General features: G+C 58.6%; 60 protein-coding genes and 2 tRNA genes (1 of these 62 running past the window's edge). 45 read left to right on the top strand and 17 right to left on the bottom strand.

Going from position 1 to position 54,632, the window contains the following annotated elements; genetic code table 11:
* Nucleotides 1–427: the 3' portion of an Hsp33 family molecular chaperone HslO gene (gene hslO, locus L4X63_RS20560; RefSeq protein ID WP_250680539.1), read on the top strand. The gene continues 458 nt to the left of window position 1, outside the view; only the last 427 of its 885 coding nucleotides appear in the window; its start codon lies off the left edge, out of view; the stop codon is at nt 425–427.
* A gap of 61 nt (nt 428–488) precedes the next feature.
* Complete coding sequence (locus L4X63_RS20555) at nt 489–1,166, top strand: cyclase family protein (RefSeq protein WP_250680538.1); 678 nt, start codon at nt 489–491, stop codon at nt 1,164–1,166.
* Nucleotides 1,167–1,391: 225 nt separating this feature from the next.
* Here the strand turns inward: L4X63_RS20555 and L4X63_RS20550 are convergent, their stop codons facing one another.
* From L4X63_RS20550 to L4X63_RS20540, 3 genes are all read right to left on the bottom strand, one after another.
* Entirely contained in the window at nt 1,392–1,775 is a 384-nt protein-coding gene (locus tag L4X63_RS20550) for a hypothetical protein (RefSeq protein ID WP_250680537.1), read from the bottom strand.
* A gap of 87 nt (nt 1,776–1,862) precedes the next feature.
* Nucleotides 1,863–2,741, bottom strand: a complete 879-nt coding sequence (locus tag L4X63_RS20545) for an RluA family pseudouridine synthase (RefSeq protein ID WP_250680536.1) — start codon at nt 2,739–2,741, stop codon at nt 1,863–1,865.
* Entirely contained in the window at nt 2,738–3,259 is a 522-nt protein-coding gene (locus L4X63_RS20540; RefSeq protein ID WP_250680535.1) for an NUDIX hydrolase, read from the bottom strand. The genes L4X63_RS20545 and L4X63_RS20540 overlap by 4 nt, the downstream gene beginning before the upstream one ends.
* A gap of 218 nt (nt 3,260–3,477) precedes the next feature.
* Between L4X63_RS20540 and L4X63_RS20535 the strand changes: the two genes are divergently transcribed.
* Nucleotides 3,478–3,936, top strand: a complete 459-nt coding sequence (locus tag L4X63_RS20535; RefSeq protein ID WP_250680534.1) for an FKBP-type peptidyl-prolyl cis-trans isomerase — start codon at nt 3,478–3,480, stop codon at nt 3,934–3,936.
* Nucleotides 3,937–4,002: 66 nt separating this feature from the next.
* Here the strand turns inward: L4X63_RS20535 and L4X63_RS20530 are convergent, their stop codons facing one another.
* On the bottom strand, nt 4,003–4,494 hold the full coding sequence (locus L4X63_RS20530; protein WP_250680533.1) for a ferritin family protein: 492 nt from the start codon (nt 4,492–4,494) through the stop codon (nt 4,003–4,005).
* Between the two features lie 155 nt (nt 4,495–4,649).
* On the opposite strand from L4X63_RS20530, the gene L4X63_RS20525 reads away from it, so the two are divergent.
* The 19 genes from L4X63_RS20525 to L4X63_RS20440 all read left to right on the top strand — a co-directional run bounded on the left by L4X63_RS20525 (nt 4,650) and on the right by L4X63_RS20440 (nt 17,804).
* Complete coding sequence (locus tag L4X63_RS20525; RefSeq protein ID WP_250680532.1) at nt 4,650–5,534, top strand: complex I NDUFA9 subunit family protein; 885 nt, start codon at nt 4,650–4,652, stop codon at nt 5,532–5,534.
* A gap of 142 nt (nt 5,535–5,676) precedes the next feature.
* Entirely contained in the window at nt 5,677–6,096 is a 420-nt protein-coding gene (nikR, locus tag L4X63_RS20520; protein WP_250680531.1) for a nickel-responsive transcriptional regulator NikR, read from the top strand.
* 80 nt (nt 6,097–6,176) lie between these two features.
* A complete protein-coding gene (gene tadA / locus L4X63_RS20515; RefSeq protein ID WP_250680530.1) occupies nt 6,177–6,707 on the top strand; it encodes a tRNA adenosine(34) deaminase TadA in 531 nt (176 codons plus the stop codon).
* Nucleotides 6,708–6,801: 94 nt separating this feature from the next.
* Nucleotides 6,802–6,889: transfer RNA gene (locus tag L4X63_RS20510), tRNA-Ser, on the top strand.
* Nucleotides 6,890–7,069: 180 nt separating this feature from the next.
* A complete protein-coding gene (locus tag L4X63_RS20505) occupies nt 7,070–8,326 on the top strand; it encodes a tyrosine-type recombinase/integrase (RefSeq protein WP_250680529.1) in 1,257 nt (418 codons plus the stop codon).
* Nucleotides 8,327–8,426: 100 nt separating this feature from the next.
* Nucleotides 8,427–9,164 (top strand): hypothetical protein, encoded by a 738-nt coding sequence (locus L4X63_RS20500; RefSeq protein ID WP_250680528.1) that lies wholly within the window; start codon nt 8,427–8,429, stop codon nt 9,162–9,164.
* 163 nt (nt 9,165–9,327) lie between these two features.
* Nucleotides 9,328–9,558: a helix-turn-helix transcriptional regulator gene (locus tag L4X63_RS23775; RefSeq protein ID WP_284694748.1), complete on the top strand. Its 231-nt coding sequence runs from the start codon at nt 9,328–9,330 to the stop codon at nt 9,556–9,558.
* A gap of 11 nt (nt 9,559–9,569) precedes the next feature.
* Nucleotides 9,570–9,752, top strand: coding sequence for a hypothetical protein (locus tag L4X63_RS20495; RefSeq protein ID WP_250680527.1), 183 nt, complete (start codon nt 9,570–9,572; stop codon nt 9,750–9,752).
* Nucleotides 9,749–9,958 (top strand): hypothetical protein, encoded by a 210-nt coding sequence (locus L4X63_RS20490; RefSeq protein WP_250680526.1) that lies wholly within the window; start codon nt 9,749–9,751, stop codon nt 9,956–9,958. The genes L4X63_RS20495 and L4X63_RS20490 overlap by 4 nt, the downstream gene beginning before the upstream one ends.
* Nucleotides 9,955–10,629 (top strand): hypothetical protein, encoded by a 675-nt coding sequence (locus L4X63_RS20485; RefSeq protein WP_250680525.1) that lies wholly within the window; start codon nt 9,955–9,957, stop codon nt 10,627–10,629. The genes L4X63_RS20490 and L4X63_RS20485 overlap by 4 nt, the downstream gene beginning before the upstream one ends.
* Nucleotides 10,626–11,918, top strand: a complete 1,293-nt coding sequence (locus tag L4X63_RS20480) for a DnaB-like helicase C-terminal domain-containing protein (protein WP_250680524.1) — start codon at nt 10,626–10,628, stop codon at nt 11,916–11,918. The genes L4X63_RS20485 and L4X63_RS20480 overlap by 4 nt, the downstream gene beginning before the upstream one ends.
* On the top strand, nt 11,915–12,229 hold the full coding sequence (locus tag L4X63_RS20475) for a single-stranded DNA-binding protein (RefSeq protein WP_250680523.1): 315 nt from the start codon (nt 11,915–11,917) through the stop codon (nt 12,227–12,229). Before L4X63_RS20480 ends, L4X63_RS20475 begins: the two co-directional genes overlap by 4 nt.
* A gap of 130 nt (nt 12,230–12,359) precedes the next feature.
* Complete coding sequence (locus L4X63_RS20470; protein ID WP_250680522.1) at nt 12,360–12,785, top strand: helix-turn-helix domain-containing protein; 426 nt, start codon at nt 12,360–12,362, stop codon at nt 12,783–12,785.
* 4 nt (nt 12,786–12,789) lie between these two features.
* On the top strand, nt 12,790–13,119 hold the full coding sequence (locus L4X63_RS20465; RefSeq protein ID WP_250680521.1) for a hypothetical protein: 330 nt from the start codon (nt 12,790–12,792) through the stop codon (nt 13,117–13,119).
* A gap of 210 nt (nt 13,120–13,329) precedes the next feature.
* Nucleotides 13,330–15,003: a hypothetical protein gene (locus tag L4X63_RS20460; protein WP_250680520.1), complete on the top strand. Its 1,674-nt coding sequence runs from the start codon at nt 13,330–13,332 to the stop codon at nt 15,001–15,003.
* 387 nt (nt 15,004–15,390) lie between these two features.
* Nucleotides 15,391–16,077, top strand: coding sequence for a recombinase family protein (locus L4X63_RS20455; RefSeq protein WP_250680519.1), 687 nt, complete (start codon nt 15,391–15,393; stop codon nt 16,075–16,077).
* A 728-nt stretch (nt 16,078–16,805) separates the two neighbouring features.
* On the top strand, nt 16,806–17,132 hold the full coding sequence (locus L4X63_RS20450) for a hypothetical protein (protein ID WP_250680518.1): 327 nt from the start codon (nt 16,806–16,808) through the stop codon (nt 17,130–17,132).
* Between the two features lie 13 nt (nt 17,133–17,145).
* Nucleotides 17,146–17,304 (top strand): hypothetical protein, encoded by a 159-nt coding sequence (locus L4X63_RS20445; protein WP_250680517.1) that lies wholly within the window; start codon nt 17,146–17,148, stop codon nt 17,302–17,304.
* Between the two features lie 5 nt (nt 17,305–17,309).
* Complete coding sequence (locus L4X63_RS20440) at nt 17,310–17,804, top strand: helix-turn-helix transcriptional regulator (protein WP_250680516.1); 495 nt, start codon at nt 17,310–17,312, stop codon at nt 17,802–17,804.
* A 298-nt stretch (nt 17,805–18,102) separates the two neighbouring features.
* Here the strand turns inward: L4X63_RS20440 and L4X63_RS20435 are convergent, their stop codons facing one another.
* Nucleotides 18,103–18,393 carry a hypothetical protein gene (locus tag L4X63_RS20435; RefSeq protein ID WP_250680515.1) on the bottom strand — a complete coding sequence of 97 codons (291 nt, stop codon included), beginning with the start codon at nt 18,391–18,393 and terminating at the stop codon, nt 18,103–18,105.
* A gap of 74 nt (nt 18,394–18,467) precedes the next feature.
* On the bottom strand, nt 18,468–18,788 hold the full coding sequence (locus L4X63_RS20430) for a DUF4236 domain-containing protein (RefSeq protein WP_250680514.1): 321 nt from the start codon (nt 18,786–18,788) through the stop codon (nt 18,468–18,470).
* A 307-nt stretch (nt 18,789–19,095) separates the two neighbouring features.
* Between L4X63_RS20430 and L4X63_RS20425 the strand changes: the two genes are divergently transcribed.
* From L4X63_RS20425 to L4X63_RS20350, 16 genes are all read left to right on the top strand, one after another.
* Nucleotides 19,096–19,458: a BRO-N domain-containing protein gene (locus L4X63_RS20425; RefSeq protein WP_250680513.1), complete on the top strand. Its 363-nt coding sequence runs from the start codon at nt 19,096–19,098 to the stop codon at nt 19,456–19,458.
* Nucleotides 19,459–19,669: 211 nt separating this feature from the next.
* Nucleotides 19,670–19,897 (top strand): hypothetical protein, encoded by a 228-nt coding sequence (locus L4X63_RS20420; RefSeq protein WP_250680512.1) that lies wholly within the window; start codon nt 19,670–19,672, stop codon nt 19,895–19,897.
* Nucleotides 19,898–20,386: 489 nt separating this feature from the next.
* Entirely contained in the window at nt 20,387–20,920 is a 534-nt protein-coding gene (locus tag L4X63_RS20415; protein WP_250680511.1) for a hypothetical protein, read from the top strand.
* Nucleotides 20,917–21,561 (top strand): hypothetical protein, encoded by a 645-nt coding sequence (locus L4X63_RS20410; protein ID WP_250680510.1) that lies wholly within the window; start codon nt 20,917–20,919, stop codon nt 21,559–21,561. Before L4X63_RS20415 ends, L4X63_RS20410 begins: the two co-directional genes overlap by 4 nt.
* Entirely contained in the window at nt 21,554–22,102 is a 549-nt protein-coding gene (locus tag L4X63_RS20405; protein ID WP_250680509.1) for an HD domain-containing protein, read from the top strand. The genes L4X63_RS20410 and L4X63_RS20405 overlap by 8 nt, the downstream gene beginning before the upstream one ends.
* The gene (locus tag L4X63_RS20400; RefSeq protein WP_250680508.1) at nt 22,092–22,925 is read left to right on the top strand and encodes a ParB/RepB/Spo0J family partition protein; all 834 of its coding nucleotides are present in this window, start codon (nt 22,092–22,094) and stop codon (nt 22,923–22,925) included. The genes L4X63_RS20405 and L4X63_RS20400 overlap by 11 nt, the downstream gene beginning before the upstream one ends.
* The gene (locus L4X63_RS20395) at nt 22,852–23,151 is read left to right on the top strand and encodes a helix-turn-helix transcriptional regulator (protein WP_502799931.1); all 300 of its coding nucleotides are present in this window, start codon (nt 22,852–22,854) and stop codon (nt 23,149–23,151) included. The genes L4X63_RS20400 and L4X63_RS20395 overlap by 74 nt, the downstream gene beginning before the upstream one ends.
* Nucleotides 23,152–23,338: 187 nt before the next feature.
* On the top strand, nt 23,339–24,316 hold the full coding sequence (locus tag L4X63_RS20390; RefSeq protein ID WP_250680506.1) for a hypothetical protein: 978 nt from the start codon (nt 23,339–23,341) through the stop codon (nt 24,314–24,316).
* A gap of 211 nt (nt 24,317–24,527) precedes the next feature.
* A complete protein-coding gene (locus tag L4X63_RS20385) occupies nt 24,528–24,827 on the top strand; it encodes a DUF167 domain-containing protein (protein WP_250680505.1) in 300 nt (99 codons plus the stop codon).
* Nucleotides 24,828–25,076: 249 nt separating this feature from the next.
* Nucleotides 25,077–25,865, top strand: a complete 789-nt coding sequence (locus L4X63_RS20380) for a TIGR04255 family protein (RefSeq protein WP_250680504.1) — start codon at nt 25,077–25,079, stop codon at nt 25,863–25,865.
* Nucleotides 25,862–26,368 (top strand): hypothetical protein, encoded by a 507-nt coding sequence (locus L4X63_RS20375; protein WP_250680503.1) that lies wholly within the window; start codon nt 25,862–25,864, stop codon nt 26,366–26,368. Before L4X63_RS20380 ends, L4X63_RS20375 begins: the two co-directional genes overlap by 4 nt.
* Nucleotides 26,365–26,784 carry a hypothetical protein gene (locus L4X63_RS20370; RefSeq protein WP_250680502.1) on the top strand — a complete coding sequence of 140 codons (420 nt, stop codon included), beginning with the start codon at nt 26,365–26,367 and terminating at the stop codon, nt 26,782–26,784. Before L4X63_RS20375 ends, L4X63_RS20370 begins: the two co-directional genes overlap by 4 nt.
* A 331-nt stretch (nt 26,785–27,115) precedes the next feature.
* Nucleotides 27,116–28,606, top strand: a complete 1,491-nt coding sequence (locus L4X63_RS20365) for a type I restriction-modification system subunit M (protein ID WP_250680501.1) — start codon at nt 27,116–27,118, stop codon at nt 28,604–28,606.
* Between the two features lie 107 nt (nt 28,607–28,713).
* The gene (locus tag L4X63_RS20360) at nt 28,714–29,763 is read left to right on the top strand and encodes a restriction endonuclease subunit S (protein ID WP_250680500.1); all 1,050 of its coding nucleotides are present in this window, start codon (nt 28,714–28,716) and stop codon (nt 29,761–29,763) included.
* Nucleotides 29,764–29,765: 2 nt separating this feature from the next.
* Nucleotides 29,766–33,164: a DEAD/DEAH box helicase family protein gene (locus tag L4X63_RS20355; protein ID WP_250680499.1), complete on the top strand. Its 3,399-nt coding sequence runs from the start codon at nt 29,766–29,768 to the stop codon at nt 33,162–33,164.
* Between the two features lie 235 nt (nt 33,165–33,399).
* A complete protein-coding gene (locus L4X63_RS20350; protein ID WP_250680498.1) occupies nt 33,400–34,533 on the top strand; it encodes an Lcl C-terminal domain-containing protein in 1,134 nt (377 codons plus the stop codon).
* 475 nt (nt 34,534–35,008) lie between these two features.
* Here L4X63_RS20350 and L4X63_RS20345 read toward each other — a convergent pair whose 3' ends face one another.
* Together L4X63_RS20345 and L4X63_RS20340 are read right to left on the bottom strand one after the other, a co-directional pair.
* The gene (locus L4X63_RS20345; RefSeq protein WP_250680497.1) at nt 35,009–35,353 is read right to left on the bottom strand and encodes a helix-turn-helix domain-containing protein; all 345 of its coding nucleotides are present in this window, start codon (nt 35,351–35,353) and stop codon (nt 35,009–35,011) included.
* Nucleotides 35,322–35,600, bottom strand: coding sequence for a cytotoxic translational repressor of toxin-antitoxin stability system (locus tag L4X63_RS20340; protein ID WP_250680496.1), 279 nt, complete (start codon nt 35,598–35,600; stop codon nt 35,322–35,324). The genes L4X63_RS20345 and L4X63_RS20340 overlap by 32 nt, the downstream gene beginning before the upstream one ends.
* 377 nt (nt 35,601–35,977) lie before the next feature.
* Between L4X63_RS20340 and L4X63_RS20335 the strand changes: the two genes are divergently transcribed.
* The 3 genes from L4X63_RS20335 (at nt 35,978) to L4X63_RS20325 (ending at nt 39,003) form a co-directional block, all read left to right on the top strand.
* A tRNA-Lys gene (locus L4X63_RS20335) sits at nt 35,978–36,053 on the top strand.
* Nucleotides 36,054–36,735: 682 nt separating this feature from the next.
* Nucleotides 36,736–36,906, top strand: a complete 171-nt coding sequence (locus L4X63_RS20330) for a hypothetical protein (RefSeq protein WP_250680495.1) — start codon at nt 36,736–36,738, stop codon at nt 36,904–36,906.
* Between the two features lie 978 nt (nt 36,907–37,884).
* A complete protein-coding gene (locus L4X63_RS20325; RefSeq protein ID WP_250680494.1) occupies nt 37,885–39,003 on the top strand; it encodes a methyl-accepting chemotaxis protein in 1,119 nt (372 codons plus the stop codon).
* Nucleotides 39,004–39,016: 13 nt separating this feature from the next.
* Here L4X63_RS20325 and L4X63_RS20320 read toward each other — a convergent pair whose 3' ends face one another.
* The 3 genes from L4X63_RS20320 to L4X63_RS20310 all read right to left on the bottom strand — a co-directional run bounded on the left by L4X63_RS20320 (nt 39,017) and on the right by L4X63_RS20310 (nt 42,908).
* Nucleotides 39,017–41,098: a PAS domain S-box protein gene (locus tag L4X63_RS20320; RefSeq protein ID WP_250680493.1), complete on the bottom strand. Its 2,082-nt coding sequence runs from the start codon at nt 41,096–41,098 to the stop codon at nt 39,017–39,019.
* Nucleotides 41,099–41,220: 122 nt separating this feature from the next.
* Nucleotides 41,221–42,369 carry a potassium channel family protein gene (locus L4X63_RS20315; protein ID WP_250680492.1) on the bottom strand — a complete coding sequence of 383 codons (1,149 nt, stop codon included), beginning with the start codon at nt 42,367–42,369 and terminating at the stop codon, nt 41,221–41,223.
* A gap of 122 nt (nt 42,370–42,491) precedes the next feature.
* A complete protein-coding gene (locus L4X63_RS20310; RefSeq protein WP_250680491.1) occupies nt 42,492–42,908 on the bottom strand; it encodes a cytochrome c in 417 nt (138 codons plus the stop codon).
* A 611-nt stretch (nt 42,909–43,519) separates the two neighbouring features.
* On the opposite strand from L4X63_RS20310, the gene L4X63_RS20305 reads away from it, so the two are divergent.
* Entirely contained in the window at nt 43,520–44,467 is a 948-nt protein-coding gene (locus L4X63_RS20305) for a cation diffusion facilitator family transporter (protein WP_250680490.1), read from the top strand.
* A gap of 97 nt (nt 44,468–44,564) precedes the next feature.
* Here the strand turns inward: L4X63_RS20305 and L4X63_RS20300 are convergent, their stop codons facing one another.
* Nucleotides 44,565–45,455: a radical SAM protein gene (locus tag L4X63_RS20300; protein ID WP_250680489.1), complete on the bottom strand. Its 891-nt coding sequence runs from the start codon at nt 45,453–45,455 to the stop codon at nt 44,565–44,567.
* Nucleotides 45,456–45,687: 232 nt separating this feature from the next.
* On the opposite strand from L4X63_RS20300, the gene L4X63_RS20295 reads away from it, so the two are divergent.
* On the top strand, nt 45,688–47,361 hold the full coding sequence (locus L4X63_RS20295) for a methyl-accepting chemotaxis protein (RefSeq protein ID WP_250680488.1): 1,674 nt from the start codon (nt 45,688–45,690) through the stop codon (nt 47,359–47,361).
* Nucleotides 47,362–47,492: 131 nt separating this feature from the next.
* Here L4X63_RS20295 and L4X63_RS20290 read toward each other — a convergent pair whose 3' ends face one another.
* The 5 genes from L4X63_RS20290 to L4X63_RS20270 form a co-directional block, all read right to left on the bottom strand.
* Nucleotides 47,493–47,969, bottom strand: coding sequence for a GreA/GreB family elongation factor (locus L4X63_RS20290; protein WP_250680487.1), 477 nt, complete (start codon nt 47,967–47,969; stop codon nt 47,493–47,495).
* A 111-nt stretch (nt 47,970–48,080) separates the two neighbouring features.
* On the bottom strand, nt 48,081–48,656 hold the full coding sequence (locus tag L4X63_RS20285; RefSeq protein WP_250680486.1) for a hypothetical protein: 576 nt from the start codon (nt 48,654–48,656) through the stop codon (nt 48,081–48,083).
* Between the two features lie 84 nt (nt 48,657–48,740).
* A complete protein-coding gene (locus L4X63_RS20280; RefSeq protein ID WP_250680485.1) occupies nt 48,741–50,144 on the bottom strand; it encodes a tetrathionate reductase family octaheme c-type cytochrome in 1,404 nt (467 codons plus the stop codon).
* A 179-nt stretch (nt 50,145–50,323) separates the two neighbouring features.
* On the bottom strand, nt 50,324–52,306 hold the full coding sequence (locus L4X63_RS20275; RefSeq protein WP_250680484.1) for an APC family permease: 1,983 nt from the start codon (nt 52,304–52,306) through the stop codon (nt 50,324–50,326).
* Between the two features lie 218 nt (nt 52,307–52,524).
* Nucleotides 52,525–53,535, bottom strand: a complete 1,011-nt coding sequence (locus tag L4X63_RS20270) for a serine/threonine protein kinase (RefSeq protein ID WP_250680483.1) — start codon at nt 53,533–53,535, stop codon at nt 52,525–52,527.
* Nucleotides 53,536–53,996: 461 nt separating this feature from the next.
* Between L4X63_RS20270 and L4X63_RS20265 the strand changes: the two genes are divergently transcribed.
* Complete coding sequence (locus L4X63_RS20265) at nt 53,997–54,383, top strand: hypothetical protein (RefSeq protein ID WP_250680482.1); 387 nt, start codon at nt 53,997–53,999, stop codon at nt 54,381–54,383.
* A gap of 64 nt (nt 54,384–54,447) precedes the next feature.
* A partial coding sequence (locus L4X63_RS20260) for a potassium-transporting ATPase subunit KdpA (protein WP_250680481.1) occupies nt 54,448–54,632 on the top strand: 185 nt, incomplete at its 3' end.

The raw sequence follows: 54,632 nt of genomic DNA, 5'->3' as shown, positions 1-54,632 counted from the left end.
TCCTTCCGCCGTCGGCCTCTCCGAATTCCTCGAGATCGACGGCACGGTGACCGCTGCCGGCGGATTCCTGCTCCAGGCCGTGCCGCCGGTGGATCCCGAGGTCATCGAGACGCTGATGAAGCGGGTCGAGGAGCTTCCCCCGCTGAGCGAAATGCTCCACGAGGGAGCCACGCCGGAAGAGATCCTCGCCCGGATCTTCCCCCCCGAGATCCCCTACGACGTTCTTGAGAAGCGGGAACTGGCCTTTGCCTGCAGCTGCGGCCGGGAACGGATCGAGCGGGTCCTGATGTCGCTGGGGAAAAAGGAACTCGCCTCCATGCGCCGCGACCAGCACGGGGCCGAGGTGACCTGCGAATTCTGCGGCGAGCACTATCGCTTCAACGAGGCCGATCTCGACCGGCTGGCCAACGAGGTGGATCAGGAATAAAAAGACGGGTCGGGTATACTTGATCCGGAAATGCCATACCTTTCATGACAGGGAGGTTCAGATGCGTATCTACGATATCACCATCCCCCTCTCCGAGGAGCTCCCAGTCTATCCCGGCGACTTCCCCGTGGTCATCGCTCCCTGGACCAGCATCGCCGACGGCGATTCCGCCAACATTGCCCGCATCACCATCTGCAGTCACAGCGGCACCCACATCGACAGCCCCCGCCATTTCGTCGAAGGAGGGCTCACCGTCGACCAAATTCCCATGGAGCGCCTGATCGGCAAAGCCAAGGTGGTCGAGATCGCCGGCGTCGCCGAGATCGGCCAGCGGGAGCTGGAACGCCTGCCGGTGCGGGGAGTCGAGAGGCTCCTTTTGAAGACCGCCAACGCCGGGCTTTGGAAGGACCGCAGTTTCAAGGACAGCTTCGTCGCCCTCGCCCAGGACGGCGCCGACTACCTGGTCGAGATCGGCGTCAAAATGGTCGGCATCGATTACCTCTCCATCGAGCGCTCCGACGGCGATGGCGGTGTCCATCGGGTGCTGCTCGAGCACGACGTCCTGATCGTGGAAGGACTGAACCTGGTGGATGTCCCGCCGGGCGATTACGAGCTCATCTGCCTCCCGTTGAAGGTCAAGAATGGAGACGGAGCCCCGGTCCGCGCCATCCTGCGCGGCGGCGCCGACCACCCCGGCCAGGAATTCGATCCCCATTCCACGAAGTGGCCCCTCTCCTGACCGCTCACCCTTGCCTCAAGTTCCCCTCCCCTTGAGGGAGGGGGGCAGGGGGTGGGGGAAGCCACCACGAAGAAACGATAGATGCCCACGCGGAACGCCGGACTGACAGGGCAGAGGCAAAAAAAGAGGTGGCCCCGACTACGGGTGCCACCTCTTTTCACTTACAACCAAGGTTCCCCCCTTTGCGGAAGGCGGGACAGGGGGGATTTGGCAGCTCTATACTCCCTAGTTCGCGGCCGGGGCCTGCTTGATCTTATTGCAGCAGGGCTTCGCTTCTGCCGGTTTCGCCTTGGGGCACTTGTCGCACTGGGCGACCTTCATCTTGTCGCAGCAGGGCTTGCCGTCGGTGGTTTTCATCTGGGGGCACTTATCGCAGTCCATGGCAGCGTTGGCACCCTGCATCTTGTCGCAGCACGGCTTCTGCTCGGCCGCCTGCATCTGCGGGCACTTGTCGCACCCGGCCTGCGGAGCCGGCTGAACTTCACTCTGCTGCATCATCTTCGCGCAGCACGGCTTATCCCCGGTGAGAGGCTGCTCCTTCGCCGATACTGCCGCAGCGCCGGCAACCGCCAGCACTATCATGAAAAGTGTGACAACGAACTGTTTCATCGTGATCCCTCCTGGAATTTTTTCTGCTCCGAAAAGTATCGTCCCCACAGCCGGTCCCGTTGGTACAGGAGCGAGGGGCGTGGCTCTCTATCTCTCGACGATCTCCGGTGCCGCCTCGGCGAACTCCCTATCCACCGGCGCCACCGCCTCGATGAAGTTCCCGCGCGGCCCCTTGAAGCGCATCTTGCGGCAGTGGAGCATCATGCGCGACGCTGGGCTCCCGCCGTAGGCCTCGTCCCCGATGATGGGGAAGCCCGAGTGCGCGAGATGCACCCTGATCTGGTGGGTCCTCCCGGTGAGCGGCTTCGCCTCGATGGCGGTCACCCCGGCCCCTTCCCCGATCACGTAGAAAACGGTCTTGGCCGGCTTCCCGTTGTGCGCCACCCCGTATTTGAACTTGCCGAGTTTCCCGATCGGCGCGTCTACCTTCCAGTTCTGCTGATCGGGAGACCCCGCCACCAGCGCCCAGTAGGTCTTATCCACCTTGCCGTCCTTGAGGAGGGCGGAGAGCATGGTCGCCGCCTGCTTGTTCTTGGGGAAAAACATGACACCGCTGGTTCCCTTGTCCAGGCGATGCACCACCCGGGAAGGATCCTTCAGCCCGATGCTCCGCATGTAGCATTCGACCGCGTACTCGACGGTTCCCTTCAACTGGTACGGAGTCCGCTGGCTGTTCACCCCGACCGCCTTGTAGACCGCGAGGAAATCCTGGTCTTCGTACAGGAGATCTTCCTTCCGGTAGACGAGGTCGACGCAGCGCCCCCCCTCCATGATGCCGAGGGCGATCTCGTCTCCCTCCTTCAGCGTCCGCGAGGCGACCCGGACCAGGACCTCGGAGAGATAGCACCCTCCCCAGTCGATGATCCGCCGGATCTCCCCCTTGGAAAGCTGGGGAAAGAGCACCTTCGCCCCGTCATCCAGCCTCATCCCCGCCAGTTCCCCCTCCACACGCCCCACCAGGATCATTTCACGAACCTCTGAGCGCGCAAAAGGGCGGCGATGGTCTTGCCGTCGATGATTCCGCCGTTGACCGCCATATCGACCGCTTCGGCAAAGGGGATCCTCACACAGAAGATCTCTTCGTAATCCTCCGGCGCGGCCTCCCCTTGGGAAAGGCCGGTGGCGAGGTAGAGGTGGATCCGCTCGTCGAAAACGCCCGGGGAGGGATAGATGTGGCCAAGCGAAATGAGCGAAGAGGCATTGAGACCGGTCTCCTCGATCAGCTCGCGCTCCGCGCAGAGCTTGGGGTCCTCACCGGGAGCGAGCCGGCCGGCCGGAAGCTCCACCAGGAAATCCCCCACCGCCGGGCGGAGTTGCCGGATCAGGGTCACCGTCCCGTCGTCATGCAGCGGAAGGACCGCGGCACCGCCGGGGTGACGGACGATCTGGTAGGTGTACCAACCCTGCTCCCCGATCATCACGTCCATCTGTTCGATATCGACTACCAGACCATTGAAGATGGTCGACCTGTTCTTTGTTTGCATAGTACCCATAGATACCATTTCCCCACGTTTATGTGAAGAATCAATTGCAGCGTCACATGAGAACGGCGTGCGTCCGGAAAAGGGGAAGGCCGGTACAAAGGCAGCAATTCAAGGGGCCGGCGGCGCCGCACTCCGCTAATTCCTCGTAGCCAATTTCGGGACCATCTGATAAAGTGATCCCTATTCGAAAGTAAATACCCTCAACAAGGTGGTACATCATGGCACAGGCAAAAGCAGGGGACCGGGTAAAGGTTCATTACACCGGGAGGCTTGATGACGGGACCGTCTTCGATTCTTCCGAGTGCGGCGAGGACGAGTGCGGGTGCGGAGCGGGCCCGATCGAGTTCACCATCGGCGCCGGACAGGTCATTCCCGGCTTTGACGCAGGCGTTACCGGCCTTTCGGCAGGCGAATCCAAGACCATCCACATCCCGGTGGAAGAAGCCTACGGCGAGAGGGTCGAGGAGATGGTGGCGGTTGTTCCCCGCAGCGAACTTCCCGAGGGGATGAACCCGGAACCGGGGCAGCAGCTCGAAGTTTCCCAGGCCGACGGCCAGGTCTTCCAGGTTATGGTGACCGAGGTGACCGACGATACCTTCACCATCGACGGCAATCACCCGCTGGCCGGCCAGGCGCTCAACTTCGACCTCACCCTGGTGGAGATCGTCGAAGGATAGTCTGGAATTACGGACACAAAAAAACCCCTCCCCCTGGCGCCAGGAGGAGGGGTTTTTTGTTTTTGGCTAGTTCTCAGCCATGAAGTGGCATTCGTAGAGATCTTCGAGTGACTGCAGGTGGCGCGTCTCGTCGGCCAGCATCTGCTGGAAGATCTTGGCCATCGGGGCCCCTTCGCAGCCGCGGGACATCCTCTGGTAGAATTCGATAGAGCCCTTTTCCAGGTGGATGGCATAGGCGAGCGCCTCGCGGGCATCCATTTCCGGCCGGACTTCGCGCTTGGCCAGCACGTAGTCGAGGTTCATGGTGGGAACCGGCTGCTGCAGGCTGCCGCCGCCTTTCATCTCGCCGTCGATCAGAGCTTTCTCAAGCTGGTGCTTGTGCTCCAGTTCGTCGAGCGCCGCTTCCTTGAATATCTCGCGGGCCGCTTTATCCTTCACGATCTTGAGAGCGCCCAGATAAGCACGGAACCCTTCATCCTCCATCTTGGTGGCCATTTCAATTGCCGCCTCGAAAGTGTAGCAAACGTCACCCTGTGGAACTTCGTTCTGATCGGACATGGAAAGAGTCTCCTTAATCGCATTGATTAGAGGCTTCTTGTAACATAAGAAGCGGATTAGCACAAGGTTTTGTAAACACTATACACGGTGTCGTGGCTATTTGTGGGGCCGCTGGTACACTTTCAGGGACTGAATTTCCTTAGGAGGAGTGATTTATGCTGATATTTCTCGCCGGTGGCACCGGCTTTGTCGGCGGCCACGTCCGCCAAGCCCTGCTGGCCAAAGGTCACACCATCCGGCTCCTGGTACACAGGCGAAGCGGCGGCAGCGAACCGGGAGTCGAGGAGGTGGAGGGCGACGCCACAATCGCCTCCTCCGTGGCCGCAGCCGCCAAGGGGTGCGAGGCCACCATCAACCTGATCGGGATCATCCGTGAGTTCCCCGGCAAGGGGGTGACCTTCCAAAAGCTTCATATCGAGGCAACCCACAACGTCATTGCCGCCGCCCGCGACAACGGCATCAGGCGTCACCTCCAGATGTCCGCCCTGGGCACCCGGGCAGGGAGCTCCGCCAAGTACTTCCAGACCAAGTTCGCCGCCGAGGAAGCGGTCAGGAACTCCGGACTGGACTACACGATATTCCGCCCCTCGGTCGTCTTCGGCCCCAAGGACGACTTCATCAACATGCTGGCCAAGATGCTCCGGACGTTCCCCGCCGTCCCGGTAATCGGCGACGGCGAATACCAGATGCAGCCGATCTCCGCGGACGACGTCGCCCGCTGCTTCGCCGACTCCCTCGACAAACCCGTGACCGTCCGGCAGACCTACGAGCTCTGCGGCCCCGACCGGATGACCTACAACGAGCTCCTCGACACCATCGGCCGGGTACTTGGAATGAAGAAAGTACTGAAGATAAACAACCCGGTCACCCTGATGAAGCTGATTGTCCCGTTCATGGAAAAGGTCCCCGCCTTCCCGCTCACTTCCGACCAGTTGACTATGCTCCTGCAGGGAAGCTGCTGCGACGGGAGCTGGCGGGAGACCTTCGGCTTCACCCCCGTCCCCTTCGAAGAAGGAATCCGCCGCTACCTCACCACCTAATCTCCTTTGCCGTCCCCCTCCCCCCTTGTCAAAGGGGGGCCGGGGGGGATTTGCCTTGTCTCTCCCCGGAGTAGACTTTTGACTTCCCCCTAGCACTTCACGTATACTGCCCCTCGTTTCTTACCAGAAATGAGGAGCCCACATGAGCGAAACCGTCAGATTCGGCATTTCCATGGACGAAAACCTGCTCGCGAGCTTCGACAAGCTGATCGAGCAGAAAGGGTACGCTAACCGGTCCGAAGCGATCCGCGACCTGATTCGCGCGGCACAGGTCGAGCTTGACTGGGAGGAAGGCGAGAAGGAGGGGGTCGGCACGGTGACGCTGGTCTACAACCATCACGTCCGCGACCTTTCCGACAAGCTCACCGAGCACCAGCACGCCCATCACGACCAGGTAGTCTCCGCCCTGCACGTCCACCTCGACCCGCACAACTGCCTGGAAGTGCTGGTCCTGCGCGGCAAGTGCAAGGACATCAAGAAAATGGCCCACGAACTGATCGGCGTCAAAGGGGTCAAACACGGCAAGCTCGTGATGACCACCACCGGCGAAGGACTCCACTAAAGCGCCGCATAACCTCAGAATGGCAACTCAACGTCCCCTCCTTTGCGAAGAGGGGATAGGGGGGGGCCTTTGGAAAAACCATGCAACGAGACGACGCCTACTGGATGGGTAAAGCCATCGCCGAGGCGAAAAAAGCGGAAGCCGTCGGGGAAGTCCCTATCGGCTGCGTGATAGTAAAAGACGGAGCCGTCATTGCGCGCGGCCACAACCTGCGCGAGAGCAAGCAGGACCCCGCCGCCCACGCCGAACTGTTGGCCATCAGGAAAGCCGCCAAGAAACTCGCCAACTGGCGTCTGACCGGCGCCACCCTCTACGTCACCCTGGAGCCCTGCACCATGTGCATGGGCGCCATCATCCTCGCCAGGCTGGACCGGGTGGTATTCGGCAGCTACGATCCGAAAGGCGGCGCCGCCGGTTCCCTCTTCGATTTCTCCAACGACGCCCGGTTAAACCACAGCGTGGTATTGACTCCCGGCGTGCGCGGAGAAGAGACCTCCGCCCTTCTCACCGACTTCTTCAGCGATTTGCGCGCCAGGAAAAAGCGTGAGAAAGCCGAGGCAAAAGCCCCAGAGTCCGCCGCCTTAATCGGCACCGACGCCGGCGCCGCCTAGCGGCCGCCGGGCGAACTGTTCCCGCTGGCAAACGCAAAGCTTGAAATCCTCCCTCAAATGCGGTATATGTTTCGTTCGCGCAAACGAAGCATCCGGAGAGATGTCCGAGTGGTCGATGGTGCCTGACTCGAAATCAGGTGTACCGAAAGGTACCTAGGGTTCGAATCCCTATCTCTCCGCCATCTTGAAATCCGGCCCCATCCAGGGACGGAGGATAAGCCCCAAGAAATTGGGGCTTTTTCTTTTTGTGTTGTCCAGCTTCATCCTATTTGATATCGTAAGATCCGTCGATCTTGGAGTTACCCTTGGAGGTATAACTCCAAAAGCCATAGCCGCATAACTCCAAAACGGAGAAAATGCCCATGCCTAAACGGATCACCCCCCTCTCCGATACCCAAGTCAGAAACGCCAAGCCGAAGGAAAAAGAGCATAAATTGATGGACGGCTATGGTCTGTTTTTGCTCGTGACTCCCACGGGCGGCAAACTGTGGCGCCTTGATTACAGGTTCGACGGTAAGCGAAAAACCCTCGCTCTCGGCACATACCCCGCTGTATCTCTGTCCGACGCCCGTAAACGCAGGGACGAAGCAAAAGCCCTCCTTGCGAACGACATTGACCCCTCCGACGCCAACAAAGCAAAGAAAGCATCCCGTCTAGAAGCTGGTGCCAATTCCTTTGAGGTAGTAGCCAGGGAATGGCATACGAAGTTCGCCCCCACTTGGTCGCCGTCGCATGCTGTCTGGGTACTCCGTCGGCTGGAGCAGTACGTGTTCCCAGATATCGGCACGCGGCCCATCGCAGAACTCAAAGCACCCGATGTGCTCAAGGTGCTTCGGCGGATAGAGGCCGTGGCACTCGAGACTGCCCACCGTGTGAAATTCGTGTTAGGCCAAGTGTTCCGATACGCAGTAGGTAGCGGCAGGGCTGAGCGCGATCCCACTGCTGATCTCAAGGGCTTGCTACCGCCTCGGAGTCAGAAGCATCACGCAGCTATCACCGACCCGAAAGAAGTCGCCGGGTTGCTCCGCGCTATCGACGGTTTCAATGGGACCTTCACAGTTAAGTCCGCCCTCCAACTCGCCCCGCTTGTCTTCCTGAGGCCGGGGGAACTCCGGCAAGCTGAGTGGACTGAGTTCGACCTGGAGGCTGGAGAGTGGAACGTCCCCATAGAAAGGATGAAGCTGAAGCTGCGCGTCAAGGAGGACCGAAAGGGAGAAAAGCATCTCGTCCCTCTGTCCGCACAGGCCGTTGCCATTCTAAAGGACCTCCACGGGCTTACCGGCCAGAGCCGGTATGTGTTCCCCTCAGCACGGTCCTTTGCCCGCCCCATGAGCAACATGGCGCTCAACGCCGCCCTAAACCGGATGGGCTTCAAAGGTGAGATGACCGCCCACGGATTTCGTGCACTGGCACGGACCATTCTTGATGAAGTCCTTCAATGCCGGATCGATCTGGTTGAACACCAATTGGGGCACGCCGTCCGCGACCCCAATGGCAGGGCCTACAACCGCACAGCCCACCTACCTGAACGGCGCAAGATGATGCAGACTTGGGCGGACTACCTTGACGGGCTCAAAGCTGGGGCAAAGGTGATACCGTTGAAAAGGTCGGAAGGATAGGAGCTACCAGATTCGCGGGATAGAGCGGCCACTCGACAAGCTGCCTTTCCTGGGGCGGTTTCCCGCGATGTTTCACCAGGGCGCTGCAGGAGGCGCGAGGATGAATAGGTTACAATGGGAAAAGATCGCCAATGAAATCGCTGGTGTACTCTCTAACATGCCGACATCCAAAGAATTAGCCGAATGGTACATGCTGCACCGACCGTCTCGAAAGGTCCGGTCCGAACTTAGAACCGGCATTAGAAACCGTATAGCCGGATTTAAGTTACTGGAGGGTAAAGACGAGGTAGTTGCCGAAATTGCAGAAGCCTGTATCTATTTCTTAATCTACATAAACATTGAAGCAGGAAAAATAAAGCACACCGCCGTGAATGAAGCCCTCACGTCATCTGGTAAAGCAGCCGAAAAAATTAAGACCGCTGTTGAAGCTCTAGATTTAGTAAATGCCCTCCCCTTATCTATAGAAACTAAAAGTGAATTGCTGCTGTACACCAGCATGTTATGCAAAAGTAGCGATATCGTTTATCTCAAGTACTCACAAGTCGTTGCATTACAAGAACTCTGCTTTAGAATACCAGCAGCAACTGAAATGGTGGTTGATATGATGGCCCACCGTCCAACCGTCAACGCGCCACATGGTAAAGATTTATTATTTCAACAAGCACTTACAAGGATCATATATAAATCTGTTTCTGGTTCCATCCCAACCACAAGAGCGAAGACCGGACCGAAAACTGCTGATCTAACCGCGCTCACAGCTGGCATCCTAGCAGATCTCTTTGGCAGCTGTCCCACCTTTTCCGTATCCGTCGATATTGTCAAGAACACTATAAAATAAGTCTACTTTAAGGTAATTAGTCATCTTTCAGGAGGTCACTCTTTACATTAACAGCTTGATTTTTAAGTGGTTTTTCAGCTTTTTACATCGACATCAATGTAACGTTTGTGGCAACCTTCCAACTAGGTCCAGCAGGGCCAATATTGTTTAGGAGGTGCCACAGATGGAGTCCATACCCCCCTTCCCCACCGGCGTCAGATATCTGCGACTGAAACAGATCATCGGCGACAAGAAAGCCGGGTCCCCCCCCATCATTCCCATTTCGAAATCCAGTTGGTGGGCTGGCGTAGCAGCTGGCCGTTTCCCGAAACCGGTCAAGCTGGGTCCGCGAACTACTGTTTGGCGTTCTGAGGACATCTTGGCGCTCTTTGAGCATGCTAAAGAAGCGGCTTAAAGGGGGGGGAGATGCTGAAGAAAGCACAACGCCCGCACCGGCTGGTCCCGGTGGGGCATTGCAAGAAGAGAGCGGGGAGCGATTTCAAGCATGCTACTCCTACCACACCCCACCGGAAAACTCAACTCTTCGAGATCTTCGACCCCGAAACCATGTCCGCCGTGATTGTGCTGGCGCGGGAGGTGGCATTATGACCGTCACCACGTGGCCCCCTGCCCCTTCCTTTTCATCGGGCTTCGTCTGCCGTGGGCTTGATGAATCCCGCGAAAAGATCCGGCTGTTTCTCAGCGTCGAAAGGCTCGATCTCGTCACTGGCGAGGTACGCAAGATGACAAAAGCCGTTGGGTATCTCAAAGCGAACTTTCCACCCAAGGCTCTTGCCCGGGGGCCGGTACGATGACGGGGTGGATTAAGCTCCATCGGGCCCTTACAGATCATGACCTGTGGCTAGGCGACGTCTTCACCAGAGGGCAGGCGTGGGTCGATCTTCTCATGCTGGCGAATCACCGGCCTGGGCATATCAGAAGGCGCGGCATTCGTGTCTCGGTCAACCGTGGCCAGGTTGGATATTCCCAAGAAGCCATCGCCCAGCGTTGGAGGTGGAGCAGAGGCAAGGTCATTCGCTTCCTTACTGAACTCAAGCGGGATGAACGGATATCGCTGGAAACGGAACTGAAGAATGTTGCTGTAACTGCTTTAATTACGATAACAAATTTTGACCAGTACCAAGGTAACGGCACCGAAGACGACACCGAAAACGGACCGAAGACAGAACCGAAAACGGTACTGGAACAAGAATGTAAAGAAGGAAAAGAAAAGATCTCTGTGCGGGGGAAGTTCACCCCGCCATCACAAACTGAGGTTCAGGCCTACATGGCAGATATTGGTTTTGATGGGGACGCTGACCGGTTCGTTGACTTTTACGCCTCAAAGGGCTGGATGGTCGGCAGGAACAAGATGAAGGATTGGAAAGCCGCCGTGAGGACCTGGCGCAAGGGCCAGAGCCAGCAAACCCCGCCACCCTCGACCGCCGGTTTCCTGACCATAGCAGAAGTGGAGGCCCTACCGTGAACCAGCATCTCGCAGACCTCAGCATCGAAAAAGAGATCATTGGTGCCATTCTCCTGGACGAGGACACCTTCCCAGCGATCGGCCCGATCATCACTAACGCCATGTTTGCCAACCACCGCCTCAGCGCAGCCTATGAGGCCTACAGCCGTCTTTATGAGTCAAAGGGCCTGCTTGACCTGCGTACCATCGCCAAGACCGCCCAGATCAGCGCTACGGAACTGACTGATTGCATGAACGATGACATCATCCCCGCGATGATCGTTCCGAAGGCGAGGAAGCTTCGCGACCTTTACCATAAGCGCCAGATTCAGCGTCAGGTAGTCGAGACCATGGCCCAGCTTGAGACGTTGGATGCTGTGGAAATCGCTAAGCGGTTCAGTGACCTGGCCGCTGGTGTCGCCAACTCCAACCACAAGAAGCCTGTCTTCGATGCAGAGGCGCTTTGTATGCGTGTCGCAAAGCTCCAGGAGCAGCGGCTCGAAGGCCAAGGGAAAGCCCTCGGCCCGACCACCGGGTATTCCACCCTGGACAGGGTTATCAGGGGGTTGCTGCCCAAGCGGGTAACCGTTATTGCTGCAGCTACCGGCTTCGGGAAATCCTCACTGGCCCTGAATCTCCTCTGCAACACCGTCACCGCAGACAACCGGGCGCTGTTCATCAGCAACGAAAATGACGTGGACCTCAACCTCGACCGACTCTGTGGGATCATCTCCGGTGAACGGTTGCGGGACATTGAGTCCGGGACAAAGTACGGGGTTGCCAGCGCCTTCGGTAACCACTTCTTCAAGAGCGGCCTGTTCATGTCAGACAACTCCCCCCGCACCATCGAGGAGATAACGGCCCTGATCAATCGGTACAAGGTTCAACAGCAGATCAACGTCGCCTTCGTGGACTACATCGGGGAGATCCAGCACAACGGCGATGCTCGGGAGACTGAGGAGTCCCGCCTTGCCCGGTACGCTCAGAAACTCGTCGACTGCGCCAAAGAGTTGGAGATTCATGTGGTCGTCATGGCCCAGCTTAACCGCCAGGGGAACAGCAAGGGTAAACCGACCAAGGCAGAGCTTGCCGGGTGTTTCAAGATCGTCCAGAAAGCGCACAGTCTCCTCCTCTTCTGGCAGGATGAGCAGAAGCGCGACGTGCTGACGGTCGAGAAGAACAGGCAGGGACCGGTGGGGATCGATATCCAGTTGCACTTCGACCGTGCCACACAGCAGATCACCGAAGGGGCCGTTTTTGACGGCAGACCGAATGCACGCTGTACCACATTGAAAGGAGACCTGCCATGAGGGTTTTGACCACTGGCACTTTGCACGATTCTCCGACGCAGCGAACATCGACAAACGGGAATACCTTTGTCACTGCGAAACTCCGTGATGACACCAGCACCCCCGTTGTCTGGTTCAACCTCGTTGCATTTGGAGAAATTGCCGATCTCCTTGCGGGGCAGCCAAAAGGAGCGTCCATCGCCATCTCTGGCAAGGCGACCGTTACCGTCTACGCCCCTAGTGAGGGCGATGCAAGGCCGAACATCAGCATCACCGTCGACCAATTGGCGACATTGAAAGGACAGCGGAGAAATGAGCGGAAAACAGAGTAAGGAGTCCTGCTTTCTCACCAAACTGCTAAGGGATATCCGGCAGGTGAGGGAGGAGGCGACTGTACCGAGAACACTAAGAGCGGACCGTTGCCGTATGACGGAAGCTGCCAACGTTAAAAAGGGGTGACACGTGGACAGGCTCGACACTAAGGAAAAGCACCAAATCGCTGTGCTCGCGGCTGAAGGGAAGTCTCCTCATGCCATCGGAAAGGTGTTAGGCCGCAGCCACAACACCATCTCCAAGGCGCTGAAGACTCCGGAGGTGGCAGAGCAGAAGGAAGACATCCAGGCCCGGCTGGCCGACAAGTTCGAGGCGATCACCGAGCGGATTCTCGACGGCGTGACTCCTGTCGATATCGAGAAGGCTAGTCTCAGGGATAAGGCGGTCGCCGCCGGTGTGATGCTGGACAAGTCCCGGGTGATCCGGGGCCAGAGCACGCAGAACATAGCGGTTATGATGGCTGCTGCGGTGCTGGATGCACACCGGCTGCCGAGTGACGGTGCCACGGCTGATGTCCTGGAGGCCGAGGTCGTAACGGGCCAGGCAGAGGGGTGACACAATGACTCCAGCGAATCCAGAGCCCAGCCTTAACTCTTTCGGGGCCACCCTGGCCGAACGCCGGGAGTTCCTGCGGGGGGTTATCGACCAGCTCGCCGACTCGCCGCGGCTTACCCGGGCAAGAAGGTTGGCATTGCACACCCTGGTGATGGAACTTGCCGATGAGTCCTTCGCCCAGGTTGACGCGGCCATGACGCTGAACAGCCAGCTGGTGACGATAGGCCAGACCCTGATGGGAGAGAACGCCATTCTGGCCAAGCAGAATAATGCGCTGCTCCAGGCCCTGTTTGAGGGGAAGTCGATGAAGTGTCTAAGGACTCCTCTCTGCTGATGCAAGGACGGCGGCGCGGCACCCACGCGGGCGAGCAGCTTGGATATGTAGAAAGGCGGATCACCCGCGAAGAGGCCCCGGCTCCCACCGGGAAAAGCAAATCGGCCACACCGGGCCGGAAAGGGGAAAAGGGAATGTCACGTAAGGTTGGCAACACGAACAGCAGCAGCTACGGAGTCAGCGGCGGGGCGAGCCCGCAGGGGAGGAATTATGCCTTTTGATTGGGGTGCAGTGGGGGCGGTACTCTTCCCCAGGTCTTACAACAATTTGCAGAACTACCGGCAGGAGCAGCAGAAGAAGGCCGCGCAGGAGCAACTACCTACGCTCAACGCCAAGTATCCCGCTCTGGTCGACTACGCGCAGAAGACCGGCGACACGGATCCTTTCTTCTACAACGACCCGGCATCGCGCGAGGTGCTGAAGGAGCAGGGTTTTGTTGGCGATATCTCCCCCTTTGCGGGTGGAACCGAGCAGAACCCGTATCTGGCAGCCGCCAAGACCGAGATGGCGCAGAAAGCTCAGAATCAGGCCGATGTCAGCGACTACTACGCCGGGAAGACCAACCCCGATCTGTTGGCGCGGATCACAGCATACGATGGCACAAAGCCGCACATCGCGGCGATCCGTGGGCTGGCAAGTGACTACCAGGCGCAGCAGGCGCCCGTGGGCGAGGACCAGTCTGTCATTGTGGCCCGTAATCTGGGACTTCCTGACGAACAGGCAAAGCAGTACAAAGGGATGAAAATTCCCGAACTGATCTCCGTGATAAAGGAAGGTGATCTCCTCGGAAAGCAGAAGAGCCTCTCCGATTTCGAGCAGGACATCCGCAAGATGGACCTGGAACACACTGCGGGGAACGGGTATTTCGGGGAGATTGGCAAGCCCGGCACCTTCGAACCGGCACTGACTAAGGCTGTACGTGAAATACAGGCGAAGTATCCAGGCAACCCCCTCGTAGCCAAGTATGCAGACGAGTACATCGCCAACCAGCTGAAGCGCCAGGAGACCATGCCGTGGGACACCAAGCAAGAAAGCTTGAGTGTCGGCAGCGGTGACGAGCGGGCAACGAGCCTGAGGCGCTTCCAGATCAACTCCGGAGGCCGGGAGATCCCCGGTTCAGCGCAGACGGTTACGAGTCACGCACGCCCCATGAAGATGCCGATGCCCGGGCGGCTTGTGCAGGCCTACGACAAAAACACCAGGGATCTTGTTTTTGTTGGTGCCGACGAAGTTAAAGCCGATCCGCAGCGCTACGCCCCAGCAAGCCAGCAGATGAAGGTTAACCAGCAGGAAACCTTGATTGAGGACATCAGAGGTACGCTCAATAACACCATGCAGTCGCTGGACCGGGTGCCGTCCTTCAACAGCAAACAGCAGGCCCAGATAGCTTTGATGCTCAAGGAAAGAGATCCGCAGAAGGCTCTTGACAGCTTTATTGGATCAAAGGTCGGGCAGACCCTCACCCCTGAGCAGGTCGACTACATCACCGACCTTGCGGTGCTCAAAGAGAACATTTTGGCCATGCGCTCTCTTCTTGGCGGTGGTCAGAGCAGCAGGGACCAGCGTGCCGCCATTGAGGCCACCATCCCGGCGGCGGTCCAGCCCAACAAGGCATTTGCTAAGGTCCAGCTCAACAAGGCGCTTAGGACGCTCGATAGGCTCTCTCGTGGAGTGCCTAACGCAGATCTGAAACCGGAGAAGTCAGTAGTGGAGCGCCGAAAGGGCAAAGACGGCAAGATCCTGGTGAAATACTCTGACGGCAGCATCGGGAAGGAGGTTAAGCCTGAGGGTGGCGACTCTCGACCGGTAGCGCCGGCAGGGACCAAGGCAAGGCTCACCAACGGCAAGGTCGTGACATCTGACGGTAGAGGAGGGTGGAATTAATGCCCTACTCAGGATTATCGGAAGATACCGAACTCTTTCCTCAGGGGCTACCCGATGATCAGCTCCTAGAGATGCGACCGGCACCGGATGCCGACCACGAGGCTTGGAGGGCCTACCATCAATTGCTATCCGAGGCTGGAAAGCTGAACCCTTCAAAATGATAACGTCGGGCGGCTTGCTTTTCCCACCAGGAGGAAGCAGGCTGCCCGATTCCCGCCCTAACGTCCCCCACCGCGACCCTTTCCCTATCCTGAGACCAAATCCCCCCGCTGTAGGCAAAATATGGAGCCTCTGCATTTTGCCGATTATCTCCGCTTGACTCTCTCGTGGATCGGCGTATAAATATCAGTAACGAACGTCATTGAAATTTATACAGGGGGCAGGGCAATGAAATTCATCGGGTATTGCAGGGTCTCGACTGGCAAGCAAGGGCGTTCCGGTCTTGGGCTGGAAGGTCAGGAAGATGCCATCCTCTCTTACGTCGCCAGCGTCGGCGGCGAGCTGGTGAATTGCTCAGACGAGAGCAAATGCTATGTCGAGGTTGAGAGCGGCAAGCGGGATGATCGCCCGATCCTTCAGGAGGCCATCCAGCATGCTCAGATGATCGGGGCCCGGCTCGTAATCCACAAGCTCGACAGGCTTTCCCGCGACCTCGCCTTCATAACCACCCTGCAAAAGAACTCCGTCGACTTCATGGTGGTTGATCTTCCTGGCGCTGATCGGTTTACCGTCCACATCTTCGGCGCACTCGCCGAGAAGGAGCGGGAGATGATCAGCCAGCGCACGAAGACCGCACTCAAGGCCGCAAAGGAGCGGGGTGTGAGGTTGGGGAACGCGAAGGGAGAGGGATTCACACCTGAGATCCAACAGGCAGGCGCAGCAGCGGCAGTCGCCGCCCGGATCGCGAAGGCTGACACCCTTGCGGCGAGGGTCAGGCCAATGATCGAGAGGTTGCAGGCCGAAGGGAATAGTCTTCATGGGATCGCCGGGGCGTTAAACAAGAAGGAGTACACCACACCTCGCGGTAAGGAGTGGACAGCCCAAGCCGTTAAGAACGCGCTGGCCAGGGAATAGGAGGCGCCATGGAACAGGAACCGACTTCATCACCTGGCGGCCAGCCGTTCGCCGATTGCTTCGCCCGATCCTGCCGGCACCTGGCCGACGGGCGGTGCGAGGTCTACACCGCCAGCCATCCGCCGACAATCACCGTTGATGGTCGATGCCTTGGACACGACTCGGGTACGAGTGGAGCATAAGAGAAGCTTCGCTTTCTTTCTGGCCCCGGTTCTCGATGTTGCCCATGTACTGGGGGGGGGAGGGGGCCCCGGGCCGGGAGGGCGATCATGGTCTCCAGGGGTGGGGGGGTGGGATGATACCGGGGCACTGTTGCCTGTACAGTCCCCTCCTAACCCATATGAAATAAAAGGGGCCCCTGCTCTCCTCCTGATGTTCTTCTCACCTACTTATTCCACACCGTGGATTCCACCAGAACTAATCCCCTCCTTAATTGAGTCCCCCCCCTTGCAAAATCCATCTGTTACACCAATTCCACATCGTGGTCAAATTCTTCCATTTCGTGGAAAAATTCAATGATATGGAATACTTGCAATGCTTTTCCTCTTGCTATATGATCCCTCCCGTCTATAATTTCATCCTCCCGTTTGGCCGCTTTTTCGAAGCGGTTCAGGGAGCCCACTATGCCAACGGTTGGCCTGAGTGTCCCCTTGTCGCGAGGCCTGGGGGTGGTTCGATGGAAACCACAGACAGCACTCAGGCCTTTTCCCAAAGCATAGGGGGAGACGATGGGTGTGGTGAATGAGTTCACGCTGAGGCAGAACCATGAAACAGCTATGCAGCTTTCTGAGGCGCTGCACTTTATGGGGGGGCTGGTCGTGTGCCTGCCGAACAAGAAAGGTTTGAACAAGCCATGTGGTCGCAACTTCATGACGATCCTGGAGGCAGAAACGAACGGACTTTGGAGCGTCATGCACTGTCTCTCTAAAGTTGCTGAAAACTTGTCCCTGGAGTTCGAGGAGGCGGCGGAGTGGGTAAAGGAGCGTTGTCCGGAGTTGGCTACACCTGACGGCGACGATTTGACCGAGGAGGAAATCCGGCATGAAGCAGCCTGAGATGCTATCTGAAATGATTCGCCAACTCCAGGCCATCCAGGCGGCCCGGGGGGATATGAAGGTGTTCACTGGGGACATGAAACCGGTAGCCCTCGGCGTCGAAGAGACGATGGACCCGGAGGACTTCCGGCTATACGGTCAGGATTACCTTTTCATCGTGGAGGGGGTGTAGGAAACATGGAGGATCTGGGGGAAGGGCAGCTCTTGAAGGAGCGGGAGGTCTCGGAGGTTACGGGCCTCACCGCTCCCCAACTGTGGCACATGAGGAAGCGCATGGCCGGGATCCCCTTTCTGAAGTTTGGAGAGGGGCGCCGGGGTAACGTGCGATACCGGCAGGAAGATGTTGATGCCTGGCTGTTGGAGCACCCCAAGCGTCCCGGGAAGGCGCGGCCCGTAAAGCCCGCCGCCCAGGTCCGGGAAATCATCGTAATGAAGGAGATCGAGGCGGTGACGATGAGTTGCGAGGAGGCCTCCAGGCGTCACTCAGGAATCCCGGTGACACTCTTTCGCAAAATGTGTCTTCGCGGCTATGCAATGACCAAGCGGTACAGAGGAAAGGGCAATGTTCCGGACAAGGTTGCGAGGTCCGTCCTGTTTGCCCAGAAGGTGGGGCGGGCCTGGCAGATTCCGCTGTCGGAGCTCGACCGGGTGTTTCTCGGAAGCCACAGATGATCCTCTCTCCATTGCCAACTCTGACGAAGCCAGCCGGTACACCGGCCCTCGGGACACCACCATTAGGACCTCTCCCCCCTGCTCCATGAGCCATCCGGCGCAAGAGTTGCGGGGCCAGCCTTCCGTTGGTGCGGATCGCCGGGAAGCGGATGAGGTGCTACCTGGTGCCGATTCCCGAGCAGATCCGTCTCCTGAGGTTTCAGGTCAACCGACACCGACGCGCCGGACGAAAAGAGAGGATGTACCAGGCGCTGATGTCCGTCATTCGGCTGGAACTCCTACTGTGATATCGTCCTTTTCAAAAACATACAGCCGCCAGTTCGTTAATTCCGATGAGGATTTTGTCCAGGGTTGGCCGCGTGCCGACTCCACCGGGGAAATCAGCCAACATCTCATCAGAGAACCGGACCTCCACCGCTTTCCCACCTGTGGCCAAAGTTAGGATATGGGCGTCTCGGTTCTTCAACGGCAGTCCCCCGTCAAAGGTCGACGAGGTCAACTTAATCCCTTTGGCATCTGCCATTCTGTGGGCCTCAGAAACAATCATCGCCGCGCCTTCCCGCCTTTGCTCATCATAAAGATCAGACATTGTTCCTCCTATCGCAAACGTCTGCTCACGCAACGATTTTAGGTGGCCTTACAACCCGAATTCCGACGCGGAGCCTACTTCGGCATCTTTGCAACGCAAGTTGCCAACATCATGAGGAACACCACGGCGGCCAGAATTTTCCCTGGAGTGGAATACCCGCCGGTTGGCGCCGGTGATTGGACATTGGCTGATGGCTGATCCCGCCGGCTGCCATGGCTCTGGTACTCCGTCCAAGACAACCCCGTCCCCGGCACTCCAACCGTTTTTCTGACACCCTTGCTATTCACTGTTACCTTGGCACCTTTGACACCTGCAGATACCGACACTCCTGTCTTGCCCAGGTTAACTGACACACCCGGCAGCACCTTAATAGTCTTCCTGAAGCGGAAAGCCATGAGGGAAATACTCCTTTCCATGCTGGAATGGCGGCAAACTACACGCTCGGTTGCTAATGAACAAGAGGAAACTCGGAAGGGCACACTGGCAACCCTGTGTTCTGTAGCATAGGGGCGACGGATACCATGTCCGAGGAATTTTCATAGCCTTAACGCTGGAATTTGGAAGCGCTGGGAGGGGGCATGAGATTGAGAAAGGAAGACCTCGTCGCAATAGCTGACGAGATCACAACCCGGATAGACTTGGATGCCCTTGCCTCCTCCCTAGCCCCGAAAGTGGCGTGAATCCTGCGTGAATCGGAGGACCATGAGCAACCGCCGTTTTCAATTCGAGTCCCAGCAGGTCCGCACGGTGATGAAGGACGGCGAGCCGTGGTTTGTGGCGGCGGATGTGTGCGGTGTGCTGGACGTGTCACAGCCCCACCATGCAGTTGCTCGGTTAGATGATGATGAAAAGGGTAGTGACATTATCACGACCCCCGGAGGCCAACAACTGGTCAACGTTATCAACGAATCCGGCCTTTACTCCCTGATTCTGACCAGCCGCAAGCCGGAAGCCAAGCGCTTCAAAAAGTGGGTGACTGGCGAAGTTCTCCCCACGATCCGCAAGACCGGCTCCTACGGCGACCCCATGGCGGCCCTGAAGGCATCCGCCAAGCCCAAAGATTGACGCCAGCCCCCCCAGCCCTGGTTGCTGCTCAATCCCCTGCTCTGCCCCCGGCTGCCCCTGCACGTACTATCACCTACCCTCCGTTCGGTATTATCGCCCCCGCTAAAGAACCGCCGGTCGACAGCCCCTGCAGACCCTCCCGTCCCCTCCCCCACCACTTCGGGCACTCCTTGGTCTCACCTTCGGAGTGCCTCAAACCCGGGAAACGCTCATGGTACTGGCCCGCTCGGCCGACGACCTCATGACCGACCTCTCCGAGCTCGTTTCCAGCTCCGCACAGACCGCCGCCTCGGTCTCCGAGACCGGCACCGTGCAGGAGGTCCGCCAGACCACCGACCTCACCTCCCAGAAGTCGCGCCAGGTCTGCGCCCTCTTCCGCCCTGTGGCACTCCGCTTCGGCAGCCGGGGCCGAGGTGCTTTTCTCCGGGATGGGGAGTGACGGCACCCAGGCCTTTAGGCCATCAAGGAACAGGGGGTGGTAACCGTGGCCCAGGATCGCGAGAGTTCGGTGGTGTTCGGCATGTCGGCACGGCCGCGGCAATGGGGGGGCCCGTCACGAGCGATCCCTTACGGGAGCGTCCTCAAGAGCATCTCCGACCTGCCTGATTTGTCTCGACTGTCCCGGGCATAACCTGGTAGTCAAGCGCTGCTGATGTTGCCCCCCCATCTTGTACGGCTCTCCAAACCCTCACCGGCCCCCCATCCGGAAAATTTTTCCTCCCCCAATCATGGTCTCCAAAATCTCATTGGATGATGACACCACTGCTGATCCCCTAAAAAGATCTCTGGTTCTCCCACATCTCCATCTTTCAACCATCTCCCCACGATCTCCTCGTCCTCCTTTTGATACGCCCTGAAGGCCGCTGAAAAGCATCAAGGGGGGTTGCCGTCCCGTTCATACAAGAGAAACCCCTTTGAAGGAGGCAACATGCCAAGCAAAGTTCCCTACCAGAAACCTCTGCGGCTGCCAGATCTCGAGCGGCTCACGGTCGACCTCTGGAGGGTGGACCTCTCCAGGAAAATCCACTCACCCAAGAACAGAAAGAGCACTGGTGCTTTTATGGACTCGGCCCTCTGCTACTTCGCGCCGTGGCTGGTGTATGAAGTCGCCGTCGCCGCTCTCCCCGGCCTTGACTGGGGCTCTGATCCCGCGTTCACCCACCACCGCCGCGCGATCGTCGCATGTGTCGTGGACAAGCTCAAGACCGTCGGCGCCATAGAAGAGGCGCTCCTTACCAGCCCGAGCCACTACTGTGGCAAGTTCCGAATCTGCCTGGGCCATGGCTATCAACCTTCGACCGACCAGGATCACTGGCTTATCCCCATTTCCCCGGCGTTCTTTTGGGGCGAAGAATATGAGGGGGTGCCTCCCCTGGCCCAGGTGGTCCAGGCCCGCCGTCTTACCGGGCTTGCGGGTCTGTGCTATGTCACTCCGCTGAACGGCAAAGGAGGCATCAAATGAAGAAGCGCGCCTTCACCTGCGGTTCATGCGGGCACCTCAACATCCCCCTGGCCGCCGACCACTTCCGCGGGTTCGCTTATTGCCTGACCTGCGGTTCCTTGGAGGAGGTCGATCCTCCAAAACATGTCCGGACGGCCCGGACGCTGTACCGCGAGTTTGCAAAGAAGACTGGCCTACCGGTCAGCACGCTCTTCGAGTTGCAAAAGCGCGGGGTGCTTCCGCGCGACCTGGCCGACTGCACCCCTGAACACCGGGCGGCCGCTGGCGCGATCCAACTGGCGCTCGGGTCAGAAGATATCCTAAGGGCAGCCCTTGCACGGCTCCCGAAGGCCAGAAGGGAGGCACTCGTGCATCCGGTACCATCCGATGGTCTTCTCACCAAATGGCAGCGCCATGTGTTGGACTCCTACATGCTGCAGTACCAGCATGAACAGGATTTCAATGCTCCACGCCCGGGAGAAAAGGGGAAAGGCTACGGCAGCTCCGTGAGCACCGTGGCCGACATGATCCTGCACCTGGAGGGGAAATTTGGCCTGCCGGCGGATATTACCCGTGCTGAGGTCAAGAGGCTGAAAAAGGTCGCCTACAACCGTGTCAGGCGCGGCCAGGGGCAGACGGCGGAAGGAGGTGGCCGTGTCTGAGATCTCCTTCAACTACAAGATAAGCCAGGAGTTCTGGTCGGCGTGCCGCGGGATGCCGAACGGGCACCTCGGAATCATCTTCGACATCCTTTGCCTGCTGGACGCCGACGGCTTAGAGAGCTCGGTCCGGAGCCGTTACCGGGCGATTGGGCAGTATGGCCTCCAGGGGCAGGTTACCTTGTTGGAGCACAGCATCAACGTAGCGACCATTTGCAGGGTGCTCGCCGCCGGTAGGGTCATCGAAGTCCTCGCAGTCATTGCCGGGCTGGGGCACGACTGCGGGAAGCTCCCATCTCTCCACCCGGGGCCGTACGTGGCCGCGATGCACGCACATTGGAGCGCCGAGCATATCCGCTATGTCATCGAGGGAAGGCTTCCAGAGGTGCAGGCCGAGGCGGTTGTGGAGGCTATCAGGCGCCACCATCTGGCTGGCGGGGGAGCGCTGCACCGGGTGCTGCGTGAGGCGGACGGTCGTGCCCGAAGCGAAGAGATCCAGACCATCATTAACAGATCGGTGGGAGGTAGGCAGTATGGGCTATGACCATGAAATCGTGACGAGGAGCGGCCCTGTCAGCAGCGATCCCCCAAAGGGCGTTGTCGGGCTTCATCCCCTATCGGCGCTCCTCCCAGCCCTGGACGAGCGTAGCTTTCGAGCCCTGCGCGACGATATCGCCGCCCGTGGTCAACTGTCCCCTATATGGCTCCATCAAGGGCTGATCGTCGACGGCCGTCACCGTTACCGGGCCTGCCTTGAGCTGGGAGTGCAGCCTTGGTGCGAAGAGTGGGACCAGCGGGGCGATCTGCTTGAATTCATCCTGGGGCTGAACCTGAGGCGACGGCACCTGACGGCAACGCAGCGGGCGGTGGTAGCGTACCGCCTGCTGCCGGTGCTTGAAGAAAAGGCCCGGGAGAGGCAGAAGAGAAAACCTGAGGGATCAGTTCCGGAAATGTTGCCGGAAGCTTGGGGCGACTCCCGGGACCAGGCCGCCGCTATGGTCGGCGTCTCTGGCCGCTACGTGTCCGATGTCAAGCGGATCGCGCTGGAGGCTCCAGACAAGATGAGCGCCATGGGAGCAGGCGAACTCACGCTCCAAGGGGCAAAGCGGCAACTGGGCCGAGATAGGGAACACGACAGGGCGGCCGACGGAGGAGATTGGTCCCAGGCCGCGCGGTGGGCAGCCGACACGGTCCGCCGGCTGGAAAGGGTAGCGAACGGGGATCCCCGACTCCTGGAATCCCTGGAGAGGGTTCAATCCTACATCGGAGACCTGATCGGCGAACTCTCCGCACATGGGCGGCTGGCCGCTGGTGCTCACAACGAGGAGCAAATGGAACTGTTCGGGAGGCATCATGACCACGCGTAGAAACCTCGAGCAAGCCCCGGCTCCAGCTGTTCCGGTGAGCAATGAGCTTCCCTTGACCGGTTTGGTCCGGCTGTCAACCGTGTTGCAGTTTATCCCCGTCTCTAAGAGCACCTGGTGGGAAGGGGTAAGGACCGGCCGTTTCCCACAGCCGATAAAACTCGGGCCGCGGACCACGTGTTGGAGGGCTGCTGATATCTCAAAGATGATTTACGGCGAGGACAAATAGGCCGAAGGGGGGTGGAGCGCAGCAGCATCGCGCTCCTGCAGCCCCCCTCACTCTACCCACGGAGAGAAATGGCCCGTAACTCTCATTCTTTGCCTATATAAATTAACTGTCAATTGCTTTTCACGATTGTTCATGTTAAAAGCCCACTGTTGTCCTGTAAAGTCCAATATGAGAGATGGGGGACCGAGTGAGTTCAGCTGAATGGGTAATCAGAAACGAAGACGACGCGTGGGCGCTGCTAAAAGAAGCATGTTCCGTAAAGGAGCTAAGTGCCTTCGACATCAAGTTTGATAACTGGCCAGTCCTGGACATCAAACTGGTTGGTGACCAGTTCAGCTCCAACCTGTCTACGAAGATGATGGAAGCTTTTATCGAACTGCAGAAGAATATCAACCGCACCTACGCAAGACTGTACTATAATTACTCCACTGCACGGGGGATAACCAACGAGGACAAGGAACAGATCGAGCTTTTCGTGCAGGTATCTCCAGGGAGTTCTGAATACAAAATCAACCTCCAGAAGATCGTAGAGAAGTTTGTGAAGGGGGTGGCAGGGAAGATGACTGGCAAGCAAGCGACCATAATTATTGTCTCTGGTGCTTTGATGTGGACCAGCCACTCCGCCTTTAAGGCATATCTGGAAAGCCAGAAGGAGATGAAGGGGATTGAGATGCGGCAACTGGCCGGAGATCAAGAAACCCAGAGGATGAAAATCTTCGCCGACGCCATGAAGCATGAGCCGCAGGTCGCATTTACCAAAGCTGACGCCGAAGAAGTCTACAACAAGGTACTCAAGGCAGCGAGCACGGCGAAGACGCTACAGATGTCGGGCACTAAGATCAAGGGACAAGAAGCACAGAAGTTGGCACGAGCTACGAGATCCGTCTCTGAGGAAGTTAATCTCTCCGGAGAGTACCGAGTGGTAAAAATCGACAACTCAAAGTCGGACCATTTCGAAGTAAAAGTCAACGACGGCATGGAGGGGATGTTCACGGCTCGACTAGACGACTCCCTGATTATCTCCCAGGACGAGGTCTGGAAAATCCTCGAAGCGGCTTTACGGAGCCGCGAACCTGTACGTCTCATGATTGAAGGTGTTAAGGTTCGCGGCGAGATCACCAAAGCCACGATCACTGATGTTCCTGTTCGTCATGCTCGGAAATAGATAAGAATTATTTTTGGAGTTACCCTTTGAGGTATGCCGGAAACAAGCCTGGCAAATTGATGTTGCAAAAACAGTTACTTGCAGCTTCAGTTAGACCGACTATCTCGCCATTTAAAAAAGGGCCGGTCATTATGACCGGCCCTTTTGCATATCAGCATTCACCTTCCCGCCTCCCCCCACTCAGGCTTCAGGGTTCAAGGGGCCCTTCCGAATGAAGAAACCATTTTACACCTGGGAAGGCGACACCCTGGTGCTCAACATACTCGGCACCCCCAACGCCAACCGTGACGCCATCGGCAAGGTAAAGGGCCATCAACTCTGCGTAAGCGTGACAGCCGTTCCCCTCGCCGGACGCGCCACCGACCACATGGTCCGTTTCCTCGCCGAACAATTCGGCGTCAAGGTTAGCGACATAGAAGTCGTCTTCGGTCGCATGAACGTGAACAAACAGCTCCGGATCAAGTCCCCCAAGTGGCTCCCCTCCGTCATCGGCCAGCAGGAGTTGTACTGAAGTCATCAGCCCCCCTCGGGGTGGCAAATGTCCAATGTCTGGACCTGCCCCTTGGTGTGCCCCTGATAGTTTCGCTCATTGGGGCTTTATCGAAAAGCAGCCTGTCCCCTTTTCCTCCTTCTGTCCCCTTTTCCTCCTTTTCCTCCTCTAAGTGGGTCGATAAAGAATGGGGACCCGTATGAAACGGTTACGCACCCAAGATGCATTAAACAGTATGCACACTCCCAAAATCCTGTTATAAATAACCGCATGAGCGCTACCCTACCCAATATAACGATAGATACCAGGGAGGAGTTCCAACATCTTAGCTTGGCACCTGTCGCGGAAGCGGTCATTGACCTTCGGGCTGTGGCGACTGAGAACTTTGACGAGAAGTCCGCCCTCAACCACCTTACCCCCCTACTAGAGGGGTACAGATATTTAGATTCCCATCAGGAGGTTCAGATCAAACAGCACCTGAACCTCCAAGGTGAAGCCCCCCCCCCTCTGGAACATACCTTAACGTGGAAGGGCCTCAGGTTCACAACCAACGAAGGCAACAAGATAGCCCAGTTCGGCCGTACCGGTTTTTCTTTTAGTCGGCTTGCGCCGTATGACCAGTGGGAAATGTTTTTTGATGAGGCCATGAAACTGTGGGGAATCTATCGACTTCTAGCTAAGCCGGAGGAAATAACAAGACTCGGGCTTCGGTTCATCAATAAAATTGATCTTAAACCGGGCGATGGTGACTTTGAGCGCTATCTCAACTCAGCACCCAAGCCTCCGAAAGGTCTTAGCCTACCTTTCCTAGGGTTCCTGCATCAAGAGACCTTTGCTGCCCCTCCACACCCTTATGCAGTGACGCTGGTTCGTACCATACAGGAGCCACAAGAGCCAGGGGCTGGGTTCAGCATCATAGTGGATATAGACGTCTTTACTCATTTTGTACGCAATTTCAGTGAGGACCTTATTCCTAAAATGCTTCAGGAAATGCGGTGGTTAAAGAACAGGGTATTTTTCGGTAGCATCTCCGAAGCCGCTCTGGAGGATCTGAAATGATAGTCGAATCACTGGCAATCGGTGCAATCAGTGCAACTATTGGGTTTTCTCCCATACCGATGTCGTCGGCACAAAGTCCGGTGGCAAGATTCGTTACTGAAAAAACAGTCTCCAACCGGAAACATCTGCAAAGTGCAAAGATATTCGGCCTTGACCAGCCGGATCAAGAATTACAGGCCATCTACAGTGAGTGTAAAGACAAGAACTGGGATGGATATGGCGCATTCCCTGTTCTTGAGGAGACCTACCAGGCTGCGCGGCTGTTCCTAATCGCTCTTCCTCTTGGGTCACGGATGCCATCTATTGGTGCCGAGCCTGATGGTCACGTCACTTTTGAATGGTACCATGCACCCCGTCAAGTCCTGTCTATTAGCATAGCCCCCGATGGAATGCTCCACTATGCTGGGCTTTTTGGGAGCAGCAGGGCCTATGGGTCTGAGGCATTTTTAGGAAGCATCCCCGCCCGCATTCTTGACTTGATAAAGACGGTTCCTTCTGCGTGACGACTGCTAACGTTGATCAAGAGGTGTGCGAAACCGAAACGCTGGCACGCTTTATCGTCCAGAGCAGCTATATTCGCCGAGCCAGTAATACTGTTAAGCAGGATGCCTTCATCCCCCATCCACACGATGATCTGTCTGTGACAAGACATTTGGAGTTGAGCGAAGAGAATCTTTGGGAGATAGGCGCCGGTGTTGCCCTGGAGAGAGAAAAAACGCTTTACGGTCGTGCTGATAACCTCGCCTCAGACTACAACCGAATGAACCTCCATATCCTGCCAGACCCGATACCTCCAACAGAACAGAATATCGGGAACCCCAACCATGCTGTTGTCAAAGGATGGCCGGCAGATAAACCATCTCAAAAAATGCTAGCTTTGGAGATTGCCTCCAAAGCCAAATTCACACCGGCACCTTAAGAATAATCATCTGTACTGTCCTTTCCCCATGTCGCCTCACTAATCAGACCGACTATCTCCCATTAAAAAGTAGGGGTTACGGCTTTTAGCTGTAACCCCTACTTTTTATTCTCTGTCGTGTGGTCTCTAGTGTGGTCTCTGTGGTGTGTGCTAGCGTCAAACGGAGTGGATAAAAAACCGGTTCCTGTAATGAGAATCCGATTTATTCACCAGGCAGTTAGTTCTTTAAAGATCGGCTTGCCTCAGACAGTAAATTGCAATAGATTGTCGCAGGTTTACTTACTAAACCCCTCTAATGCACTTACCCAGCAAATGATTTATAAGGAATTTCATGATAACCGGCGAGATCAAATCTAAAGTCGACCGCATCTGGGACACCATGTGGTCCGGCGGCATATCCAACCCTCTCTCGGTCATCGAGCAGCTCACCTATCTCCTCTTCATCAAGCGGCTCGACGAGCTGCACACTCTCAAGGAGCACAAGGCGGCGCGTACCGGCAACCCTATCGAGGAGCCGGTCTTCCGTCCGGACCAGGACCACCTGCGTTGGTCGCGGTTCAAGGAGACTGCGCCGGAGACGATGTTCACCTTGGTGCGCGACGAGGTGTTCCCCTTTATCAAGACCCTTGGACAGAAGGGGGAGGAGGACGGCGAAGGGGGCTCCACCTACACCCACCACATGAAGGACGCCCTCTTCATGATGCCGACCCCGCGCGTCCTGGCCAACGTAGTCGATCAGCTCGACAGCATCGACATGGCCGACGCCGATACCAAAGGGGACCTGTACGAGTACATGCTCGGCAAGATCGCCACTGCCGGGCAGAACGGCCAGTTCCGCACCCCGCGCCACATCATCAAGCTGATGGTTGAGATGATGGCGCCCACCCCCAAAGACAGGATCTGCGACCCGGCCTGCGGCACCGCCGGCTTTCTGATCGCGGCCTCTGAATACCTGCTTAAACACCACAGCGGCGAGATCTACGGCAACGAGGCGGCCCGCCTCAGGTTTAACGAGGGGACCTTCCACGGCTACGACTTCGACTCCACCATGCTTCGGATCGGCAGCATGAACATGCTCCTGCACGGAGTGGAGAACCCCGACATCCGCTACCGCGACTCCCTCGCCCAGAGCGATGACGACGATGCCGAGAAGTACTCCCTGATCCTGGCCAATCCCCCTTTTGCAGGGAGCCTCGATTACGAGTCCACCGCGAAGGACCTGCAGCGGATCGTCAAGACGAAGAAGACCGAGCTTCTCTTCATGGCCCTGTTTCTGCGTCTGCTCCAGAGCGGTGGTCGGGCGGCGGTCATCGTCCCCGACGGCGTGCTTTTCGGCTCCAGCACGGCCCATAAGGCCCTGCGGAAAAAGCTGGTGGAGGAGCAGAAGCTCGACGCCATCATCTCCATGCCTTCGGGGGTGTTCAAGCCCTACGCCGGGGTCAGCACCGCCATTCTTTTTTTTACCAAGACCAACTCCGGCGGCGCCGATCAGGTCTGGTTCTACGACATGCAGTCCGATGGGTTCTCCCTCGACGATAAGCGCAACCCCCAGCCGGAAAAGAGTGACCTCCCAGACATCCTCGCCCGTTGGCAGAACCGCTCCGGCGAGGTTTGCCGTCAACGTACCGACCGGAGTTTCCTCGTCCCCAAGGCGGACATTGCAGCCAACGACTACGACCTCTCCCTCAACCGCTACAAGGAAGTTGAGTACGAGGCAGTCGAGCACGATGCGCCCAGGGTGATTTTGCAGCGGTTAGCAAGGCTGGAGGAGGAGATTAGCCAGGGGGTGAAGGAGTTGGAGGGGCTATTGGGATGCGAGTAGCCCTAAGTCAGATAGCCCAAAGTATTGACTATGGGGTTACTGCGTCCGCTTGCGAATCAGCAATTGGACCCAGATTCCTAAGAATCACCGACATTCAAGGTGGATGTGTGAACTGGGAAACCGTTCCTTGGTGTGAATGTAGTGAGAAGGAACTCAAAAGTTCTAGAGTGCGTTGCGGTGACATAGTATTCGCAAGAACTGGGGCAACGACAGGAAAGAGCTATTTGATTAAGGAGTGTCCAGAGGACACAGTTTTTGCTTCCTATTTGATTCGTGTTCGACTCGACCAAAAGGCTGACCCCTGCTATGTGAGCCATTTTTTCCAGACCGAAGACTACTGGAATCAAATCACGAAAGGGGCAAGAGGGGCAGCACAGCCCGGAGTTAACGCGTCCACCCTAAAAACACTCGAAATTCCCCTCCCACCTATCAAAGAGCAGAAGCGGATTGCGGCAATTCTCGATGCGGCCGATGCTTTGCGAACCAAACGCCGCGAATCTCTCGCCCAGCTCGACACCCTGCTTCGATCGACCTTCCTCGACATGTTCGGCGATCCCGTAATTCATTCTAAACCTCAAAATGTACATAGCTTTTTTGAGGTGACGAGCCGGATTACTTATGGGTTTACTTGCCCAATGGAACACGTTCGCGAAGGTATTCCCATTATTACAGCGAAAAATGTTCGTCAGGGGGAAATCGATTTTGAAAACTGCCATTTTGCAACTCCTACGCAGTTCGAGCAACTGACGGACAAATGCAAACCAGAACCAGGTGATCTTCTGATTACTAAGGACGGAGCGATTCGAGGGCGCTGCGCCTTGGTGAAGACCAAATTACCGTTCTGCATAAGTCAAGCGGTAGCTTTGGTTCGTCCTGATCGATCATCAGTTGTACCTGAGTATCTGTGGGGATACATCGTTAACTACAGGATACAGAGAAAAATCATGGAAATGGACAAAGGCGCTGCAATGCCACATCTTCAGATTACTGAGTTGGGCAAGTTTCCAATCAAGCTGCCTCCTCTCGCGCTTCAGCGCCGCTTCGCCGCCGTCGTAGAATCCGTCGAGCAACAAAAAAACTGGCTCCGCGCCCATCTAGCCGAACTCGACACCCTCTTCGCCTCCCTCCAGCACCGGGCCTTCAACGGAGACCTGTAGCAATGAGCAACTTTGCCTTCCTTCCGAAGGAATTTCGCGACATCGCAGATTCGGCCAGCCGGGCGGAAGGCTATATTCTTGCTGACCCCCGTTCGGCCTGCTTCTACGCCCGCCTTGGTCTGGAGGCAGCGGTGAAGTGGCTCTACCGTCACGACAGCTCCCTGCGCATGCCGTACGACGACAGTCTTGGGGCGCTTCTCCACGAGCCGACCTTTCAGCGCACTCTGCCGCAGGCGGTCTTCCAAAAGGCGCGGGTGATCCAGAAGGTGGGGAACCAGGCGGTGCACGGCACCCGGGCAATCCGCCAGTTCGATGCCTTGCAGGTGGTGAAGGAACTCCACCACCTCTGCTACTGGCTGGCGCGGACCTATACCCCCGGCGCGGTTACGGGGACGATCATTTGGCATGATGCCCTGATCCCCAAGCCGGCCGCGGCAGGGGAGGGGGCGGCCTCGCAGAAGCAGTTGGCCGAGCTGGAACGGAAGCTTGAGGAAGAGAGCCGGCAGCGGCTGCAGGAGCAGCAGGCGCGGGACCTCCTCGATGCCGAGCTGCAAAAGCTGCGCGAAGAGCTGGCGCAGGTACGCGCCCGGGCGGAGCAGAGCACCGATACCCACAACTACACCGAAGCCGAAACCCGCCACTACATCATCGACTTCGATCTACACCGGGCGGGGTGGCCGGTGGACAAGACCAACGGCCGGGATACTGAGTACGAGGTGACCGGCATGCCCAACGCGAAAGGCGTTGGCTACGCCGATTACGTCCTCTGGGGGGATGACGGCAAACCGCTGGGGGTGGTGGAGGCGAAGAAGACCAGCGTCGATCCCGTGGTGGGGAAACAGCAGGCCAAGCTCTACGCCGACTGCCTGGAGCAGATGCACGGCCAGCGACCGGTCATCTTCTTCACCAACGGCTACGACATCTGGATCTGGGACGACTGCGCCTATCCCCCCCGCCGGGTGGCTGGTTTCTACAAGAAGGACGAGCTGCACCGCCTGATCATGCAGCGCACCCTGAAGGCAAGCCTCAACGTTGCCGGGATCAAGGACGCCATCGTGGAGCGTTACTATCAGAAGCGGGCCATCGGCAGCATCTGCGAGCAAATTTCCAAGGCCCGGCGCAAGGCGCTCTTGGTCATGGCGACCGGCACCGGCAAGACTCGTACCGCTATCGCCCTGGTGGATCTCCTGCAGCGCTGCGGCTGGGTGAAGCGGGCGCTCTTCCTCGCCGACCGGGTCTCCCTGGTCAACCAGGCGGTGAACGCCTTCAAGAAGCACCTCCCCGAGGCGAGCCCGGTCAACCTGGTCACCGAGAAGGAGACCGAAGGGCGGGTCTACGCCTGTACCTATCCGACCATGCTCAATCTCATAGATGCCACCGACGGTGAAACGGCGCGCTTCGGGGTCGGTCACTTCGACCTGGTGATCATCGATGAGGCGCACCGTTCGGTCTACCAGCGCTACGGGGCGATCTTCAAGTACTTCGATTCCTTGCTGGTCGGGCTCACCGCCACCCCGCGGGAGGAGGTGGACCGCAACACCTACGATCTTTTCGAGCTGGAGCAGGGGGTGCCGACCGACGCCTACGAACTGGAGACGGCGGTCCGGGACGGCTTCCTCGTGCCTCCCCGGGTGCAGCAGGTCGACCTCAAGTATCCGCTCAAGGGGATTCACTACGACGAGCTGAGCACGGACGAGCAGGAACAGTGGGAGAGCCTGGACTGGGGGGACAACGTCAACGTCCGGGACCCCAAGAAGGTCGAGCCGGGTGCGCTGAACAACTGGCTCTTCAACGCCGACACCATTGACAAGGTGCTGCAGTACCTGATGGAGCACGGTCACAAGGTGGACGGCGGCGACCGCTTGGCCAAGACGATCATCTTCGCCCGCAGCCACGAACACGCCATCGCAATCGAAGAGCGCTTCGACCACCACTACCCGCACTACCGGGGGCACTTCGCCCGGGTGATCGACAACCAGGTGAAGTACCCCCAGAGCCTGATCGACGACTTTTCCATCAAGGAGAAGGCGCCGCACATCGCCATCTCCGTAGACATGCTCGACACCGGGATCGACGTCCCCGAGGTGGCGAACCTGGTCTTCTTCAAGCCGGTGTACTCCAAGATCAAGTTCTGGCAGATGATCGGCCGGGGGACCCGCCTCTGCCCCGAACTGTTCGGGCCGGGGGAGGACAAGCAGGATTTCCGCATCTTCGACTTCTGCGCCAACTTCGACTTCTTCCGCGAGAACCCGGAGGGGATCAAGGGGAGCGACAGCGCGCCCCTCAGCACCCGCCTGTTCCGCGCCAGGGTGGAACTGTTGGCTCACCTGAAGCGGGAACCGGCCCTCGATCCGGAGAAGGAGCTCGGCGCCTCCCTGGTAACCGGCCTGCACGGGATCGTGGCGGCCATGAACAGGGAGAACTTCATCGTTCGTATGCACCTGCAGACGGTGGAACGGTTCCAGGATCCCAAGGTGTGGGAAGCGCTGAGTGACGAGGACCACGGGACGCTCCACCGGGTGGTGGCGACCCTGCCGACCGAGTTGGAGCCCGACGACCTGGAGGCGCGGCAATTCGACATGATCGCCCTGCGGATGCAGTTGGCGTTGGCGCAAGGGGAGAGGCGGAAGTTCGAGGACCTCCGCACCAAGGTTGTGGAGATAGCCGAACTCCTGCAGGAGAAGACGACCATTCCCGCCATACGGCAGCAGTTGGCCTACCTCTCGGCCCTGCAGGAGCCGGGCTTCTGGGACGGTGTCAACCTGCTGGTGGTAGAGGAAATGCGGTTGCGTCTGCGGGATCTGATCCACTTTCTCGATCGCCAGATGAAGCGGACGCTGGTCTACTCGGACTTCAAGGATGAGATCATCGGGGTGCGCGAGGAGGAGGTCGTCTACCTGCCGAAGATGACCGGCGCCCAGTACGAGAAGAAGGTCAACGACTTCCTGCGCAGCCACCTGGACCATCTGGTAATCCACCGCCTGCGCCGCAATATCCCCCTCACCGCGACTGACCTGCAAGGGCTTGAGCAGACCCTGGTGGAGATAGGAGAGGGCGACGCCCGGCTGTTGAGCGATCTGCTGGAACGGAGCGGCGCCCCGTCGCTCCCATGGTTCGTGCGCAGCTTGGTAGGCCTCGACCGCGCCGCCGCCCAGGAAGCGTTTTCCCGCTTCCTCGCCGACCGTAGCCTCACTGCCAGCCAGATACGCTTTGTCGAACTGATTATCGACCAACTCACCGCCCGCGGGGTCATGGACGCCGCGGCCCTCTACGAAGCGCCGTTCAGCTATCTCCACGCTGGCGGCCCTGACGGGCTCTTTGCAGGCAAGGACAACGTCATCGACGGGATCTTCGGTGCCCTCGCCGGAGTACACACGGGCTTACAGACGCAGGCTGGATAACGGGCGAAGGCCAGACAATGCTGCCATGCTTAAATCGTTTCAAGTTGAGAGGCCACGGTTTGTGGGGAGTCTATGGGGCCAAACGTGCAACACTGCAGGTATCAGAGCAAAAAGTTGCAACTTTGCAGGCATGGCCCCATTACCACCCACTCGACTGCCATACTGTTCACCCCGCAATGCCAAAGGAGTCAGGGCTGCGGAAAGAGCCGATTATCAAGATAAAGGTAACACCGACATGAACACCCAAAACTTTACGTTCCTATCTTCCAGTTTTCCTGATCTTGCAGAATGTGGCACCAAGGCAGAGGAGCATGTATGGACAGACCCCACAGCATCAGTCATGCGGTCCCGGATGTTCCTCGAAATAACCTTGAAGTCTGTTTCCGAACACGAAGGCGTCATGGACGATCCGACGTTGAGCCTGTCCCAACGCTTAGGCACCGAGCTCAAATCTTATTTTCCGCCCCTCCTTCTCGATTCTGTCCATCGTGTACGAATTGAAGGGAACAAAGCTGTTCACTGTGAGCCACAATCAACTAAAATAGCAATGGAAGTTCTTAAAAACATATTCGAGATAGGTAAATGGCTTCATTCCAAGTATATATCTCCCGTTAATCAGAAGTTCGTTGGGCCTGCCAATCCAGCCGATCAATACCAGAATGATGATAAAGAGTTAAGAGAAAAAGACGCCCTCATAAGAAGCTTGTCGGATAAGCTACTCGAGAAAGAAAAAGAATTGCGGGAATCACCACGTGTATCGTCTCCCCCCAGAAAAGGAGCGTCACCATTTACGGCATTGTTTGAAATAGACGGTTTCGAGTTCGGGAAGAATGTTGTCAAAGACACCAGAACCGGGCTGTTCTGGGCGAGGAACGGCAACCTCCCCGACTTTCCTCCGTATGGGCATCTACATGATTGGGGTTCTAGCACGAAGATAGGATTTGATTGGCTTGAAGCGCAAAAATGGGCAGAAGAGTTGAATTTAGATGGACACTACGATTGGAGGCTGCCTACCAACGCAGAGATCATGCAATTATGTGCGTATGCACGTGAAAAAGGGTTTGGTTCCTTCCCGAGAATAACAAATGACCAAGCCCATAGAACGTGCTCTATCGCCTCATATTTTTGTTCAATCGGTTTTAAGGGTGTCATATCCAATATTGCAAAAGGGACTTACTGGACCTCAGACATTGATGCAAATGGTGTAATATGGGAAGCTAACCTTTCTACAGGTAAATTAGACAACTTCACGAATGCACGTAACTCATTTCTGGTTTGGCCTGTAAGAGACGGAGGAGTAGCTGTTAGTGACGGCTTCAAGAAACACTGGCACATTATTGAGGACTATTTTGAGAGGTTGGGGCGGTAACCAGCCCTGTCAACGCTTGAAAAATAAAAGGGCCGACAATGGGGCCATGCTTAGATTGTTTCAAGTTGAAAGGCCACAGTCGTGGGGTGTCTTTGGGGCCAAACATGCCACGCTGCAGGTACCTGAGCAAAAAGTTGCCACTTAGCAAGTGGCCCCATAGCCGCTCCTGACAGGGCCTTTTTCGCCTAGCGTTCCCCTCCATCGCTCGTCACCACTTCATCGCCCAAGTGCTTCCCCTTCTGAAGGTAGTCCGTTACGTAGTCCGCGACCGGAACGAAAAAAGGGGACAGGCTGCTTTATCGAAAAGTAGCCTGTCCCCTTTTCCTATTCTTATTTGCCCCCCTCGGGGTGGCAAATGTCCAATGTCTGGACCTGACCTTGGTGTGCCCCTGATAGTTTCGCTCATTGAGGCTTAATCGAAAAGCAGCCTGTCCCCTTTTCTTCCTCCTTCAGCCGTGGCCCCTTTTAGTCTGCGCTAAAGCAACCGTCGGTGGTCGCAGTCTAGTACTGCGGCTAGCCTCTTTGCGTTCACCACGCCAATGATCCGCTTCCCGTTTTCCATCTCGCTTATGTGGCGCTGTGGGATTCCAGTCGACGCTGACAGTTCAACCTGGGTCAGACCTTGGCGGTGCCGGTAACCAGCCAAGGTGGAGCCCACGGCATTCTCCTGAAACTCAGGGAAGGCCTCGCGCCAAGCGACGCTTTCATCCACTTCTTGACAACCGAGCTTTGCAGCATACGCTCTCAGCTCCTGAAGTTTCTTTGCTGGCCCGGCAAAGTGCGCAACCTCAGTATGGGGCTTTTTCGTGCGTTCCAACATATTTCACCTCGACCAACTTGATGTTCTTGTCTAGCACTTCCCACACGGCGACATAGGTGGGGTTACCCTTTTTGAGGTGACAGTGGTGCTTGCCGTCCGCCAGTTTCGAATAATTCGGCCAATCACCGCGAATCGGTCCGAGGGCCTCGATGTCGCCTACAAGAGCATAAAGGATCTGGCGTAGCGGCTTGCTAAGCTTGTCCTTCTGCTTCTCAGCAATTCGGGACATCCTGACGTACCAAGCCATAATATACCTTTTATTAGTATAGGATCAAGCATCCATGTTAACTCTCACACCATGAACGCCTCAAGTTTACCCCTAAAACGGTCAGAGGTAAGTGCTCGATTCTCTGTCTGTTACGCTCATTGGGCCTTTATCGAAAAGCAGCCTATCCCCTCTCCCTCTCCCTCTCCCTCTCCCTCTCCCTCTCCCTCTCCCTCTCCCTCTCCCGGAGCGGCAGACCTGGGAAAAGCGACGCTCGATACCCTGCTGCCGATGTTCGCGGGCGGATGACTCGATGCGAAGCCCGAACGCTTATCGCTAATTTAAATTGATTGCATTTACAATATCGATAATTCCCATTTGAATAAAGGCTTTCGATTTGCTATAAATCGGTCTGTCCGGGGCCGCTAGCTCAGTTGGTAGAGCAGTAGACTCTTAATCTTCAGGTCGTTGGTTCGATCCCAACGCGGCCCACCATTTTCAGAAAAGTCCCAGATGAGTCATCTGGGGCTTTTCGCGTTCTGGAGCGACCGAGGGACGTACTCGAATTTGATGACCACTTGAAGGCTTTTCACCCCCCGAATGTCAAATATCAAGTACGTCCCCTAGCAACTCCAAGGGCCAAAGGTGGGATCTGGGAAGGCTTGGCCCTCCAACTGCAGACCAAATCGGCTATTCTGGCCGGAAGATCCAGGCGAGCCTCCGAAGGGTCCGGTCCGGATCGCCTTCCCTCCACATGCCGCCGGATATCTCTTCCCCGACCTCTACCCGATGGGTGTGCCGCAGTAAACAAATCTCCTGCCCCTCAAGCGTCCACTAAAATTAAAAAATTTGAATAATACAAGGTTGGCTGTAAGCTTGGGGCATGTCCCCGGAAGGCAAGACCAGACGGCAATCCTGCCAACTTCGCTCATGGCGAAGGAAAGGAGGTTCCTGTATGGGAGTGCGAATAAAGCGAAATTACCACCAACTGTCGCCAGCCAAATTTTTTTCCCTAAACAACCGGATCAGGCGATCCCTTGCCGGTTGCCCTGTTATACCGGAACCACTGTGGGGGTCCTACACCTCGCAATCCGACAAGTATGAAGACGCCTACCTGAAGGCTTCCTACAGAGGTACGCTCGACATTGCCGAACGCGATATGCTCCAGGCATCGCTGATGGCAATCTTAGATGAGATAGCGTCGGTCCTGGAAGGGGCGGCGGTCCGCAAACCTGAGATCCTTCTCAGTTGTGGATTCGACCTGACCAAGGAGCGCCGGAAAGGCACCCGGTCTAAGGGGGCCGCTTCGGACGACTCCAAAGAGGTCCAGGTCGACAATGCCGGATAGCATTGAACACGAGACTCTGAAACCGTAACCTGCCGGGGACATGATGAACCGAGGGCAGGAGCACCGGTAGTGGTGCTCCTGCCCTTACAAGTCCCTGACAGCCAACATGTCTTCCTCCCCTCAGCCGAAAGGCATCTCCACTCTTGGCCGCCAATCCCCCGCCACCATCTGCTCCCTCACAGGAGAACGTACTTTGCCATCAACGCTGCAAAGCTTCGACTCTCCCCGCAATATCCTGTCAGTAGCGGCTATCAACTTACCACGAGCGGCTCACAACTTATCACCTACAGCGCACAAGTCACCGCGTGCAACAGGCAACTTGCCGCGCGCAGCTCACATCTTGCAGTGTGCAGCTCACATCTTGCAGTGTGCAGCTCACCTCTTGCCGTGTGCAGCGCACCTCTTGCCGTGTGCAGCGCACATCTTGCCGCGTGCAACGCACATCTTGCCGCGTGCAACGCACATCTTGCCGCGTGCAGCGTACATCTTGCCACGTGCAGCGTACATCTTGTCGCGTGCAACGCTCATCTTGCCGCGTGCAGCTCACATCTTGTCGCGTGCAACGCTCATCTTGCCGCGTGCAGCGTACATCTTGTCACGTGCAGCGCTCATCTTGCCGCGTGCAGCTCACATCTTGCCGCGTGCAGCTCACATCTTGCCGCGTGCAACGGACAACTTGCCACGTGCAACGGAAAACTTGTCATGTGCAACCGACAAGTTGTCGCGAGCGATGGGCAACTTGCCACGCACAGCTGACAAGTTACCACGCGCAACGGACATCTCGTCATCTGCCATGGACAACTTGTCACCCGCCGGGTGTGTAAAGGATGTTGTGTAAATGCCGAGGTGAAAAGGGAAACCGAGTGCCAAAGGGACAGGCATGGGGAAGTGACACCAATTGTCCTCAAGCTGCACTGGTCTGAACCGATAAGAACGACAAGAAACTACCACCCTTTCACTCCAGCAGGAGATCAGTCAATGGGACTTTTTTCGCGACATGCTTCCGATATGGACGGCAACGCTGCCGAAGCGGCAAGACTTAAGCAAATGCTCGATAATGTTGACAACATTGTCATGCTCTGCGATGCAACACCTGAGAATAAGATCTTCTACATGAACCAAAAAGCGAAGGAATTGATGAGTAAGCACCGGTCGGAACTCAACGCCGGGTTATCCGGTGCCGATGTCGGTAACGCATCGGGAAATTCCATTCACCAGTACCACAAAGACCCAGGAAGGATCAGAAGCATCTTCGGAAATCCCCGTTCCCACATGCCGCACTCTGCTGAGATACCGATTGGCAACGTCACACTGCGAACCACGGCTTACCCCATATGGGATAGTACGGACCCGACCAAGGTCTTCTGTTACATGGCGTGCTGGAGTGACATCACCGCCGAGAAAAGAGTCCAGGAACACCAGCAGAAAGAGGTCCAACGGAAAGAATATCTGGAAAGCCGCGTCACCCAAATCGCCACCGCCATGGAAGAGATGAGCATGACGGTCAACGAGGTGGCTAGAAATACGGTCCATGCCTCGGAGGCTGCTGGCCAGGTTTCGGAAAATGCCAAAGCAGGTCAGTCGGTGGTGAATCAGGCTGTCGGCGAAATGCGTAAAGTCGCTGACATCGTCCGCAACTCAGCCGGAATTGTCAGAAGCCTGGGATCGAAATCCGAGAAAATCGTCGAGTTTGTCGGCGTTATCAATGACATTGCCGATCAAACCAACCTCCTTGCCCTCAATGCCGCAATTGAAGCAGCCCGCGCCGGCGATCAGGGTCGAGGATTCGCAGTGGTCGCCGACGAGGTCCGCAATCTCGCCGACCGCACCGTGGAGTCTACCAAGCAGATACGGGTGATGGTTGAGGGAATCCTCAAAGAGACCGCCATGGCGGTGGAATCCATAGAGAAGGGACGGGACGAAGCAGAAGCCAGTGAAGAGCTTTCCAACCAGGCTGACGAGTCGCTCATCAACATCGTCCACTCAATCGAGGAGATCGAGCATCTCATCTCCCAAATAGCCACCGCGTCCGAAGAGCAAGCGGCAACTTCGACTACCATCGCAGGGAATCTTGAAGAGATCGCCAGGGGCGCTTAGCGGAACCGATTAATCAAGAGGAGTGATCGGTAGAACTCACCGAGCAGGTGCCGTCGGTGAAGTAGAAGGTGGCGCCTTGGCCGGGCTCGGCTTCGGCCCAGACCCGGCCGCCGTGCATGGCGATCACCCGCTGCACGGTGGCCAGACCGATACCGGTTCCTTCGTAGGTCCCGATCCGGTGCAAACGCTCAAAAGGCTGGAAGATCTTTTCGGCGTACTCCATGGCGAAGCCTATCCCGTTGTCCCGGACGAAGAAGACGGGCTCCTCCCCTTCGACGAAGCTCCCCACCTCGATCCTCGCGGCAGCAACTTCCCGGGTGTACTTCCAGGCGTTTCCGACCAGATTCTGCAGTGCCAGACAGGCCAACCCGCTGTCCATCTCTCCCCGCATACCTTCGGCAACGGTGATTTCCACCTCGCGCTCGGCGTCCTGGGACCGTAGCGTCGCCGCAACCTGGCACGCGATGCCGGAGAGGTCGACGGGCTCCCGGTTGAGCTTTCGGCGGGTAACCCGGGAGAGGTTCAGCAGATCATCCACCAGCCCTCCCATCCGCACCGCCGCGGTCCCGATCCGTGTCAGGAACTCCCTGCCCGCGTCGTCGATCTTATCGGAGTACTCTTCCAGCAGGATACTGCTGAAGCAGCTGATTCCCCGCAACGGGGCCCCGAGTTCATGGGTCACCGAGTAGCAGAAGGACTGCAGCTCCTGGTTGGCGGCTTGCAGTTCGAGGGTCCGCTCGCGAACGCGCTGCTCCAATTCGTCGTGGGCTTTTTGCAGCTCCTCCTCGCTCTTCTTCCGCTCGAAGGCGATCGCCACCTGCTCGGCCACCGCGTTCATGGTGGCGAGGTCCTCGCCGCTGAAGCCGGGCCTCGTGCAAGAGCCGAAGGAGATGGTCCCGAGCACCTTATCCTGGACGACCAGCGGGAGGCAGGCGTAGGCCTTCACCCCGTAGGAAGCGAGGAGGGCGGTCTGGGGGGACGGGTACTTGTCGATGTCGGGGGCCACGATCCGGACCCCGTCGCGGGCTACGCAACCGCAGACGGCTTCCCCCATATCCAGCCACTCGAGCTTGCTGGCCTCCTCTTCCGGGATCCCCCCCCACGCGTTGAGACGCAGCCGCCCCGGTTCCTCGTCGAGCAGGTAGTTAAAAAACAGCTGACAGTCGAGATGGGACAGGACCTTTGCGCAGATGGAGCCGATCGCCTGCTGCGGATCCTTCGCCTTGAGGAGATCCGTGGTGGTGGCGGCAAGAAGTGCCAAGCGGGCATTGCTTCGCCGCAACGCATCCTCCGCCCCTTTCCGCTCGGTGATGTCTTTGATGGTGGCGAGGTAGCCGGTGGCCTGGCCGGCCCGGTCCCTCACGGTGGAAGGGTGGATGATGACCGGGAACCGCTCTCCCGACTTGCGCTTGAAGACGAGCTCGACCTGCCCCACCTCTCCTCTTTCGAGCGATTCGAAGGACTCCCGGATCCTCGGGTATTCCTCCTCCGGCCAATACGGGTGCGGGATGCCGGTCCCGATCAGCTCTTCGCGGCTGAATCCCGTCATGGCGCAGAGTGCATTGTTGACCTTGACGTGGACCCCCATGGTATCGATGACGGAAACACCGTCCTGGATGGCGCAGACGAGGGCCTGCTGGTATTCGGCGTTGCCCCGGATGATTTCCTCGGCAACCACCCTCTCCGTCACGTCCTGGATCAGCGACTGTTTCACGATGGTCCCGTCGGCCAGCCGGATCGGCACGTTGGTGACGTCATAGCTGCGGCCGTCCTTGGGGCTCTTAAGGGACCAGCGGACTTTTTCGCCGGCGAAGACGCGGTCGTTGACACACCACGGACAGACGGAGTCGCGATCGTGCAGTGCCCGGTAGCAGAGCTCGCCGGTGGCATCTCTCCCGGTCCGTTCGATGAACCTGGCATTCATGTAGAGGACCCGGTAATCGCGGGAACAGACATAGATCAGCCCGTCGAAACCTTCGATAATGGCCCGGTATCCTGCTTCGGCGTCGGGAAACAGCGATGGGAAATGGGGTTTCGTGTCGGCGGGAGGGGCGGGGGCGGCGGCCGGTTGGGGAACAGTGGGGTCGATGTTCATCAGGGGCTCTGTACCTCAATGAAAGTCCTTAGGCGCGATGGCCAATACTGCCCGTAATCGGGAGCTAATGCAAGTATTTTAATCATCGGGGCTCCCGCCCCACTGCAAGGTTTGGTTCCCGGTCAGAAGTGCTCGCCGCCCCGGTTGGGGAGCTGGTCGTGTTTCTTCGCGGGGCGTTCCCAGTAACTTCCCAGCCAGTTGTCGGCGCTGTCTCCCCTGGCAACCCACGGGGGAAGGCCGATGTGGAAGTGGGCGGCGAGTGCGCTCACGTACGGCTCGTACATCTCCCGTAACTCTTTGAGCTTTCTCTCGAACTCGTCCCCGTTGCCCAGCTTCTGGCCGCTGCGGGCCAGCAGGGCGCGGAGCTCTTCCAGGGTCTCCTTGGGGAGGCGGTCGGCCTTAGGCTGACGCGGCTTGGTGTAAAAGACCAGGGAGAGATCGACGACGGCGTGGCGGGACATGGCGAAGGTGAGCTCGGCTTGACGGGCACAGGTCCCCTCGACCCCGGCCATGATGAGGGCGCAGGTGTCGAGAATTGCGGTCAGCGCTCCCAGCCAGGACTGGTTGTCATGCTGGGAGCGGAAGTAGGCGAGCACCGGGTAGGAGAGGTGCCCTTCCAGGAACTCTGCGGACCAGCGCTCCCACTCGCCCAGAAGTTTTTGCAGGGACTCCATCCCGCCGTGATGGGAGTGGCGGCGGAGCATCTCGGAGGCGCAGGGGGGCGAGCCTGCGCGGGCATCGAGGAGGGAGATGCTGACCTCGCGGCGGGCGAAGGATTGGTTGAGCGCGGGAAGGTAGCCGATGACCAGGGCGAGGAAGGCGAAACCCAAACCGGATTCCAGCACCACGAGAACCCTTCCGACCGAGTTGTGGGGAAGGACGTCCCCCAGCCCCAGCGTGAAAAAGGTGGTGCCGCTCAGGTAGAGGTCGATGAAAAACCCGCCGTGGCCGTCGTTGGCGAAGACGGCCGAGCCGGCGGCCCAGTGCAGCAGGGCGAAACCGATGATGAGGATGAAGGCCCAGACGGAGAGAAGGAGCAGGAGGGAGAGGGGACCGAAACAGCCGAGCCACGTTTCCCGGCGATTGACCGGGATGACGGCACGGCCAAGCTTCATCCAGGGGCGCCAGGTGGTCCGGTAAAAGACGCGGGTGAAGCGGAAACGCCGGGTGACGCGGCGGGGGAGGATGATGGTCTCGAATCCTTCCCACAGGGCAATGACGATGAAGGCGGCGCCGGCGACTGCTGCAAGGATGGCCATAAAAATCTCCATGCTGGTGAGAACTCGACGAAGGGTACCGTCAAGTATACCAGCAGGAGATAGGCGCCCCACGAAACCCCGTCCTCACCCCTGCCCTCCCCTTTGAAGGGGAGGGTGCGTTGAGAGAAAGCAGGTTAATCCCGATACTGCGCATGGCAAGCCGTGCATCGCCCCTGCGCGGCGGCAAAGGCCTCCTTGGCCTTTTTAAAGTCCCCGCTGGCGGCCAAGGCGGCAGTGGTTTTGACATCGGACTGGAACTGGCCGGCCAGTTCCCGGAACTTCTTCAGATCGTTTTGCCCTTTGTGCGGCTGGGCACTCTTCAGCTCTTTTCCGGTGGAAAGGAGGTAGTTGGTCTCCTTGGCCACCGTCGCCGCGTCCCGCTTTTCGAGGGCGGCGGTGATCTTCGCCTGCGATGTGGCATAGTGAGACATGATCTCGTGGGTCTTCGCCATCTTCCCATCGTGATGGTGATGGTGCTCTCCTTCGTGGCCGAGAGCCTGCCCTGCGCAGGCAAGACCGGCAATCACGGCAAACGCCACTAACTTTTTCATTTCATCCTCCTGTAGATTAATGTTCCTGCCACTCCAACGGCATCTCCCGGTCTCCCGAGGCTTTGCGTCCCAGCTTGTCCCCGGAAGGGAAGTAGATGACGAAGGCGAAGCAGGTCCCTTTTTCGGTGGTGGGGGCAACGCCGAAGCTCCTGAGGTAGTCGGGAGTCGCGGAGACGCGGGGAACGGTGGAGGAGGCGGACTCCCGTTTCCCGTTGCACGCTGCCGAAAGAGAAAGGAGAGCACTGCGAGCACGGCCAGGATCACTCTTTTCATCGGCACCCCCGGCGGAATCAGTCCCGCAAAGTGTACCAGACTTTATAGCGATCCTCAGGCAGCCCCTCCATCCTCGCCGCAGGCTTACCGCGCGGGCAGACTTGCCGCGTGAGCAGGCCGCTCAGGCAGGGGTGCCGCTTACCCGCGGGGTGCAGCGTGGGCAAGGGGTGCCCACCCTACGGATGGCCGAAAAGTGTCGTGAAAGATAGCAACGGCATCTTGCTTTTCTGTCCGGTTCGGGTTAAAAGTCACTGATCGGACTTACGATCGGGGGTTTGCAGTCAGTGCTGCGCCCCCTTTGTCATGTCTGCACTTCACAACTAGAAAGAACGACACTCATGATCAACGCCGAACACGATCTCCTCAAGAGAAAGGCCGCCCGCCTTTCGGTTATCTCCAATTCCATCCTCGTGGTACTGAAGCTGATCTGCGGCCTGGCCTCGGGATCGGTCTCCATCCTCTCCGAGGCCGTCCATTCCGCGGTCGACCTGGTGGCCGCCGGGATCGCCTGGTACTCCGTGCGCGAATCCGGCAAACCCGCCGACGACGAGCACCGCTTTGGCCATGGCAAGATCGAGAACGTGGCCGGGACCGTCGAGGCGGTACTTATCTTCGCCGCCGGCTTCTACATCATCTTCGAGGCGGTAGCGAAGTTAAGGACCGGGGTCGCGGAGGTGGGACAGCTCGGGCTGGGGAGCGCGGTAATGGGTGGCTCGGCGCTCGCCAACTACCTCGTATCCCGGCACCTCCTTTCCGTGGCGGTGACTACCGATTCCGTCGCGCTGGAAGCCGATGCCATGCATCTTAGAACCGACGTCTATACCTCCTTCGGGGTCTTCGTCGGCCTCATCGCGATCCACTTTACCGGCATCGGGATCATCGACCCCATCATCGCCATCATCGTCGCCTGCATGATCTTCAAGGCCGCCTGGGATCTGACCAAGACCGCCTTCTTCCACATCCTCGACGTCAAACTCCCGGACGAGGAGGAGGCCGTCATCCACGAGATCATGGAGGGGTATGGCACCCAGTTCATCGAGTACCACAAGCTTCGCACCCGCAAGTCCGGGCACACGAGACACATCGACATGCACCTGGTAGTCCCGAGACAGATCAGTGTGGAGGAGGGGCATGCTTTGAGCGACCGGATAGAAGCCGACATCGAGCACCGCCTCCCCTACAGCCAGATCCTGATCCACATCGAACCTTGCCCGGGCGGATGCGAGAGCTGCGCCGCCGAGTGCCCGAAGGTACACGAGCAGATGACGAAGACGGGGGGGAAGTAGTCGGCAGGTCTTATCCTTTATCCCTCATCCTTTATCCCTTATTCCCCATCCTTATTCCCCATCCTCACCCCCGCCCTCCCCTTGAAGGGGAGGGGCCTTAGTAGTACTCCTCACTGTAGTCCGGGACGGAAGCGAACCAGGAGCTCTGGCGGCGAGCGTCAGCCAAGGCGGCTTCTGCGGTCTGGATCAGCCGCTCGCGGTCCTTCGGATAACTCCCGGCGAGATTGAGGAAGTTGGAGACGTGGTTGGAGCGGAGGATCGTCCGGTGCGGGGAGAGGTTCCTCAGCATGGTGAGAGCCTCTTCAATGATCTGACCGTGGGTGAGCGGAGCGATGCTCCGCAGCCATTCGTCGTTATGACGGGTGAACATGGTCAGCAGCGAGAAGTACTCAGGCGAGAGCGCGGTGATCCATTGCGCGGTCGCCTCTGCGTGCTCGCGGCTGCGCGCTTGCCCGGCGAGGCCGAGGATGGCGGTCACCGACAGCTTCATCCCCGCGTCCTGAGCCTTGCGGCAGAGGGAGAGCATCTCGTCCGGCTCGAATCCCTTGTCTACCGCCCGCAGCGTCTCCGCGTCGCCGCTCTCCAGCCCGAAGTAGAGAATCCTCAGCTTCTTCTCCCGCAGGACCGCCAGCTGTTCCGCACTCTTGGACGTCAGGCTGTTGGGGGAGGCGTAGGCTCCGACCCGGGCGAGGTTGGGAAAATGGCGGGCGAGCGCATCGAGGATCTCGACGAGCCCCTCGAACGGATAAACCAGGGCGTCGCCGTCGGCGATGAACACCCGCTGGACGTAGGAACGATGCGGCACCGGGACCGCTTCCAGCTCCGCCACCACCTCGGCCACCGGGCGGATATGGAAGCTCTTCATCTTGTACATCCCGCAGAACTTGCAGTGGTTTTGCGAGCAGCCAATAGTCGCCTGGATTATGAGGCTTTGCGCCTCGGAAGGAGGGCGAAACAACGGCTCGTCGTAGTTGAAATAGTAGTACATGCTGAATCTGACCTCCCGCACCAACGGCTTAATGCAATCGTCATCGTAATGAAGCCATGTCAGAGAAGCAATCGTTACTGTGTGAGAAATTACCATCGTACGGTAATTTCCCGTTCAAGAAAAAACATTAGGTGGCCGAAAAGAATACACGGCACTTTAGTGTGTAATAGCAGCAAAATACCGTCCTGTCCGGAACAAATCAAGTGAATGGTGCTGTACAAGGAGGGATCAAATGCAGTGGTTAGGGAACATCAAGGTGAGGACCCGTCTACTGGTGGCATTCCTGGTAATGTCAGTCATCACCGGGGTAGTGGGTGGAGTTGGTATTCGCAACATGGCGGTTATGAGTACGCGTGCCGACCAGATGTACGAGCGCGAACTACTCGGTGTCGCCCATATCAAGGAAGCGAGCATCAACATTCTGAGGGCGGTCCGGGCGGAGAAAAACCTGCTGCTCGCCTCCTCCGAGGCCGATCGTAAAAAGTTCATCCAGATGAACGAGGAGGGAAGGAAGAAGGCGACCGAAAACCTCGATCAGGCCCGGGCGCTCTTCCACACCGAGAAAGGAAAGGAACTTCTCGCGAAGATCACCAAGGATTGGGAGGATTACCAGCCGATCAGCAAGCAGGTCCTCGCCATGGCGCAGGCCGATGCCCTGCAGGCGGCGAGGCAGTCGGTCAACCTCTCCAACGGCCAAGCCCGTGAAAAGATCAGCGAGATCAATGCCTTGATCGACGAGGCGACCACTATGAAGGAGGCCAACGCCAAGGAGATCGCCCAGGAAAACCAGCTCCTCTACCAGCAGGGGCGGCTCTTCATGATCATCCTTATCCTCGGCTCCATCGGCGTCGGGGCCGCACTGGGGATCATCATCACCTTGAGCCTCACCAGGCAGCTCGGCGGCGAGCCCGCCGAGATAGCCGCCATCGCCGACCGGGTTGCCGAGGGGGACCTCACCATCCAGTTCGCCAGCCACCGCAAGGAGATCGGCATCTACGCCGCTTTGAAGGAGATGGTGACCAAGCTGAAAGCGGTGGTCGGAGAAGTCGCCTCGGCCGCGGAGAACGTGGCAGCCGGCAGCGAGGAGCTTTCCGCCAGTGCGGAGAGCATGTCGCAGGGAGCAACCGAACAGGCTGCCGCCGCCGAAGAGGCGTCCGCCTCCATGGAAGAGATGTCCTCCAACATCAGGCAAAACGCCGATAACGCGCTGCAGACCGAGAAGATATCGGTGCAGTCGGCGAAGAACGCCGAAGAGGGGAGCATGGCGGTGGAGCGGACCGTCCACGCCATGAGGGACATCGCCGGCAGGATCAACATCATCGAGGAGATCGCCCGCCAGACCAACCTGCTGGCGCTGAACGCCGCCATCGAGGCCGCCCGCGCCGGCGAACACGGCAAAGGGTTCGCGGTGGTGGCCTCCGAAGTGAGAAAGCTCGCCGAGCGGAGCCAGAAGGCGGCCGCGGAGATCTCCGAGCTCTCCGTCAGCAGCGTCCAGGTCGCCGAAACCGCCGGGACCCTCTTCGCCGGGATGGCGCCCGACATCCAGAAGACCGCCGGACTGGTCCAGGAGATCAGTGCAGCGAGCAGGGAGCAGGACGCCGGGGCCGAGCAGATCAACAAGGCGATGCAGCAGCTTGACCAGGTCATTCAGCAGAATGCCTCGGCCGCCGAAGAGATGGCGTCGACCGCAGAGGAGCTCTCCAGCCAGGCGGAGCAGCTGCAGTCATCCATCTCGTTCTTCAGGATCGAGCGCCGTTCCGGAACGGGCGCCCGCATCTCCGCCGCGGCGGGCGCGAAAAACCGGGCGAAGAAGAGTCCCCACGCCGCCAAACCGCTGACTCACGCGGCAGTGCCGGTCACGGGCGGAGCCGATCTCGATCTCGACGAAACCTTCGAGAAGTACTAGCACCACCTCGATCGCTACCGACGCAAAAGGGCGGCCCTACGGCCGCCCTTTTGCGTTTCATGCCCGACCTTCCCGCACTTCAGCGCGGGCACGGAGTGCCCACCCTGAGTAAACCTCCGGGATACGGGACTTCACTGGACCTCGACGATCTCGTACTCGATGCGGCGCGGACCGGTCCGGATCTCGACGGAGTCCCCCGGATCCTTTCCCATCAGTTCCCGTCCGATCGGAGAGGTCGGGGTGATCACCATGAGCTCGGTTCCCTGGTACTCGATCTTCATTCCACCGGCCAGGGGACCGATGAAGAGCGTCTTGGCCGAGCCGTCCGCCGCCTCGATGGTCACCAGCGAGCCGATGCCGGCCGGTTCGCCCGGTTCCGGAAGGACGAGCTGCTTATAGACGGAGATGGCAAGCCTGATCTCCTGGGCTCGGTTAGCCTGCCCTTGGGCGAGGTAGGATGACTCCAGCGCCAGGGTGTCGTACTTGTTGTCGGGCTGGTTCTCTGCGTGGGTGGCCGCTGCGTGCGCGGTTTTGGCTGCGGAGAAAAAGAGTTCGAGGTCGGCATTGAGCCGGGTGACGATCTGTTCGACGATGCTGTTTTTGTCCATGTACTCACAATTGGTCCCCTCTCCGGCCGGAGAGGAAGAGAAGCAAAGGGGACGGGCGCCTGCGGAGCCCGTCCCCCTTTTTGTTTCACGATGCGAGGGTCATTCCCCCGGTTACGAATCCTGGCGGAAAAGGAGGCGGCCGGTTATATCCTCGGCGCCGGTGGCAGGTTCCCCGATGGCGGCCACCACGTACTGCTGGACCTTGCGGTCGAGCCCAAGGTACTGCCGGCAGGCAAAAAGGAGGTCGTCGTAATCGGTCACCCCCAGGAGGTACTGGTGGACGGACGAGACCCGCTTGCGGTTGAACTCCAAAAGCTCGGAAACCAGGGTGCGGTCCATGCCGAGACGCTTGCACTCCATGACCACCATCCCGAACGATTTCTTGTTGTTCTGGCGGAAGATCTCCTTGTCGTGGCTGAGCCCGGCGACGAACATCCGGAGCCAGAACTCGGCGTGCTGGATGGTGAGCGCGATGGCCTCGATGTAGCACCCGGCCTCGAAGGCGTACCGGCTTCGTTCCGTCCCCTCCTGGAGGTTCTTGAAGGCGCGCCGGAGATCCACCACCCCCATGTCCTCGAAGTTGGGGAGGGTGACGAAGGTGCCGGGGGGACTCAGGCGGATCAGCTCGGTCAGCTCCTCGTTGGTGAGGTCCGGTTTCACCCTCAGTTCGGCGAGACGGTCGCTCATCGGGGATCTCCCGAGGGGGCGGCTTTGCGGATGCTCCCCCACCTGTCGCCGATGTAAAAGGCGGCCAGTGTCATGACCACCCTCCTAGCGGGGATCCTTGGGGTAGCCAAGCGCTTTCCAATCGAGCCTCCCCCCTTCCACGTGGCAGTTGGGGCAGGAGAGCGCCATCTCCTTGGGAGCGACGGTGTGGTTGAGCGCCCAGACCATGGCGGTGTCGGCCCAGCCGAAATCGCCGCTGTAGGGAATCCCGGCGGCCTTCATACCGGCCATGATCGCGCTGTTCCAGCGGTAGACCTTTTCGTAGGCGGTCGTCGAGTCGGGGGGGCCGGTGAGGTTGAAGACGGCCAGCGTCAAGTTCTTGGAGTCGTACGGCTGCCTTCCCTTCATGATCTTGAACGGGAAAATCCGGGCATCGGGATCGGAGCGGTCCCCGCGCGGGGCGGCGATCCAGACGGTCTTGGCCGGGTCGATCTTGTCGCCGGGACGGATCTTGTCCACCTGGCCGTTGTACCAGAAGTAGGTGGGGACCAGGTCTTTCCCATAGGTGAGGCTCCCGCGGTCCTTCCGGTAGAGCTCCTTGCCGAAGCTGTCCTTCTTGATCTCCTCGGGCTTGAGGTCCTTCCCGGCGGTCGACCAGTCCCAGGAGGTCATGGTGGGGATGGTCCTGGCGTAGCGCGGAATGTGGCAGGTCTGGCAGGCCACCCTTTTCAGGTGGTTGTTCAAGGCCTGGCTCGGATGGATGCGCCCCTTGTGGCAGTTCAGGCAGGCGAGCGTGCGGGGGCCCGAGCTGAAGGAGACGGAGATCGCCTCCCCCTTGACGTCGTGGTTGGCGGCCTTGTGACACGACTCGCAGGTCAGCTTGTATTTCCCCATGTGGACGTCCTGCTCGGGGGTCGGGTTGGCCAGCGTGGAGTCGAGGTCGCCGTGCTTGGCGCCGTCCTCGCCGCAGCCGGAGAAGTGGCAGTTTCCGCAGGCGGCGCGGTTGGGGCGCTCGACCGAGCGGGCCACCGCGGCCAGATCTACCGGAGACCAGGGCGTCCCCTTCGGGTACTCCTTGGTCTCGCCGGGGTAGACCGGGTGGCCTCCCGCTCCCGGGAACTTCTTATAGGTGCCGGTCGTGTCGTGGCAGACCAGGCAGTCGACGTTTTCGGACTGGTTGAAATCGAAGGTCTCGTCCACCCAGCCGTAGCCCGCGTGGCAGCTGGTGCATCCGGACCAGTTGGAGGGAACCGCTCCCCAGAAGTTGTTGATGGCGTTCTTCTTGCCGTAGTCGATCACCTTCCCGTCCACCGTCTGCTTCTTCGACCACTTCCAGTGTACGGTCTGCATGATGGCAGCCGTCTCTTTCTTGTGACACTGGAGGCAGAGCCTGGTGACATCGGGGCCGGTTTTGAAGGGGCCGGTGATGAAAAGGTGCTTGGGAGTGGCATAGGCTTGGGAGGCCATAACAGCGACAAGGGTTATCGCCAGGAGCAGATGCTTCTTCATTCCATACCTCGCGGACCGCCGGTAGTTTCTGACCGCGCAGCATACCAGAGCAAGTCCCGGGCATCAATTACAAAACCACCACCCTTCCCCCCTCGCCCCCATCGGGGGAGAGGGCAGGGTGAGGAGGCGCCTGCTGCCACGCTCTCCCCTAATGGGAGGCGGCGTGTAGGGAACGGAAATCAGGAGCGGACGCGGATGGGCATGATGACGGTGGTGAGGCCATCCCACTGCAGGCGTCTTTGGATGGCGAAGGCGGTCTCGTTGTGGAGGAGCCGGTGGTAGAACTTCTCGAGCCGGAAGGTGATCTGCCCGGTGAAGACGGTGGAGCGGGGATACTCGTCGGCCGCCTCCTTGCAAAGCTGCACTGCCCCTTCCACTACGTCGGTGGCGAGCTCGGTGCGGTAGCCGGCCGCAAAGCCGAGCTTGTTGGCCATGTCGACGTAACGCTCCATCGAACTCTTGACCGACGCCTCCAGGGCCTCGAGCTCCTCGGCCCCCTTGAACGAGCCGGAGTCGATCATCGCCACCGACACGAAGATGATGTTCTTATAGGTCTTCGGGAAGGTGGACATGATGGAGAGCAGGGTATGGACCCCGAACCCCGAATAGCTGGAGACCAGCTGGATAGCGGTCGGGGCATTGCGGTCGAGCTCCGGGACCTCGCCGTGGGGGGAGAGCGGAAAGTCGAGCAGGGCCTCGTCCAGGTCCTTCATCCCCCGGCGAAGCCTCAGGTAGTGCCCCTTGATGAGGTAGCAAAGGGCGATGACCACCGAGGTGATGACCAGGGTGAGCCACCCCCCCTCGGCGAACTTCTCGACCGTGGTGATGATGAGGATGGTGACGCAGAGGACGAGGCCGACTACGTGGACCATCAGGTGGCGGAACCAGAGCGGGTCTTCCTTCCTCTTCTGGATGAAGAACTTCGACATCCCGAGCTGCGAAAGGGAGAAGGTGACGAAGACGTTGATGGAATACATGACCACCAGCGCGGAGACCGAGCCCTTGGTGTAAAGGAGCAGCGCGATGGTGGAAAGCCCCATCAGCATGATCCCGTTACGCATGGTGAGGCGTACCGAAAGGGCGGCGAAGCGGTGCGGGAACCAGGAGTCGACCGCCATGTTGGCCATGACGCGGGGGCCGTCCACGAAGCCGGTCTGGGCGGCGACCAGCAGCAGGGCACCCTCGGAGAAGATGGTGACGAAGGCGAGCGCGCTCCCCATCGGCCAGTGGGCGAAGAGCCCGTCGGCGAGCACCGCATTGAGGGTCTTCCCCTCCACCGGCCTGACCCCCACCAGGGCGTAGCAGAAGAAGAGCACCCCGGCGGTGAAGGCAAGGGAGGTGGCCATGTAGATCATGGTTCGCTTGCCGGTCTTCACCCGCGGCTCGCGCATGATCTGCAGGCCGTTGGAGACCGCCTCGATCCCGGTATAGGTACCGCCCCCCAGCGAGTAGGCCCGGAGGAACAGGAGCATGATCCCTATCACCCCCATGGTGGAGAGGTCGTGGGAGAGGCCGGTCCTGATTCCCGAGGCGAGCGGCACGACGCGGTCCACATGGGCGCCGACGCCGTAGACCAAAAGGACGACGTGGGTCACCACGAAGATCATGAAGATCGGAGCCATGACCGAGATGGATTCCTTGACGCCGCGGATGTTGAGGATGATGAGGAGGATGGCCAGGACGATGCCGACCGGGACCTTGTAGACGTGGAACGGCTGGGGGATGAAGCTGAAGCAGGCGTCCACGCAGGAGGCGATGGAAACGGTAATGGTGAGCACGTAGTCGACCAAGAGGGCGCTCCCCGAGACGACCCCGGCCTTCTCGCCCAGCATGTGAGTCGCCACGATGTAGCCGCCGCCACCGTGGGGGAAATGCTCGATGATCCTCGAGTAGGCGTAGGAGATGATGAAGACGGTGAGTGCCGTGGTGAGCCCCAGGAACACCGCGAGGTAGGTGTGCTCGCCCAAGGCGCGGAATGCCTCCTCGGGGCCGTAGGCGGAAGACGACAGGCCGTCGGCTCCGAGGCCGACCCAGGCGAGGATCGGGATGAGGGCCATCTTGTGAAACAGGTGAGGATCTTTGAGGTACTTCGGTGAGCCGAAGATGGCCCTGAGAATGCGTTCTACGATGGTCTGCCGTTCCGCCGCAATCGGTTCCGTCATGGTAATGCCTGCTCTCCCTCGGCGGACCTGCTGAGCGACTGCCGTCCGCACATTCTTCGAATGTGGCTCTCAAAGCGAGACGACGCTGTCTCAGAAGCCGTTGCCGGTGTCTGAACGATAACGGATCGGGTGTAAAGAAAGTGTCAAAATGGGAGGGAGGTGTGTAAAGGAAACATCAAGACGGGAGGACGCGCTACGGGCCGGGAGGCTCTTTCCTGCTACGCGCCCCGTTTGACGATGAGGAGCACGATCCAGACGATGAGGGCGATGGCGGCGGCCAGCAAAAGCCCCACCAGGATGCCGCTCTTCAGGTAGCGCTTCCACGGCTGAGGAGTCTTCAGGTTTCTCCAGCGCCCGGTCAGCTCCACCGATTCGGGATGGTCCAGCTCCCGCTTCATCGCCTCTGCCGAGGGGTAGCGGCCGGCGGGGTCGCGCTCCATGGCGTGCAGGATGATCTCCTCGGCCGCTTCGGAGATCTCCCGGCGTACCTTGCGGGGGGCCACCGGATCGCCGGTAACCCGGGCGTTCATACCCTTGAAGATGTCTCCGCCGGGGTCGGCGAAAGGGATCTCCCCGGTCACTATCTGGTAGAGCATGACACCCAGCGTGTAGAGGTCGGTCCGCTCGTCCCCGCGTTTGCCGAGCACCTGCTCGGGGGCCATGTACTCGGGGGTCCCGATGGAGGGGGTGAAGCCTACGAAGGTGAAGCGCCGGCCGGTTCCCCGCGCGATCCCGAAGTCGAAGATCCGGATGCTCCCGTCCGGGCAGATCATGATGTTCTGCGGCTTGAGATCGCGGTGGACGACCTGCGCCGCGTGCATGTGCGAGAGGGCGTCGCAGATGCGGCTCGCCATCGTCAGCGCCTGGGGCTCCGGCAGCGCTCCGGCCGTCTTCAGAAACTGGGCCAGGGTCTCTCCCTGGAGGTACTCCATGACCAGGTAGGGGCGGCTTTGCTTTTCCAGGGGAATGAACTTGAGGAGGTAGGGATGGTTGAAGCGGGCGCCGATCTCCCCTTCGCGCACGAAGCGCGAGTAGAAGCCGGGATCGCTCTCGAACTGCAGGTGGGGGACCTTGATGGCGACCGTCTGGCCGGTGGTCAGGTCGCTTGCCTTGAAGATGGTCGCCATGCCGCTGCGGCTGATCTCTTCGATGACATCGAAGCGGCCGTCCAGGGTCTGCCCCGGATGGAGATCGTAGGGAGAAATGTAGCGCTGCGGTTCAGTCGTCATTGGTCACCGGATCGAACAGATAAATTCTCACCTCGAAAGTTCCTGTCTTAAATGGATCCTTCGAGAGGCAACCTTATCCGGTTCAACGTTTAGACGGTGTAAAAATGGCCGCCGTTGTCATCAAGGGAAAATAAAGATCCGGCTTCAGGGCGCCTGTAACTATAGTCTCGCCGACAAACAATTACCACAACCATCGCCATAACACCCCGATGTTCTTCCCGAAACCCCTCCCTCTCACAGAGCCCTCCGTTTTCCCCGCTCACCACCGTCTTCCGCACCCACAGTCCCCGTGCTTTTATCCGCTTGACACATCGTTAACCTGATCTAAACAGGTTCTTGACACCTTTTTCCCTTATTTTGACCCCCTCTAAAGGTCAAGCGGGATAATCTCATAGTCGTGAAGGGACTCGACGGCGAAGGCGTCCACCGGAAGGCGGGGCGATACCGAGGAGGTGCGACAGATGCGTAGACTATTAATCATATTGGTAGCATTCCAGGTCACGATGGCGGCTCCGCTGATGGCGGTATCCTACCCCCCTTCAGTCCAGGAACCCACCTATCTCAAAGACGATGCCGTGCTGAGAGTTGGCGCCCGGGTGCATCTCTTCCACAGCGGCACTCCGGACGTCCGTAGCCTCATCAAGGTCGGCAACGTCCTGACCGTCTACCACGAGTACCCTCCCGACCTCTGGACCCAGACCTCCCAGACCGGGAAAATCAAGGTGACGGGGACTATCGGCGACTACTACTTCGATGGGGAAATCATCGAGGGCTTAGCCCAACCGGGGAACCTGGCCATAAAAGACAACGCGGCCTGCCTCATCACGACGCGCATCAAGGAGAGGTGAAGGGGCGCGTTTCCGGCGCCGGACTCTCACAAACCATAGGACGCACAGGAACTGGAGAAAAACGATGACGAGTTACGAGTGGATGCAGACGGTGGTGTTCTTCGCCGTACTGCTGGCAGCCATCAAGCCGGTTGGAGGTTACATGGCGAAGGTGTTCCAGGGGGAAAAGACGCTCCTTTCGCCGGTGCTGGTTCCCATTGAGAATATGATCTACAAGGTCTGCGGGACCAGCAAGGAAGAGGAGACGGG

The organism is Geomonas sp. Red32, from assembly GCF_023652955.1.
In the GTDB taxonomy this organism is placed as follows: Bacteria; Desulfobacterota; Desulfuromonadia; order Geobacterales; family Geobacteraceae; genus Geomonas.
This window is presented reverse-complemented; position numbering and strand designations above follow the sequence as displayed.

What these genes read in the sequence shown, in the direction of transcription:
- L4X63_RS20425 (WP_250680513.1), top strand. Translation starts at nt 19,096, where the DNA reads ATGAGCAACCGCCGTTTTCAATTCGAGTCCCAGCAGGTCCGCACGGTG.
- L4X63_RS20400 (WP_250680508.1), top strand. Translation starts at nt 22,092, where the DNA reads ATGGGCTATGACCATGAAATCGTGACGAGGAGCGGCCCTGTCAGCAGC.
- L4X63_RS23775 (WP_284694748.1), top strand. Translation starts at nt 9,328, where the DNA reads ATGGAGTCCATACCCCCCTTCCCCACCGGCGTCAGATATCTGCGACTG.
- L4X63_RS20555 (WP_250680538.1), top strand. Translation starts at nt 489, where the DNA reads ATGCGTATCTACGATATCACCATCCCCCTCTCCGAGGAGCTCCCAGTC.
- L4X63_RS20395 (WP_502799931.1), top strand. Translation starts at nt 22,852, where the DNA reads ATGGGCGGCTGGCCGCTGGTGCTCACAACGAGGAGCAAATGGAACTGT.
- L4X63_RS20435 (WP_250680515.1), bottom strand. Translation starts at nt 18,393, where the DNA reads ATGTCTGATCTTTATGATGAGCAAAGGCGGGAAGGCGCGGCGATGATT.
- L4X63_RS20330 (WP_250680495.1), top strand. Translation starts at nt 36,736, where the DNA reads ATGGCAATCTTAGATGAGATAGCGTCGGTCCTGGAAGGGGCGGCGGTC.
- L4X63_RS20430 (WP_250680514.1), bottom strand. Translation starts at nt 18,788, where the DNA reads ATGGCTTTCCGCTTCAGGAAGACTATTAAGGTGCTGCCGGGTGTGTCA.
- L4X63_RS20285 (WP_250680486.1), bottom strand. Translation starts at nt 48,656, where the DNA reads ATGAGCGACCGTCTCGCCGAACTGAGGGTGAAACCGGACCTCACCAAC.
- L4X63_RS20375 (WP_250680503.1), top strand. Translation starts at nt 25,862, where the DNA reads ATGATAGTCGAATCACTGGCAATCGGTGCAATCAGTGCAACTATTGGG.
- L4X63_RS20265 (WP_250680482.1), top strand. Translation starts at nt 53,997, where the DNA reads ATGCGTAGACTATTAATCATATTGGTAGCATTCCAGGTCACGATGGCG.
- L4X63_RS20355 (WP_250680499.1), top strand. Translation starts at nt 29,766, where the DNA reads ATGAGCAACTTTGCCTTCCTTCCGAAGGAATTTCGCGACATCGCAGAT.
- L4X63_RS20290 (WP_250680487.1), bottom strand. Translation starts at nt 47,969, where the DNA reads ATGGACAAAAACAGCATCGTCGAACAGATCGTCACCCGGCTCAATGCC.
- L4X63_RS20320 (WP_250680493.1), bottom strand. Translation starts at nt 41,098, where the DNA reads ATGAACATCGACCCCACTGTTCCCCAACCGGCCGCCGCCCCCGCCCCT.
- L4X63_RS20465 (WP_250680521.1), top strand. Translation starts at nt 12,790, where the DNA reads ATGACTCCAGCGAATCCAGAGCCCAGCCTTAACTCTTTCGGGGCCACC.
- L4X63_RS20350 (WP_250680498.1), top strand. Translation starts at nt 33,400, where the DNA reads ATGAACACCCAAAACTTTACGTTCCTATCTTCCAGTTTTCCTGATCTT.
- L4X63_RS20385 (WP_250680505.1), top strand. Translation starts at nt 24,528, where the DNA reads ATGAAGAAACCATTTTACACCTGGGAAGGCGACACCCTGGTGCTCAAC.
- L4X63_RS20340 (WP_250680496.1), bottom strand. Translation starts at nt 35,600, where the DNA reads ATGGCTTGGTACGTCAGGATGTCCCGAATTGCTGAGAAGCAGAAGGAC.
- L4X63_RS20345 (WP_250680497.1), bottom strand. Translation starts at nt 35,353, where the DNA reads ATGTTGGAACGCACGAAAAAGCCCCATACTGAGGTTGCGCACTTTGCC.
- L4X63_RS20315 (WP_250680492.1), bottom strand. Translation starts at nt 42,369, where the DNA reads ATGGAGATTTTTATGGCCATCCTTGCAGCAGTCGCCGGCGCCGCCTTC.
- L4X63_RS20455 (WP_250680519.1), top strand. Translation starts at nt 15,391, where the DNA reads ATGAAATTCATCGGGTATTGCAGGGTCTCGACTGGCAAGCAAGGGCGT.
- L4X63_RS20525 (WP_250680532.1), top strand. Translation starts at nt 4,650, where the DNA reads ATGCTGATATTTCTCGCCGGTGGCACCGGCTTTGTCGGCGGCCACGTC.
- L4X63_RS20420 (WP_250680512.1), top strand. Translation starts at nt 19,670, where the DNA reads ATGGTACTGGCCCGCTCGGCCGACGACCTCATGACCGACCTCTCCGAG.
- L4X63_RS20530 (WP_250680533.1), bottom strand. Translation starts at nt 4,494, where the DNA reads ATGTCCGATCAGAACGAAGTTCCACAGGGTGACGTTTGCTACACTTTC.
- L4X63_RS20440 (WP_250680516.1), top strand. Translation starts at nt 17,310, where the DNA reads ATGGAGGATCTGGGGGAAGGGCAGCTCTTGAAGGAGCGGGAGGTCTCG.
- L4X63_RS20365 (WP_250680501.1), top strand. Translation starts at nt 27,116, where the DNA reads ATGATAACCGGCGAGATCAAATCTAAAGTCGACCGCATCTGGGACACC.
- L4X63_RS20445 (WP_250680517.1), top strand. Translation starts at nt 17,146, where the DNA reads ATGATTCGCCAACTCCAGGCCATCCAGGCGGCCCGGGGGGATATGAAG.
- L4X63_RS20490 (WP_250680526.1), top strand. Translation starts at nt 9,749, where the DNA reads ATGACCGTCACCACGTGGCCCCCTGCCCCTTCCTTTTCATCGGGCTTC.
- L4X63_RS20500 (WP_250680528.1), top strand. Translation starts at nt 8,427, where the DNA reads ATGAATAGGTTACAATGGGAAAAGATCGCCAATGAAATCGCTGGTGTA.
- L4X63_RS20310 (WP_250680491.1), bottom strand. Translation starts at nt 42,908, where the DNA reads ATGAAAAAGTTAGTGGCGTTTGCCGTGATTGCCGGTCTTGCCTGCGCA.
- L4X63_RS20325 (WP_250680494.1), top strand. Translation starts at nt 37,885, where the DNA reads ATGGGACTTTTTTCGCGACATGCTTCCGATATGGACGGCAACGCTGCC.
- L4X63_RS20300 (WP_250680489.1), bottom strand. Translation starts at nt 45,455, where the DNA reads ATGTACTACTATTTCAACTACGACGAGCCGTTGTTTCGCCCTCCTTCC.
- L4X63_RS20410 (WP_250680510.1), top strand. Translation starts at nt 20,917, where the DNA reads ATGAAGAAGCGCGCCTTCACCTGCGGTTCATGCGGGCACCTCAACATC.
- L4X63_RS20460 (WP_250680520.1), top strand. Translation starts at nt 13,330, where the DNA reads ATGCCTTTTGATTGGGGTGCAGTGGGGGCGGTACTCTTCCCCAGGTCT.
- L4X63_RS20270 (WP_250680483.1), bottom strand. Translation starts at nt 53,535, where the DNA reads ATGACGACTGAACCGCAGCGCTACATTTCTCCCTACGATCTCCATCCG.
- L4X63_RS20535 (WP_250680534.1), top strand. Translation starts at nt 3,478, where the DNA reads ATGGCACAGGCAAAAGCAGGGGACCGGGTAAAGGTTCATTACACCGGG.
- L4X63_RS20540 (WP_250680535.1), bottom strand. Translation starts at nt 3,259, where the DNA reads ATGCAAACAAAGAACAGGTCGACCATCTTCAATGGTCTGGTAGTCGAT.
- L4X63_RS20450 (WP_250680518.1), top strand. Translation starts at nt 16,806, where the DNA reads ATGGGTGTGGTGAATGAGTTCACGCTGAGGCAGAACCATGAAACAGCT.
- L4X63_RS20495 (WP_250680527.1), top strand. Translation starts at nt 9,570, where the DNA reads ATGCTGAAGAAAGCACAACGCCCGCACCGGCTGGTCCCGGTGGGGCAT.
- L4X63_RS20505 (WP_250680529.1), top strand. Translation starts at nt 7,070, where the DNA reads ATGCCTAAACGGATCACCCCCCTCTCCGATACCCAAGTCAGAAACGCC.
- L4X63_RS20305 (WP_250680490.1), top strand. Translation starts at nt 43,520, where the DNA reads ATGATCAACGCCGAACACGATCTCCTCAAGAGAAAGGCCGCCCGCCTT.
- L4X63_RS20415 (WP_250680511.1), top strand. Translation starts at nt 20,387, where the DNA reads ATGCCAAGCAAAGTTCCCTACCAGAAACCTCTGCGGCTGCCAGATCTC.
- L4X63_RS20280 (WP_250680485.1), bottom strand. Translation starts at nt 50,144, where the DNA reads ATGAAGAAGCATCTGCTCCTGGCGATAACCCTTGTCGCTGTTATGGCC.
- L4X63_RS20275 (WP_250680484.1), bottom strand. Translation starts at nt 52,306, where the DNA reads ATGACGGAACCGATTGCGGCGGAACGGCAGACCATCGTAGAACGCATT.
- L4X63_RS20475 (WP_250680523.1), top strand. Translation starts at nt 11,915, where the DNA reads ATGAGGGTTTTGACCACTGGCACTTTGCACGATTCTCCGACGCAGCGA.
- L4X63_RS20545 (WP_250680536.1), bottom strand. Translation starts at nt 2,741, where the DNA reads ATGATCCTGGTGGGGCGTGTGGAGGGGGAACTGGCGGGGATGAGGCTG.
- L4X63_RS20380 (WP_250680504.1), top strand. Translation starts at nt 25,077, where the DNA reads ATGAGCGCTACCCTACCCAATATAACGATAGATACCAGGGAGGAGTTC.
- tadA (WP_250680530.1), top strand. Translation starts at nt 6,177, where the DNA reads ATGCAACGAGACGACGCCTACTGGATGGGTAAAGCCATCGCCGAGGCG.
- L4X63_RS20550 (WP_250680537.1), bottom strand. Translation starts at nt 1,775, where the DNA reads ATGAAACAGTTCGTTGTCACACTTTTCATGATAGTGCTGGCGGTTGCC.
- nikR (WP_250680531.1), top strand. Translation starts at nt 5,677, where the DNA reads ATGAGCGAAACCGTCAGATTCGGCATTTCCATGGACGAAAACCTGCTC.
- L4X63_RS20295 (WP_250680488.1), top strand. Translation starts at nt 45,688, where the DNA reads ATGCAGTGGTTAGGGAACATCAAGGTGAGGACCCGTCTACTGGTGGCA.
- L4X63_RS20485 (WP_250680525.1), top strand. Translation starts at nt 9,955, where the DNA reads ATGACGGGGTGGATTAAGCTCCATCGGGCCCTTACAGATCATGACCTG.